This window comes from Pradoshia sp. Z4_20, from assembly GCF_058216035.1.
Window position 1 is genome coordinate 459,678 of record NZ_JBZAJD010000001.1, and the last position, 57,671, is coordinate 517,348.

Annotated in this window: 54 protein-coding genes (1 of these 54 only partly in view); 27 read left to right on the plus strand and 27 right to left on the minus strand. The window is 37.2% G+C overall.

Going from position 1 to position 57,671, the window contains the following annotated elements:
* The 8 genes from AC4BHP_RS02210 to AC4BHP_RS02245 form a co-directional block, all read left to right on the plus strand.
* Window positions 1-107: the 3' end of a hypothetical protein gene (locus tag AC4BHP_RS02210; RefSeq protein ID WP_066104763.1), read on the plus strand. 811 nt of this gene lie to the left of the window's left edge; 107 of the gene's 918 nt are visible here — the last part of the coding sequence; the start codon falls outside the window, past its left edge; the stop codon is at window positions 105-107.
* 8 nt (window positions 108-115) lie between these two features.
* Window positions 116-271 carry a hypothetical protein gene (locus tag AC4BHP_RS02215; RefSeq protein ID WP_175354270.1) on the plus strand — a complete coding sequence of 52 codons (156 nt, stop codon included), beginning with the start codon at window positions 116-118 and terminating at the stop codon, window positions 269-271.
* Between the two features lie 224 nt (window positions 272-495).
* Window positions 496-549 (plus strand): hypothetical protein, encoded by a 54-nt coding sequence (locus AC4BHP_RS02220; RefSeq protein WP_483861235.1) that lies wholly within the window; start codon window positions 496-498, stop codon window positions 547-549.
* A 523-nt stretch (window positions 550-1,072) separates the two neighbouring features.
* A complete protein-coding gene (locus AC4BHP_RS02225; protein ID WP_257469147.1) occupies window positions 1,073-1,183 on the plus strand; it encodes a DUF6440 family protein in 111 nt (36 codons plus the stop codon).
* 399 nt (window positions 1,184-1,582) lie between these two features.
* Window positions 1,583-2,872: an ABC transporter substrate-binding protein gene (locus AC4BHP_RS02230; protein ID WP_490551179.1), complete on the plus strand. Its 1,290-nt coding sequence runs from the start codon at window positions 1,583-1,585 to the stop codon at window positions 2,870-2,872.
* A gap of 116 nt (window positions 2,873-2,988) precedes the next feature.
* Window positions 2,989-3,849 carry a carbohydrate ABC transporter permease gene (locus AC4BHP_RS02235; RefSeq protein ID WP_139892442.1) on the plus strand — a complete coding sequence of 287 codons (861 nt, stop codon included), beginning with the start codon at window positions 2,989-2,991 and terminating at the stop codon, window positions 3,847-3,849.
* On the plus strand, window positions 3,849-4,664 hold the full coding sequence (locus tag AC4BHP_RS02240) for a carbohydrate ABC transporter permease (RefSeq protein WP_139892441.1): 816 nt from the start codon (window positions 3,849-3,851) through the stop codon (window positions 4,662-4,664). The genes AC4BHP_RS02235 and AC4BHP_RS02240 overlap by 1 nt, the downstream gene beginning before the upstream one ends.
* A 26-nt stretch (window positions 4,665-4,690) precedes the next feature.
* Complete coding sequence (locus AC4BHP_RS02245) at window positions 4,691-5,713, plus strand: LacI family DNA-binding transcriptional regulator (RefSeq protein ID WP_066104749.1); 1,023 nt, start codon at window positions 4,691-4,693, stop codon at window positions 5,711-5,713.
* A 382-nt stretch (window positions 5,714-6,095) separates the two neighbouring features.
* Here AC4BHP_RS02245 and AC4BHP_RS02250 read toward each other — a convergent pair whose 3' ends face one another.
* On the minus strand, window positions 6,096-7,292 hold the full coding sequence (locus AC4BHP_RS02250) for an MFS transporter (RefSeq protein ID WP_490551180.1): 1,197 nt from the start codon (window positions 7,290-7,292) through the stop codon (window positions 6,096-6,098).
* A 14-nt stretch (window positions 7,293-7,306) separates the two neighbouring features.
* Complete coding sequence (locus AC4BHP_RS02255) at window positions 7,307-7,735, minus strand: MarR family winged helix-turn-helix transcriptional regulator (RefSeq protein ID WP_175354269.1); 429 nt, start codon at window positions 7,733-7,735, stop codon at window positions 7,307-7,309.
* A gap of 362 nt (window positions 7,736-8,097) precedes the next feature.
* Here AC4BHP_RS02255 and AC4BHP_RS02260 point away from each other — a divergent pair, with 362 nt between their 5' ends.
* Window positions 8,098-9,072, plus strand: coding sequence for a cation diffusion facilitator family transporter (locus tag AC4BHP_RS02260; protein WP_066104742.1), 975 nt, complete (start codon window positions 8,098-8,100; stop codon window positions 9,070-9,072).
* 46 nt (window positions 9,073-9,118) lie between these two features.
* On the opposite strand, the gene cydC is transcribed toward AC4BHP_RS02260, so the two are convergent.
* The 5 genes from cydC to AC4BHP_RS02285 all read right to left on the minus strand — a co-directional run bounded on the left by cydC (window position 9,119) and on the right by AC4BHP_RS02285 (window position 16,205).
* The gene (cydC, locus tag AC4BHP_RS02265; RefSeq protein WP_148630071.1) at window positions 9,119-10,900 is read right to left on the minus strand and encodes a thiol reductant ABC exporter subunit CydC; all 1,782 of its coding nucleotides are present in this window, start codon (window positions 10,898-10,900) and stop codon (window positions 9,119-9,121) included.
* Window positions 10,893-12,632 (minus strand): thiol reductant ABC exporter subunit CydD, encoded by a 1,740-nt coding sequence (cydD, locus tag AC4BHP_RS02270; protein ID WP_217491082.1) that lies wholly within the window; start codon window positions 12,630-12,632, stop codon window positions 10,893-10,895. The genes cydC and cydD overlap by 8 nt, the downstream gene beginning before the upstream one ends.
* 2 nt (window positions 12,633-12,634) lie before the next feature.
* Window positions 12,635-13,645 carry a cytochrome d ubiquinol oxidase subunit II gene (cydB, locus tag AC4BHP_RS02275; RefSeq protein WP_066104733.1) on the minus strand — a complete coding sequence of 337 codons (1,011 nt, stop codon included), beginning with the start codon at window positions 13,643-13,645 and terminating at the stop codon, window positions 12,635-12,637.
* On the minus strand, window positions 13,642-15,033 hold the full coding sequence (locus AC4BHP_RS02280; protein ID WP_066104730.1) for a cytochrome ubiquinol oxidase subunit I: 1,392 nt from the start codon (window positions 15,031-15,033) through the stop codon (window positions 13,642-13,644). Before AC4BHP_RS02280 ends, cydB begins: the two co-directional genes overlap by 4 nt.
* Before the next feature lie 398 nt (window positions 15,034-15,431).
* Complete coding sequence (locus AC4BHP_RS02285) at window positions 15,432-16,205, minus strand: hypothetical protein (RefSeq protein WP_066104727.1); 774 nt, start codon at window positions 16,203-16,205, stop codon at window positions 15,432-15,434.
* Between the two features lie 226 nt (window positions 16,206-16,431).
* On the opposite strand from AC4BHP_RS02285, the gene AC4BHP_RS02290 reads away from it, so the two are divergent.
* The 3 genes from AC4BHP_RS02290 to AC4BHP_RS02300 all read left to right on the plus strand — a co-directional run bounded on the left by AC4BHP_RS02290 (window position 16,432) and on the right by AC4BHP_RS02300 (window position 19,271).
* Window positions 16,432-18,225 (plus strand): M3 family oligoendopeptidase, encoded by a 1,794-nt coding sequence (locus AC4BHP_RS02290; protein ID WP_140462054.1) that lies wholly within the window; start codon window positions 16,432-16,434, stop codon window positions 18,223-18,225.
* 131 nt (window positions 18,226-18,356) lie between these two features.
* Window positions 18,357-18,836 (plus strand): GNAT family N-acetyltransferase, encoded by a 480-nt coding sequence (locus AC4BHP_RS02295; RefSeq protein ID WP_139892432.1) that lies wholly within the window; start codon window positions 18,357-18,359, stop codon window positions 18,834-18,836.
* A gap of 18 nt (window positions 18,837-18,854) precedes the next feature.
* Window positions 18,855-19,271, plus strand: a complete 417-nt coding sequence (locus AC4BHP_RS02300) for a GNAT family N-acetyltransferase (protein WP_490551181.1) — start codon at window positions 18,855-18,857, stop codon at window positions 19,269-19,271.
* 159 nt (window positions 19,272-19,430) lie between these two features.
* Here AC4BHP_RS02300 and AC4BHP_RS02305 read toward each other — a convergent pair whose 3' ends face one another.
* Complete coding sequence (locus AC4BHP_RS02305) at window positions 19,431-19,856, minus strand: ester cyclase (protein WP_490551182.1); 426 nt, start codon at window positions 19,854-19,856, stop codon at window positions 19,431-19,433.
* A gap of 266 nt (window positions 19,857-20,122) precedes the next feature.
* Here AC4BHP_RS02305 and AC4BHP_RS02310 point away from each other — a divergent pair, with 266 nt between their 5' ends.
* Together AC4BHP_RS02310 and AC4BHP_RS02315 are read left to right on the plus strand one after the other, a co-directional pair.
* Entirely contained in the window at window positions 20,123-22,825 is a 2,703-nt protein-coding gene (locus AC4BHP_RS02310; protein ID WP_490551183.1) for an ATP-binding protein, read from the plus strand.
* Window positions 22,826-23,203: 378 nt separating this feature from the next.
* Entirely contained in the window at window positions 23,204-24,013 is an 810-nt protein-coding gene (locus AC4BHP_RS02315) for a class I SAM-dependent methyltransferase (protein ID WP_490551184.1), read from the plus strand.
* A 51-nt stretch (window positions 24,014-24,064) separates the two neighbouring features.
* Here AC4BHP_RS02315 and AC4BHP_RS02320 read toward each other — a convergent pair whose 3' ends face one another.
* From AC4BHP_RS02320 to AC4BHP_RS02345, 6 genes are all read right to left on the minus strand, one after another.
* A complete protein-coding gene (locus AC4BHP_RS02320) occupies window positions 24,065-24,694 on the minus strand; it encodes a nitroreductase family protein (protein ID WP_066104710.1) in 630 nt (209 codons plus the stop codon).
* Window positions 24,695-24,907: 213 nt separating this feature from the next.
* Window positions 24,908-25,930, minus strand: coding sequence for a DUF2804 domain-containing protein (locus AC4BHP_RS02325; RefSeq protein ID WP_490551185.1), 1,023 nt, complete (start codon window positions 25,928-25,930; stop codon window positions 24,908-24,910).
* 126 nt (window positions 25,931-26,056) lie between these two features.
* A complete protein-coding gene (locus AC4BHP_RS02330; RefSeq protein WP_140462059.1) occupies window positions 26,057-27,502 on the minus strand; it encodes a peptidoglycan endopeptidase in 1,446 nt (481 codons plus the stop codon).
* Window positions 27,503-27,936: 434 nt separating this feature from the next.
* Window positions 27,937-29,856, minus strand: a complete 1,920-nt coding sequence (locus tag AC4BHP_RS02335; RefSeq protein WP_139892428.1) for a PTS fructose transporter subunit IIABC — start codon at window positions 29,854-29,856, stop codon at window positions 27,937-27,939.
* Window positions 29,857-29,868: 12 nt separating this feature from the next.
* Complete coding sequence (pfkB, locus tag AC4BHP_RS02340; RefSeq protein WP_490551186.1) at window positions 29,869-30,780, minus strand: 1-phosphofructokinase; 912 nt, start codon at window positions 30,778-30,780, stop codon at window positions 29,869-29,871.
* Window positions 30,777-31,529: a DeoR/GlpR family DNA-binding transcription regulator gene (locus tag AC4BHP_RS02345; protein ID WP_139892426.1), complete on the minus strand. Its 753-nt coding sequence runs from the start codon at window positions 31,527-31,529 to the stop codon at window positions 30,777-30,779. Before AC4BHP_RS02345 ends, pfkB begins: the two co-directional genes overlap by 4 nt.
* A 293-nt stretch (window positions 31,530-31,822) precedes the next feature.
* On the opposite strand from AC4BHP_RS02345, the gene AC4BHP_RS02350 reads away from it, so the two are divergent.
* Window positions 31,823-32,212 carry a thiol-disulfide oxidoreductase DCC family protein gene (locus AC4BHP_RS02350; protein ID WP_139892425.1) on the plus strand — a complete coding sequence of 130 codons (390 nt, stop codon included), beginning with the start codon at window positions 31,823-31,825 and terminating at the stop codon, window positions 32,210-32,212.
* Between the two features lie 56 nt (window positions 32,213-32,268).
* On the opposite strand, the gene AC4BHP_RS02355 is transcribed toward AC4BHP_RS02350, so the two are convergent.
* Both AC4BHP_RS02355 and zwf read right to left on the minus strand, forming a co-directional pair.
* Complete coding sequence (locus AC4BHP_RS02355) at window positions 32,269-32,886, minus strand: cyclase family protein (RefSeq protein ID WP_066104694.1); 618 nt, start codon at window positions 32,884-32,886, stop codon at window positions 32,269-32,271.
* A gap of 31 nt (window positions 32,887-32,917) precedes the next feature.
* On the minus strand, window positions 32,918-34,402 hold the full coding sequence (gene zwf / locus AC4BHP_RS02360; protein ID WP_066104691.1) for a glucose-6-phosphate dehydrogenase: 1,485 nt from the start codon (window positions 34,400-34,402) through the stop codon (window positions 32,918-32,920).
* Window positions 34,403-34,634: 232 nt separating this feature from the next.
* Here zwf and rnz point away from each other — a divergent pair, with 232 nt between their 5' ends.
* From rnz to AC4BHP_RS02375, 3 genes are all read left to right on the plus strand, one after another.
* Window positions 34,635-35,552 carry a ribonuclease Z gene (gene rnz / locus AC4BHP_RS02365; protein WP_490551187.1) on the plus strand — a complete coding sequence of 306 codons (918 nt, stop codon included), beginning with the start codon at window positions 34,635-34,637 and terminating at the stop codon, window positions 35,550-35,552.
* A 159-nt stretch (window positions 35,553-35,711) separates the two neighbouring features.
* Window positions 35,712-36,626, plus strand: coding sequence for a DUF4240 domain-containing protein (locus AC4BHP_RS02370; RefSeq protein WP_139892423.1), 915 nt, complete (start codon window positions 35,712-35,714; stop codon window positions 36,624-36,626).
* Between the two features lie 220 nt (window positions 36,627-36,846).
* Window positions 36,847-37,323, plus strand: coding sequence for a bifunctional (p)ppGpp synthetase/guanosine-3',5'-bis(diphosphate) 3'-pyrophosphohydrolase (locus tag AC4BHP_RS02375; RefSeq protein WP_139892422.1), 477 nt, complete (start codon window positions 36,847-36,849; stop codon window positions 37,321-37,323).
* A gap of 442 nt (window positions 37,324-37,765) precedes the next feature.
* Here the strand turns inward: AC4BHP_RS02375 and AC4BHP_RS02380 are convergent, their stop codons facing one another.
* The 4 genes from AC4BHP_RS02380 to AC4BHP_RS02395 all read right to left on the minus strand — a co-directional run bounded on the left by AC4BHP_RS02380 (window position 37,766) and on the right by AC4BHP_RS02395 (window position 41,898).
* Entirely contained in the window at window positions 37,766-37,894 is a 129-nt protein-coding gene (locus AC4BHP_RS02380) for a hypothetical protein (RefSeq protein WP_490551648.1), read from the minus strand.
* A gap of 655 nt (window positions 37,895-38,549) precedes the next feature.
* Entirely contained in the window at window positions 38,550-40,265 is a 1,716-nt protein-coding gene (locus AC4BHP_RS02385; protein WP_066104683.1) for a methyl-accepting chemotaxis protein, read from the minus strand.
* A 370-nt stretch (window positions 40,266-40,635) separates the two neighbouring features.
* Window positions 40,636-41,655, minus strand: a complete 1,020-nt coding sequence (namA, locus tag AC4BHP_RS02390; protein ID WP_066104680.1) for an NADPH dehydrogenase NamA — start codon at window positions 41,653-41,655, stop codon at window positions 40,636-40,638.
* Between the two features lie 126 nt (window positions 41,656-41,781).
* Complete coding sequence (locus AC4BHP_RS02395; RefSeq protein WP_077248053.1) at window positions 41,782-41,898, minus strand: YjcZ family sporulation protein; 117 nt, start codon at window positions 41,896-41,898, stop codon at window positions 41,782-41,784.
* 291 nt (window positions 41,899-42,189) lie between these two features.
* Here AC4BHP_RS02395 and AC4BHP_RS02400 point away from each other — a divergent pair, with 291 nt between their 5' ends.
* On the plus strand, window positions 42,190-42,594 hold the full coding sequence (locus tag AC4BHP_RS02400) for an NUDIX hydrolase (RefSeq protein ID WP_139892419.1): 405 nt from the start codon (window positions 42,190-42,192) through the stop codon (window positions 42,592-42,594).
* Window positions 42,595-42,770: 176 nt separating this feature from the next.
* On the opposite strand, the gene proC is transcribed toward AC4BHP_RS02400, so the two are convergent.
* Window positions 42,771-43,619: a pyrroline-5-carboxylate reductase gene (proC, locus tag AC4BHP_RS02405; RefSeq protein WP_066104675.1), complete on the minus strand. Its 849-nt coding sequence runs from the start codon at window positions 43,617-43,619 to the stop codon at window positions 42,771-42,773.
* 403 nt (window positions 43,620-44,022) lie between these two features.
* On the opposite strand from proC, the gene AC4BHP_RS02410 reads away from it, so the two are divergent.
* Window positions 44,023-44,982, plus strand: coding sequence for an MBL fold metallo-hydrolase (locus AC4BHP_RS02410; RefSeq protein ID WP_066104672.1), 960 nt, complete (start codon window positions 44,023-44,025; stop codon window positions 44,980-44,982).
* 27 nt (window positions 44,983-45,009) lie between these two features.
* Window positions 45,010-45,804 (plus strand): SDR family NAD(P)-dependent oxidoreductase, encoded by a 795-nt coding sequence (locus AC4BHP_RS02415; RefSeq protein ID WP_066104670.1) that lies wholly within the window; start codon window positions 45,010-45,012, stop codon window positions 45,802-45,804.
* Window positions 45,805-45,891: 87 nt separating this feature from the next.
* On the opposite strand, the gene AC4BHP_RS02420 is transcribed toward AC4BHP_RS02415, so the two are convergent.
* Together AC4BHP_RS02420 and AC4BHP_RS02425 are read right to left on the minus strand one after the other, a co-directional pair.
* On the minus strand, window positions 45,892-46,068 hold the full coding sequence (locus tag AC4BHP_RS02420) for a 3-oxoacyl-[acyl-carrier-protein] synthase III C-terminal domain-containing protein (RefSeq protein WP_077248084.1): 177 nt from the start codon (window positions 46,066-46,068) through the stop codon (window positions 45,892-45,894).
* 3 nt (window positions 46,069-46,071) lie between these two features.
* Window positions 46,072-46,320 (minus strand): hypothetical protein, encoded by a 249-nt coding sequence (locus AC4BHP_RS02425; protein ID WP_066104667.1) that lies wholly within the window; start codon window positions 46,318-46,320, stop codon window positions 46,072-46,074.
* 319 nt (window positions 46,321-46,639) lie between these two features.
* On the opposite strand from AC4BHP_RS02425, the gene AC4BHP_RS02430 reads away from it, so the two are divergent.
* Window positions 46,640-46,948: a hypothetical protein gene (locus AC4BHP_RS02430; protein WP_225983600.1), complete on the plus strand. Its 309-nt coding sequence runs from the start codon at window positions 46,640-46,642 to the stop codon at window positions 46,946-46,948.
* Window positions 46,949-47,001: 53 nt separating this feature from the next.
* Here AC4BHP_RS02430 and AC4BHP_RS02435 read toward each other — a convergent pair whose 3' ends face one another.
* From AC4BHP_RS02435 to AC4BHP_RS02445, 3 genes are read right to left on the minus strand one after another with little or no spacing between them, the layout of a single operon-like run.
* Window positions 47,002-47,796, minus strand: coding sequence for a DUF4097 family beta strand repeat-containing protein (locus tag AC4BHP_RS02435; RefSeq protein WP_139892417.1), 795 nt, complete (start codon window positions 47,794-47,796; stop codon window positions 47,002-47,004).
* Complete coding sequence (locus tag AC4BHP_RS02440) at window positions 47,789-48,349, minus strand: HAAS signaling domain-containing protein (RefSeq protein ID WP_066104661.1); 561 nt, start codon at window positions 48,347-48,349, stop codon at window positions 47,789-47,791. The genes AC4BHP_RS02435 and AC4BHP_RS02440 overlap by 8 nt, the downstream gene beginning before the upstream one ends.
* A complete protein-coding gene (locus AC4BHP_RS02445; RefSeq protein WP_066104658.1) occupies window positions 48,346-48,666 on the minus strand; it encodes a PadR family transcriptional regulator in 321 nt (106 codons plus the stop codon). Before AC4BHP_RS02445 ends, AC4BHP_RS02440 begins: the two co-directional genes overlap by 4 nt.
* Before the next feature lie 593 nt (window positions 48,667-49,259).
* Here AC4BHP_RS02445 and AC4BHP_RS02450 point away from each other — a divergent pair.
* Together AC4BHP_RS02450 and AC4BHP_RS02455 are read left to right on the plus strand one after the other, a co-directional pair.
* Window positions 49,260-51,011, plus strand: coding sequence for an ABC transporter ATP-binding protein (locus tag AC4BHP_RS02450; RefSeq protein ID WP_490551188.1), 1,752 nt, complete (start codon window positions 49,260-49,262; stop codon window positions 51,009-51,011).
* A complete protein-coding gene (locus AC4BHP_RS02455; RefSeq protein WP_490551189.1) occupies window positions 51,011-53,053 on the plus strand; it encodes an ABC transporter ATP-binding protein in 2,043 nt (680 codons plus the stop codon). Before AC4BHP_RS02450 ends, AC4BHP_RS02455 begins: the two co-directional genes overlap by 1 nt.
* Window positions 53,054-53,222: 169 nt before the next feature.
* Here AC4BHP_RS02455 and AC4BHP_RS02460 read toward each other — a convergent pair whose 3' ends face one another.
* Window positions 53,223-54,377, minus strand: a complete 1,155-nt coding sequence (locus tag AC4BHP_RS02460; protein ID WP_490551190.1) for an endo-1,4-beta-xylanase — start codon at window positions 54,375-54,377, stop codon at window positions 53,223-53,225.
* 532 nt (window positions 54,378-54,909) lie between these two features.
* On the opposite strand from AC4BHP_RS02460, the gene AC4BHP_RS02465 reads away from it, so the two are divergent.
* From AC4BHP_RS02465 to AC4BHP_RS02475, 3 genes are all read left to right on the plus strand, one after another.
* On the plus strand, window positions 54,910-55,884 hold the full coding sequence (locus tag AC4BHP_RS02465; protein WP_066104637.1) for a proline dehydrogenase family protein: 975 nt from the start codon (window positions 54,910-54,912) through the stop codon (window positions 55,882-55,884).
* 142 nt (window positions 55,885-56,026) lie between these two features.
* Window positions 56,027-56,809: a polysaccharide deacetylase family protein gene (locus tag AC4BHP_RS02470; protein ID WP_066104633.1), complete on the plus strand. Its 783-nt coding sequence runs from the start codon at window positions 56,027-56,029 to the stop codon at window positions 56,807-56,809.
* 14 nt (window positions 56,810-56,823) lie between these two features.
* Complete coding sequence (locus AC4BHP_RS02475) at window positions 56,824-57,453, plus strand: YkyA family protein (RefSeq protein WP_066104630.1); 630 nt, start codon at window positions 56,824-56,826, stop codon at window positions 57,451-57,453.
* Window positions 57,454-57,671 lie beyond the last annotated feature (218 nt).

Consider the following 57,671-nt stretch of genomic DNA (forward strand, 5'->3'; position numbering starts at 1 on the left):
ATGCCTTATCTGATCGTCTGGAAAACATAGAATATGCCATCTGGATTGAAAAAAAAGCAGCCTGTGGTCATTTTTATGAAACTGATTGTGAAATTATGGAGAGGTGAGTATTGGATTGACTGATTATATTATGGACAAAGCCAAATATCGTGCTGAAAAATATAGACAATCGCCAAAAATGTTGAGTATCACTAAAGAGTGTAAAGTTATTGAAATAAAGCCGAGAGCCGAATATGGTTATGCAATTGAGAAAAAGGTGTTTAAAAAGTAGTCCATTCCGCTCAATCTTTATTATTGACTGGATGGTCTATTTTTTTATTTGCCAAAAAGAGGCTAACGTATACCTGCACATTTATCCCAAAGAGAGTAACGTAAGGGAAATTTATTTATAAACAGAGAGGGGACTAGTATGTCCTTACCTAACAACCCAAACATTACCCTTGTATAATAATTGACCGGGAAGATGCCATTAAAATGTTACTGCCTTCCATAGCGATGGAAGTTATGGGTTTATCACATATATTGAATGCAAGGGGAGAGAAACTGTAGTAAAAGCTGTCCATAACATTCAGAAGACTCTATTATGATGGATGATAGCGTTAATCAAACACTTAGGACAACTGTAATATCATAAATTATGCTGCAACTGAAATTGGAAGATATCATTTTGGGCTAGGTTCCGTCTACCTTGTCAGTAGTAGTATCTTTTCAACGTGCCAATGAGGTAAGCCTCCCTTTAACTGAAAGGTTCGACTATTTCTCTCCAATTAGTAGGTACGGTCTCTGTGGAAACAGGGGACAGGGGCTAACATATCGATTGTAAGATTAGTATAAATAGTAATAAAAGAACGTGCTTTTCAAAGATGTTCTTTTTCAATGGCTGTTTTCGTATGTTGCTCAATACAAAAGACTCAATTACCATTTTGTAGTAGTTATAGATAGAGATAGCTGCTTCAACAAACCGAAAAAAGGAGTGCGTTATAGTGATAAATAAACGTTTTGAGGATGTTTATACTCAAGGAAAATGGAGGTTACTAAAATAATTCGTGATAATGAGACAGGAGTCCTATATATGTTTCATTATAACGGCCTTATTTCTGGATTAACTGTTATGGTTGATAAAGATGGAAAACCTTTAGTTAATAAAGATTTTATACCTGAGTCTGGTACTTCAGTGGAATAATGCGTCGGCCACTTCCTTATGGAGGTGGCTTTTTTTACACATATATTTAACCGTTAATCTAAAATGTACTTAAAACCATTTGATTCACTCGTTCTTTGGTTGCAAAGAGTTTAATCATTTTTTGGTCTCACAATATTGACAAGTCATAGATGAAATCGTTTGCGCAAAAAGTGAATATTATTTGACTTTTCAGGATAATTTATATGATTAAATAGGTAAATGAGTAAAAAAAGGTTTGAGATATTACATTCATATGTTAAATTGGAAAAGAAAGGTTTGTGCAAACGTTTTCGTAAAGTGGAAAATTAATAGTTTTTAAGAATAAGGTCACTGGTCTTTTACATATTTATAGAAAACGTTTACTTGAACCAAACATAAAGAGAGAAGCGAGGTAAAAGAATGAAACAAAAAAAATGGTATGCGGGTGCTTTATCAGCTTCACTATTGGCAGCAGCTGTCTTAACGGGATGCTCATCTGAGAGCTCTTCCTCCGGTAGCAAAGATAAGGTAACAATTGATGTATTTCAGTTTAAAGTGGAATTCAAGGATCAATTTGAAGATGTAGCCGAACAATATGAAAAAGAAAATCCAGGTGTAGAAATTAATATTACTACAGTTGGTGGCGGGGAAGATTATGGTGCTTCTTTAAAATCTAAATTTGCTTCAGGCAAGGAACCTGCTATCTATAATGTTGGCGGACCGCAGGATGTTGCAGATTGGAAAGATAAACTAGCTGATTTATCCGATACAAAAGCATCCAAAGAAGCACTAGATGGAACTCTAGATGGTGTAACTACAGATGATAAAATCCTTGGTCTTCCATATAACCAGGAAGGATACGGCTTGCTTTATAACAAAGAAGTCTTTGAAAAAGCTGGTATTAAAGCAGAAGAAATCAGAACAATGAAAGCGCTTGAAGAGGCGGTTAAAACAATCGATACCAAAAAAGACGATCTTGGTATTAAAGCAGTATTTGCTTTACCAGGAAAAGAAAAATGGATTACCGGGTTGCATGCTTCCAACGTCTTTATCTCTCCAGAATTTGAAGAAAATATTATGAATGCTTACAAATCTGACAAGGTTGATTTTAAATATGGAGATCAATATAAAACATACATTGATTTATCCAATAAATATTCTATTCAGCCAACTGTTAGCCTTGATTACTCACAGCAAGTAGAAGAAAACTTCTCACTTGGAAAGGTAGCTATGATTCAACAAGGTAACTGGGTATATGGTTCCATCGCCGGAATTGATGAAGAATTTGCTCAAGAAAAAGTTGGTATTCTACCAATTCCTGTAGAAAGTTATAAAGAAGATTCTCTACCAGTTGGTATTCCAATGTACTGGGGAGTAAACAGCAACAATGATGAGAAAGTTATTGAAGCATCTAAAGACTTCTTGGACTGGTTATATACATCTGAAGAAGGTAAAAAGACAGTTCTTGAAGATTTCAGCTTCATTCCTGCTTACAAAGGATATGATTCTAGTAAAATCGCAGACCCAATATCTAGAGAAGTATATGATTATGCGACTGAAGGAAAAACAATTGGATGGGTATTTATGGGCTATCCAACTGGTTGGGGCGAAGATAAATTGGGTGTAAACATACAAAAATATTTAAGTGATGAAATGTCTTGGGATGAGCTAGTCAAAGAATCTCAAAAATCTTGGTCTGAATCACGCTAATATCCTTTACGTATATGTGATAGAACTGCAAAACAAAGTAGTGTTGGGCTACTTTGTTTTGCTACATAGATAATGGATGAGGTCATAAATTTTGTCAAAATTTTGGAGGGGTAATAATGCGTACTCGCAGTTTTTCCTACTGGTTATTCCTTACACCGGTTCTAGTATCGCTATTTCTTGTCGTACTCGTGCCACTGGCACTTGGTGTATTTTACTCATTTACGGACTGGAATGGAATTCAAACAACCGCTTTTGTTGGTTTTCAAAACTATATTGGTATATTCCAAGAAAAAGAATTCATGGACGCTTTATGGTTCACAGTTAAGTTTTCTATCGTATCGATTATTTTAATCAATGTGATCGGTTTAGTTTTAGCCTTAATTGTAACCTCAAAAATTAAATCAAATAATATCTTACGTACAATCTTCTTTATGCCAAACTTGATTGGTGGACTGATTTTAGGGTTCATTTGGCAGTTTATTTTCACGAAAGCATTTGACGCAGTTGGTGTGGCCCTTGGCTATGAAGGTTTACAAGGCTGGTTGTCGACTACAAATACTGGATTCTGGGGATTAGTCATCCTGATGAGCTGGCAAATGGCCGGTTATATCATGATTATCTATATTTCGTATCTTGAGGGTGTTCCAGAAGAATTAACTGAAGCTGCCGAGATTGACGGGGCGAGCTATTTCCAAAAACTACGCGCAATCATATTCCCGCTCGTAGCACCGGCATTTACCGTTAGTATGTTCTTGACGCTGTCCAATACGTTTAAATTATATGATCAAAACTTAAGCTTAACAGCTGGGGGACCTTATAACTCCACACAAATGGTCGCCATGGAAATATTCCAGACTGCATTTAAGGAAAGCGATATGGCTTATGCCTCTGCAAAAGCAGTTATCTTTTTCTTGATTGTCGCATCTATCAGCTTGACACAAGTATATATCAACAAGAAAAGGGAGGTTGAATTGTAATGCGCAGAAAGCATAACTGGCCCTTGGAAATAACTGGGATTGTATTAGCCTTAATTTGGCTCTCCCCTTTTTATATCATGATTGTTAATTCGCTTAAAACAAAAAAAGAAATGTTTACGAATGTCTTAAGCCTTCCGGAAGCATTTAATTTTGACAACTATGTGGAGGCGTACGAACAACTGGATTTCTTGAAAACACTATTTAATTCCGTGTTAATTACAGTTGTAAGTGTAGGTCTGATTATTATCTTTTCTTCAATGGCTGCATATGCTCTCTCACGGAATAAAAGTAAGATGAGTACGTTTTTATTCTTTATTTTCGTGGCAGCTATGCTGATTCCTTTCCAATCCGTCATGATTCCATTAATTACGGTATTTGGGAAATTTGAAATGCTGAATCGTGCTGGCTTAATCTTTATGTATATTGGCTTTGGTTGCAGCTTGTCGATTTTCTTGTATCATGGAACATTAAAAAGTATATCCCAATCGCTTGATGAAGCGGCTACTATAGATGGAGCTAACAAATGGCAAATCTTCTGGCATATTATCTTCCCAATGCTAAAACCAATTTCTATTACAGTCGGTATTTTAAATACGATCTGGATTTGGAATGACTATCTATTGCCCTCCCTTGTCATCAACCAGGAAGGAATGCAGACTCTTCCATTGAAAATGTTCTTCTTCTTTGGGGAATATACAAAACAATGGCATCTTGCTCTAGCCGGGTTAACTTTAGCCATTATTCCTGTCATCATTGGATATTTCTTTGCACAAAAACAAATTATTAAAGGGGTAGCTGAAGGTGCAGTGAAATAGGATTTACGAATTGAGGGGTGGCTCTGATGGATGTAACAATTAAAGATGTTGCTCGAGAAGCGAATGTAGCACCGTCAACTGTGTCAAGAGTCCTGAAAGATAGCCCGCATATCAGTCTTCAAACAAAACGGAGAGTCCGGGAAATCATGAATCTGATGGGGTATACCCCTAATTTTCAGGCTCAAAGCTTAGCTGGGAAAAGTACACAGGCTATAGGAGTAATTATGCCTGACACTGCCTATCAAGCATTTAAAAATCCTTTCTTCTCAGTCGTTCTACGTGGCATTAGCCGAAGTGCGAATGAACAAAAATATGGTTTGTATTTATCAACCAGTTTTACTCAAGAAGGTATCTATGAAGAAGTTGTTTCCATGGTTCAAGGAAAAAGGGTCGACGGGTTAATACTCTTGTATTCACGTAAAAATGATGAAGTGATTGAGTTTTTAAAGCAAGTTAATTTCCCATTCATCGTAATTGGAAGACCCTTGATGCATGAAAAAAGTATTACTTATGTGGATAATGATAATGTGACAGTTGCTAAAGATGTTACAAAGTATTTGATAGAGATGGGACACAAGAATATTGCATTTATTGGAGGAAATGAAAACTTTGCTGTTACGATTGATCGTTTAAAAGGATACAGGGAGGCGCTGGAAGAGAGTGGACTACCATTTTGCAGGGATTATCTGATTGACGAACATCAATTTAATGATAAAGGTTTTGAATCACTAAAGAATCTAATTAACTACAATCCCATGCCAACAGCTATCATTGCCCAAGATGATTTGACCGGATATGAAATATTAAGTTATTTGGAAAAACTCAATATCCATGTACCAAGAGACCTTTCCATTATCGGCTTTAATAACCAAATTCTTTCTCAGCATTCGAGACCGCCACTGACATCAATAGAAATACATATATCTCGCCTTGGTATTGAAGCAACAAAAAGTTTAATTGAAAAGATAAAGGATCCAAACACATTTCCAAAGAGAGTGACGGTTCCAACACAATTTATTGAACGGGAATCTTGCAGAAACATAAAGTGAATTTTAAAGCTGTCCAATCATTCAACCGAGTAACTGATTGGACAGCTTTTGTTATGGAGAAATACAATACGTTTAGGCGCTTATCCTATTTTAATAGTTAGGGAGATGTATGCTATATAACTAAAAAATATGGAAAGGGGAAATCGCCTCAATTAAGTGCTGTTTTCGCTCAATTATTATGGAAAATCGCTCAATTATATTCAAGGAAAGCTATAGAATAAGATTATTTCTTATCTGTTTGGCTAATAAATGGCTGTTTTGAGCTTTTTTTATTGAAATAAGCATGTAAAAGACTTGATTGAATACAGATGAATGGTTAATAACATCATTTATAGAAAAAATCGATTCAAGCAAGCTATGAATAAGCTGAATCGATACTTTTTCAATTAATATTGAGTAACCTTGAAGCTTGAGTAGCTTTTTTACCATGAGCTACATAATAAAGGCCTATAGCTATAAACGAGATAACAGCCATTGTTAAATAAAGCCCACTATAACCGGAAACCGGAATATAAAATCCTTGAACAAATGGTCCGATCCCGATCCCAATGTCATACATGACAAAGAATGTGGAGGTGGCGAGCCCAATCCGGTGGGGAGACGTCATTTTGATTGCTACAGTTTGTGCACTGGATTGAAAAGTGCCAAGCCCTACACCGATTATAGCGCCTGCTAAAAGCAATGTAATACTGTGGCTTGTCTGACTTAAAACGATCAACCCGATTGTGTATAAAATTAGAGAGGGGTAGATTACTGTATTTTCACCGTATATATCAAACCATTTTCCCGTAAATGGACGCGTCAGTATTAGACAAATAGAATACATGACAAAGAAGAAGCCTGCTGTCGATACTAAATTAAGCTCCTGAGAATAGGAAGTTAAATAAGATAATATACTGGAATATGTAAATCCAATGACCCCAGCTGTAATAGCAATAGGCAGTGCGGCCAGCTCAAAGTAGTCACTTATTTTATGACCTTTCATCGACTTGACTTGCTCAGCTGTAAATTGCATCTTTGGAACATTCAAGAAGAGCGTGAAGATGAAACTTAACGAAGCAAAGACAACGGCAACCGAAAAGACAATTGTATAAGAAAAGGAATTGCTGATCATTAAGCCTAGAAATGGTCCAATAGCCATTGCCAGGTTTGTACTCATCGCGAAATATCCCATACCTTCCCCTCTTCTGGATAAAGGTAATATTTCAGCCACAAGTGTTCCTGTAGCGGTTGATGCGAAACCAAATGAAATACCGTGGATTAATCGAACGATTAGTAAGAGTGCAAGGCTCGACGCCATAAAATAGAGAATAGTTGCTGCTAAAAATAAGGCTAGACTGATCGTAAGCATTTTTTTTGCACCGACCAGGGCAATTCTTTTGCCAGCAATAGGCCTAACTAGCACAGCTCCGATAACAAATATACTTGAAGCGAGTCCGGCTATACTTTGGCTCGTATGAAAAGTAGTAATTGTATAAAGTGTTAAAGTAACCATTAAGCTGTAAAATGTTAAAAAGATAAATAAATTAGCTGAAGAGATTAATAGGAAGTTTTTTGTCCAAAGTCTTGGTTTCTCCATTTGTAGTCACGTCCTTATTCATGCTGTAATTGATGCTGCATTTTGCCAAATATCTTCATCATAATTTTTATTTCATCCTCTGATACACTTGACATTACTTTTTCTTCAAATTCACTGACATGGTGTATGCAGGTGATATAAATTTCTCTTCCTGCCTCTGTTAATTGAATTCTTTTTTCCCGTTTATTATCGCTTGGAATCTGCTCGATAATATCCCGCTCTTGCAGTCTGGTAACGGTTCTTGTAATAGTGGGTTTTTCCACATTCAAATAATTACTAATATCCACGAGGGTGGAAGGTCCATAGTGCTTTAAATAATAAATAATAGCCCATTGTGAGTGGAATAAATCATGCTTGGCTAATTGATCATTCAATCGTTTTGTAAATAATCGAGCTGTCTGCAAATATTGATGAAAAAAATACTGGTGCCCGGAAATAGACAATTGTACCACCACCTCGAATATAGTTACCTAGGTAACTATACGCCGGTGTTGATCATAAATCCAGTAAAAAGCACCAATAAATTCATTTGGATTATTGTTTCTTCAAAATTAGTGTAAATACACTAGAGATGGGGAATAAAATGATGAGATAATTGAGATTAACAGATAAGGGATTAGGAGGTGAAGAAGAAAATTCAAACATAGGAATTAAATGAAGTGTGATCCAAAATGTTTTATATTTTTTTAAAATCCTCGTCTTAATGGAATAGCTTACTAGTTTTCATTACAGAGGCTAGCCTAATCTTTACATATCTAGTTTTTCTATCTGCATGTATCTATTTTGAATTGAAGGAGTAGGGTCTATGGGTGAATTATTTCAGTTACTAAAAAAAGGAAATACAAGTGCAATTACAGCAGCAATCGTCAACTTAGTGATATCTATTATTAAAGGTGCAGCTTATATGTTTACTGGTAATGTGGCATTATTCGCGGAGACACTTCATAGTTTGGGAGATTCAGCTAACCAATTCTTTGTGTTTATTGGGTCAGCGTTAAGTAAAAAAGCACCGACCGAACGTTTTCCCAATGGATTTGGCCGCTTGGTAAATTTGGTTCTTTTGGGAGCGGTATTAATAGTAGGAATCATGTCTTATGAAACGATAAAAGAAGGATATATGCATATTTTACACCCTAGTGAATCTAGTTATTTTTGGGTGAGTATCGGTGTTTTAGCCATCAGTGTAATTCTCGAAGTTTTTGTTTTAGTTAAAGCAATGAAGGAAATTATGCATGAAGTCGGAGTGGAAGCGAAAGGCTTGTCTTTCTTATATAAAAGCTTCACCTATTTTGGTAAAGCGAAGCCTGCAACTAGGCTAGTGTTTTTGGAAGACCTAGTTGCTACTTCAGGTGGGGTTTTAGCGATCATCGCGATTGTCATATCACATTTAACAAACCTACACGCAGCTGAAGGAATTGCCTCCATTCTTATCGGCATGATGATGTTATTTGTAGTTGGTAAAGTATTCTTCGACAATGCAGCAGGTGCCCTTGGTGAAGCTGATGAACTGATGGAGCAATATATTGGCGATCTGGTTCTTCTTGATAAAGATATCAAGGATGTTCAGAAGGTAGTCGTAATTAAAGAGGGCGAGGATTTTCATGTAGAAGTCTGTGTCGAAATTGATCTGTCTTTAACGGTTGCCGATATGGACGATATTAAAGATCGTCTTAAAAAGCAAATCTTAGCGGAAAAGGGCGTTGTTGATGTCATGATCGAATTCGATGAAGACGATGGCCTGGTAAATTGGAACCAAGCTGAGAAATTGCCAGCAGAATAAAAACAAAGCGCTTGATGACGGGTATATGTCTCAAGCGCTTTTGTTTTTAATTATTTAGCTGTGGCATATCCAATTTATATAGTTTTGTATAATGGGGCATCATTTGAAGAAGTTCTTCATGAGAACCGTTCATACTGATTTCCCCGTCTTGAAGAAACAGAACTCTATCCATTTTTTCCACACCCATTAAGTGATGGGTAATCCAGATCATTGTTTTACCATTTAACGTCTTAAATATGGTTTCAAGGAGGCTGCGTTCGGTTTGCGAATCAAGACCGACAGTTGGTTCATCTAGAATAACAATCGGATTTTTTTGTAAAAGTATTCTCGCAAGCGCAATACGCTGACGTTCTCCGCCTGAAAAACGCCCTCCCAATTCATGCATACGCGTTTGATACCCATTTGGAAGAGATTCAATATAATCATGCATCCTAACTAATTTAGCAGCTTCATATACCTCTTCATCGCAAGCATTTGGATTGCCCAGCCGTATATTATTCATAACGGTTGTATCAAATAAATGTGGTTTCTGATGGAGTACAGAAATGAAGCTTGTAATTTGAGAATCTAAAAGAGAAATATCTTTATTTCCTATACTGATTTTTCCTTGATTAGGTTTATATGCACCTAATAAAAGCTTTACGATTGTACTTTTCCCCGCTCCGCTTTTACCCAGCATCGCAATTTTTTCGCCAGGCTGAATGGTAAAGTTTAAATTATTCAATACCTTCTCGTCAGTAGAAGAATAAGAAAAACTAATCTGATTAAAGGTGATAGGCAATGCAGTTTGTGCCTTCAAATCATTAAATTCGCTCGTGTTTTCATTGTTTGTTAATCCTATTAATTCTTTTTCTTCCTGTAAGCCATTCATTCGCTCCAATGAACTTTTATAACTGGAGACCTGGCTAACAGCATCGGATAATGGGGCGAAAGCATCGACTAATGGGAACACTACTAGAATAAAAGCTGCAATCCAAATAGGAGAGAATTGTTCGGCTTCTACCTGTAAGGTAATCCAGCAGGCAAGTGCCACAATAATAACCAATATGACAGCTTGAAAGAGAAAATTACGTTTTCGTTGAAATAGATTGATCTTTGCTTCAAGTACATCAACCTTTTTTTCATCTTTTTCATAACATTCGATAAAATCGGACTGTCTGCCACTAATCATCCAATCACCAATTCCCATAACAGCATCTGTCAGAGATTGATATAGTCCGTTTCTTGCATTTTTCATTTGTGCATGTCTTGCACGCGTCACTAATAGTGATACGAGAGGGAACAAAATAATCAGGACGAATAACAATAGAAACATTAGAAGCGCAAAAGGAATAGAAAAGAATCCTAATGCCAAGACAATTAACATATATAAACCGATGCTTATGATAGACGGAAAGATTGTCTTAATATATAAATCTTGAAGATGCTCAATATCATCAGCCATCACACCAAGCAAATCGCCGGTTTTATATCGGGATTTGAAATCTAAAGCATCTGGTTCAAGTGCCCTATATAAACGGACCCGCATACTCGATAGTATTTTTAAAACAAGGCTATGGCTGCTTAAGCGTTCAGCATAACGAAAGGCTGGCCTTGATACTCCAAACAGCCTTACCAAGACAATCGGTACATACACAAGGAGGATGTTTTCTGGTAAAGTGGCAGATTTGGATATTAAATAGCCAGATGTAAACATTAAAGCACCTGCGCTAAAGAACGTGCCAACACCAAGTACAATTACGATAGTTAAGAGCCACTTATTTTGGGATAAATAAGGACCAACCCAAGAGTTATTGAGAATGGAGATAGAGTCTTTTTTCTTAGCCATGGTGCACCTCATTTCCCCCTATGTGTTCTTTAATTAATTGATAATAATGGCCTTCTTTTTTTAATAGCTCCTCATGACTTCCGATTTCAACGATACGCCCTTGATCTAAAACAATAATTTGGTCCATGTCTGTCATCCAATGAAGTCGATGAGTCGCAAAGAATACAAGATGATCGTCAAATAAAGGAACGATATTTTGCTTTAATTCATATTCCGTCTCTATATCAAGGTGAGCAGTTGGCTCATCAAACAAGAGAATTTTTCTATTTTTATCAAGGAATGCCCGTGCTAAAGCAACTCGTTGTTCCTGACCGCCACTCAGCATACGACCGCTTTCTCCAATCTGTTCATCCAATCCATTTGGTAGGGAATCAACAACTTCTTTTAATCCTGCTCGATCAATAGCCAACTGAATTTCCTCTTCACTGGCGTTTGGAGTGTAAAATGTAATATTGTTTCGCACAGTATCATTAAATAGATAAGGATGCTGTGGAATATATAGCAATTGATCCTGCCAGCTCATTTCTTTAAAAGAGGAATAGGAATGATTGTTAATAGTAACTGTGCAGGATGTAGGGTTTAAAAATCCGCCCAGTACATCAATTAAGGTAGATTTTCCGGCACCGCTTGCGCCAATAATACCGATTTTTCCGTATCCCTTCCATGAAAATGATAGATCATTCAGAGCGGATTGATTGGATTCCATGTGTTGGACTGTCAAGTTGCTAATGGTTAAGGAATCCTGATTTGACCAAGTAGAGAATGTTGTATTTTGTTTTTGTTTTAGATCAAGCGGCCAATTAATAATCCGTTGAATAGCAGACATACTGTTTTTTCCGTCTAAAGTAGCGTGGTAATCTGTTCCGAAGTCCCGAATCGGTAAAAAGTATTCAGGAGCAAGGATTAATACCGTAAGTGCCGGTCCTAATAAAATTGCACCTTCCATAAGCCGAACACCCAGGAATAAGGCGACAATAGCGACTGAAAGGGAGGTGAAGAAATCGAGCGCGAATGTTGAAAGGAATGCAATTCGCAGTGTCCCCATCGTTGCTTTTCGGTAACGTTCACTTACGTTTTTGATATTTCGATCGTACTTTTTACTTAAGCCCAGAAGTCGTAAAGTTTCCAAGCCACGTAAGGAATCAACAAAATGGTTGGAAAGGACTTGATAGGATTCATATTGTTTATCAGCCTTACGCTTTGCTGCAATCCCAAGCATAGCCATAAAGAATAAAAGAATAGGGAGTACAATGATTACAATTCCCGCAGAAGTCAAATCAAGCGTCAGCATAAACCCTACAATTAACAGAGGAATCAGGAACATACTCATCATCTTGGGCAAGAAAAGCTTTAAATACGTTTCAACCTGGGAAACACCTTCTAAAGCCATTGTTACTAAGCTTCCTGTCCCTTCGGATTGGGTGAATCGAGGACCCAATTCAAATAATTTCTTCAATAATTCTTTTCGCATCGCTGTCCCTGATTCGGAGGCAAAGCGATCCATCCATTTATCACGAATAAAAGTCAAAAGGTGGCGTACCAAAAAAGCTAATACGAATAAAAGGAAGGGGATAAGCTGTTCAGACAGCTTTTCCCCATTAAATAAGTTTGTAATCCCTTCAGCAAGGTAGATGGCCTGAATAATAATGGCAATCCCCTGTAATAAAGAAATCACGAATAGGAATGTCATGGTGCTCTTTATTCCTTTTATAGTTAAAATCTCTTTGTTTATCATTAATGACTCACCGGTTCCTTATCAGAAATACGCTTTCTGAATACATAGTAGCTCCATATTTGATAGCCAAGAACGAAGGGAAGTAATATTAATGCTACGATGGTCATCACCTTAAGGGTATATGGTCCACTGGAAGCATTCAATATAGTTAAGTTATATTCGGAACTAATTGAACTAACCATTACTCTTGGGAACAGACCAACAAATAACATCGTAACAGTAAATAGCATAGTTGAAGCCGTCATAGTGAAGGCTAAAGCTTCCCTTTTCTTTGCTGAGAATACATAACCTAATACGGTTGTTACAACTGCACCGAGCAGGAATAATGGTGTAGCGAGCGGCCGTACTTCAAATAAGTCTGTCATTGTATAGGTTAGTACGGCGAAAACTATAAGACCTGCTAATAGAATTAAATATATTTTTGATACTAAAGAACGTGCACGATCACGAATCTGCCCCTCTGTCCGAATGCCGATGAATGTTAAACCATGCACAAGGCATAACACAATCATCGCGATTCCGCCAACAATGGAGTAGGGGTCAAAGTAATCTCCAAAGCTAGCATACATATTTTTGGATGCATCAATTGGCATTCCACGTACAAGGCTAGTAAAAAGAACACCCAATACAAAAGCAGGTATTATACTGCCGACAAATATCATCCAATCCCAGAAACTGATCCACTTTTCATGGACTTTATGTCTGAATTCAAAAGCAACTCCTCGTACAATTAAGGCCAGCAGGAATAAAACAAATGGTAGATAGTACCCACTGAACATGGTTGCGTACCATTCAGGGAATGCCGCAAAAATAGCACCGCCTGCAGTAATCAACCATACTTCGTTTGCATCCCAGAAAGGCCCGATGGTAGAAACCAACTGATCCCGCTCTTTTTGATTACGCGCGAGAAAACGAGTGGACATTCCCACGCCAAAGTCAAAGCCTTCAAGAATAAAGAAACCAATAAATAAAACAGCTACAAGGATAAACCATAACTCATTTAGACTCATGCTCCAAAGGCCTCCTTGTCAAATAAATCTACATCTGGTTTTGTATCAGTGGTTTGGTATGGTCCTTTTTTAATTTGTTTCACAATAAGAGTGATTAATACGACAGCAAGAACAGTATAGGCCCCCAAAAATACAATAATCGATGTTAACAGCTGTCCTGCAGTAACATTAGGGGATACGGACTGTGCAGTCGTATATAATCCAAAGACTGTCCAAGGCTGCCGGCCAATTTCAGTCATAATCCAGCCAGCTGTATTGGCGATAAAAGGAAGGGCTATTGCTCCAACCATTGCTTTTAAATAGAGTGATTGATTTATTAGGTTATTTTTCTTGATAAATAATAGTCCTAAGGCTGCTAAGCCCATAATAATAGCACCAGCGAAAACCATAATGCGGAAGCTCCAATAAACAGCTCCTACCGGCGGGATATAATCGCCTTCACCATAAAGCTCTGTGTATTTCTCCTGGAGTGTATTCATTCCTTCTACAGATCCCTCAAAGCTATTATAGGCTAAGATACTTAAAGCATAAGGGATTTCAACAGACCACTTGTTTTCACGGGTTTCTTCATCAATATTAGCAATTAGCGACCAGCTTGCCGGGTCACCGCTATCTTCCCATAAACCTTCACTGGCTGCCATTTTCATAGGCTGTGAGGACATTAAATGCTGTGCCTGCCAGTGACCAGTAAATGCGATTCCAAGTCCTGAGATCATCGCCACAATCATAGCGATTGTAAATGATTTCTTAAATACATCTAAGTTTTGCTTTTTCAATATTTTAAATGCACTGATCCCAGCTACTACGAAGGCTCCGGTTGCAAAAGCCCCAAAGACCGTATGTGGAAATTCAACAAGCAGCTGAGGATTTGTGATAAATGCCCCGAAATCATTTAATACAGCTTTGCCATTCTCAATCGCAATCCCAACTGGTTCCTGCATAAAAGAGTTCGCAGCGAGAATAAACAAGGCAGAAAAAATGGTACCGATTGATACAAGCCATATAGATAGTAAATGAACCCATCTTGGCAATCGGTCACGCCCAAACATCCATACACCAATGAATGTGGATTCTAAAAAGAAAGCCAGTAAGGCTTCAATAGCCAATGGAACACCAAATACATCTCCGACAAAGCGGGAGTATTCTGACCAGTTCATTCCAAACTGGAATTCTTGGATAATTCCTGTAACTACTCCGACAGCAAAAGAGATGAGAAAGATATTTCCCCAAAACTTTGCCATGTCCAAATAAATTTCTTTTTTCTTAAAAAAATACAATGTTTCCATAATAGCAACTAAAAATACCAATCCAATGGATAGTGGTACAAAGAAGAAGTGATAGATTGTAGTTGCTGCATACTGAAACCTAGCGAGATCCAATACTTCCATTTAACTGTTCACACCTTTCAATTCTTATGCATTGTTCATTCATTCACAAAACAGACGAAAAAAAACCATTTATAAAGTGCTGTCATCTCTATTATAAAAGTAACTAATTATTTTTGCGTGAATGAAGAGTTGGCTTAAATAGTTTAAATTGTTTAGTAGGTTATCCCTATGTATATATTAATAATTAGTTAAATTTACAATGACCTTGTTTATATTAGATATAATAGTCCTATAATTTGCAAATATCTATAACTAAACTAAAATTACTATAATTAATTCAAATTTATGAAACAATATTGTCACAAAAGCTGCGCAAACGAATTGTCATTCATTTGCAAATCAGTTGACAAAAAGAACAGCTTGATTTTAATAAATCAAGCTGAAGAGGAAGATCAAGATTAATATTTTACCAACTTGTAGCCTTTTATTTTGCAGATATGATTCATAGCCTGATTAAACGTAGCAAATGTTTCATTCTTTATTTTTGTTCCCTGGTTTACGATTTGGCGGACAAGAGTAGTGGACAGGCCTGTATATATAGCTTCTGTACCCAATAAAGCAAGGGATTGAGAGATGACCTCCAGCTCTGCCACAATATATTCGTCATCCAGTGAAGTTACGCTAGTAAAATCAATCACCATATAGGAAGCCTGTTTATCAGAGCTTTCATATAAAGCCTTCTCTTTGATCTTATGAAGACGATCTTCAGACAAAAATCCAGTAATGGGCATTAAAAGTACATCATCCAGAATTGTTTTGATGATAGGAGCATACATTTCTTCCATCATCGAATGCCCTTTATGTATTTCTTCTTCATAATCGGTTACATCCTTCCAAGTGAGCATATAACCTGTTAAACCATTGTTGAATGTAAAGGGACTTATTGCAATCTTAGCTGTGTATTTATTGAAAAATATAATTCTGCTGGTATTGGGGAAGGAATCGTTTTCGAGTATTGTCCTCTTGCAGTTCCCCCCTTGATCAAATTCTGCTATGTTTCTCCCGATATATTCTTCCTTACTTGATAAACCGGTAAAAGGACTTAGACATTGAATTAATTTGTCAGCGTAACGATTGATAAATATGATGGTTAATTGATCATCACAAATAAAAATATTTTCTCCTACTGCATTTAATAATTGATAAGTCTCCTCTGATTGAAAATATCCCATAACCTGTCTCCTTATTTTCTTCGTGCTGTATTAACTCTCATTATACGGAATAATATTGGATAGATAAAAAGTTTTACTTTATATATTAAAAAGGGTAACCAATCAAGAGGTTCAAGAGGATGAGTAGATAGCATATGGGAGACAGTACTATTATTGAGGAAAATATATATCCAACTGGTAATAAAAGTTGTATACTGAAAATTGTGAAAAGACAGGAGGTTTTTGAATGAATTACTCTCTAACATGGAATTTGGATAACATATTTCCAAATGGCTCTGAGTCACCTGAATTACTATCAAAATTAGCTGAAATCAAAGAGCTGTTAAATACATACAAAGGGGCAGTAAAAGCTTGGCAGGCTCCTTCAGACGTTAGCGGTACCAAAGAGATTGTTTCTATATTAAAACAAACAGAGGTACTGCAAAAAGCAATCTATCAGGTATCGGCATTTCTTGAATGTGCTACTGCCCAAAATGTCCATGATACAAAGGCGGATCAATTAAATGGAGAAGTATACACATTAATAAGTGAATTCGAAACAGTTTTTACAGGATTTACAATTAAACTTGTCCAAATAAATGATGCTGTCTGGCAAGAAATCATCGAACAACCAGAAATTAGTGAAATAGCTTTCTATATTAATGAGCAAAGGGAACATGGTAAGGAACAATTATCGGAAGCTGAAGAAGCACTCATTAATGCATTGCGCGTAGATGGATATGTCGGGTGGAGTACCCATTACGATTCACTTGTAAAAATGATTGAGATTCCTTATACAAATGAAGATGGCGAGACTGTTCATTTATCAGCTGGCCAAGCTTTTAATAAGATGCACGACGATCCTAATCCAGAAGTCCGAGCGGAAATTTTCAAGAAATGGGAAAAAGCCTGGGGAGAAAAAGCCCCTTTGTTTGCTGACACGATTAATCATTTAGGCGGCTTCCGTTTGGCTAATTATAAAATGCATGGTGTTGAAGATTTTATGAAAGAGCCATTGCAGTATAACCGAATGAAGAAAGAAACATTGGATGTAATGTGGGATGTCATTGCAAAAAATAAGCAGCCTTTTGTAGAGTTTCTTAACCGTAAGGCAAAGCTTTTAGGTAAAGAGAAATTGAGCTGGGTAGATGTTGATGCACCGATCGTAACAACGGAACCGATGCATTACACATTTGATGAGGGAGCAAAGTTTATCATCGATAATTTTGCGAAATTCGGTGATGAATTGCCTAAATTTGCCCAGGAAGCATTTGAAAAGGCGTGGATTGAAGCAGAGGATCGTACTGGCAAGCGTCCTGGAGGATTCTGTACTAGCTTTCCTGAAACAAATGAATCACGTATCTTTATGACCTATTCAGGCTCACCAAGCGGTGTAGCAACGCTTGCTCATGAACTAGGTCATGCTTTCCACAGCCATGTATTAAATGATAAGCCATTCTTTAATACAGATTACGCGATGAATGTCGCTGAAACAGCATCTACATTTGCTGAACAAATTTGCTCTGATGCCAGTGTCCGTGCTGCTGTATCGGATGCAGAAAAAATCACATTGCTCGATAACAAAATACTAAATGCAATTGCTATGTTCATGAACATTCATGCCCGTTTTATTTTTGAAAAAAATTATTATACAGAACGCAAAAATGGATTGGTTTCCGTTGAGCGCTTGAACGAAATGATGGCATCTGCACAAAAAGAGGCATATCAAAATTCTCTGAGTGAATATCATCCAACCTTCTGGGCAAGTAAATTGCATTTCTATATTGCAGAAGTGCCATTTTATAATTTCCCGTACACGTTTGGATATTTGTTTAGCTTAGGGATTTATCACTTATCTTTAAAAGAAGGTAAGTCATTTGAAAAGAAATATATTGCATTATTGCAGGATACAGCTGCTATGACAACAGAGGAGCTTGCGATGAAACATTTAGGTGTAGACCTAACGAAACCAGATTTCTGGCAGGCTGGTGTGGATCTTGCAATTGCTGATGTAAATGAATTCCTTGAATTAACGAAATAAAGGGAGAAATTCCTTTTGTGTGGCATTGTCATTCTTTAGAGGGTGGCAATGCTTTTTGACTTTGATAGATCATTCAAGCATGTAAAGAGTAAACTATAGGATAGATGGTTGAAAAGGGGATTAGATATTAAATGGTTATACGTTCATCAAGAATTGAGGACTACGAACAATTAATAGAACTTGAAAATTTGATTTGGAATTATACAAATACACCGATGCCGATCGTTTGGGAATCAGTAGCCGATTATGCTCAGCATTTTCCGCCGGGAAGCATGTTTGTCGCAATTGAGAACGGGAGAGTTGCGGGCTATATGTCTGTTAAATATCCTACTCCGTTGGAGAGCAATTGTCATGTATGGGAAATGGCGATTGGTGTCCATCCTGACTTTCAGGGCAAGAGTATAGGCAGTAAATTATTGCAGTTTCTGGATGAAGAGGGGAAGAAGCGTGGGATCCGAAAAATTTCTTTAAGGGTATTGTCCACAAATACACCGGCTATTTCTTTCTATAAGAGGAATGGCTATATTAAGCAAGGTGTATTAAAGGGAGAATTTTTTCTGAATGGTCAGTATGTGGATGATATACTAATGTATAAAGAACTCGTTGATTAAGAAGGAGAGGTTGTTTGAGTGATTAAAATAGAGCTCGGCACCGAAGGAGATCAAGCGTTTATCCGAGAACATTTAATTGATTTTAATCGACTAAAACTGCCGGAGTATAATGATACACCGTATGGGAAAGTCACCTATGTGGTAAAGGACGACCACAATCATATACAGGGCGGAATCGCAGCTCATTACAGCTGGGGCAGAATGCAGATTGATTTCCTGTGGATTGACGATCAATTGCGACAAAAAGGGGTAGGGAAAGAGCTTCTGGCAAGTGTTGAACACTATGCAATAGAAAAAGGATGTACACTTCTGATGTTGGATACATTCAGCTTTCAAGCACCAGATTTCTATAAGAAAAACGGATTTTCCGTATTTGGAGTGATTGAAAATCATCCAGAAGGACATCATCAATATTTTTTACAAAAAAGAATCTGAAGTGTTAATTCATCTAATTGATTATTAAATTCTACTACTAAAATATTACTATATTACAGTGGATGCGGTTAAAATCCGCTGTTTTTATATGGAATAAATCAAAAAAAATGGATTAAAAGCCATTCAGTAGAAATTCTTAAAAGAATAGCTCTACATAATTTAGTTTGTAGCAAATTTAACTCCTAACTGCTGAATAAGCTGTAAATCACTCATTTCACACCATTGTTCGGCAATTTTACCATTCTCGATTCGAAATATAATGATGCCCGTTTCTTTAACCTGTTGATTTTCAGAAGGAATGTCCAGTAATCCGCCTTTATAAATGCTATATCCGCTATAGCGTGCAACGACTTTATCACCTTCTTCAATCGTGTCATGAACGCTCCATTTGCGCTCAACAAAAGAGGTGCAATACCAGGATAGCCAATTTTTAAAGTGCTCGATACCGACATAGCCCTCGTCATTTCCCTGAGAATGAGTAACCAAATCCGCTGATGCAATATCTTTTAAAATATCTGTATTCCCGTCCGTAAATACATCCCGAAACCATACTTTAACGATTTCTTTTTTATCAACGCTTCGCAAAGTAAACACCTCCATTTTATCTCATTATACAAATTCGAAACGTCGCCAAAAAAATTGTATTTCTTTTCAAAATAAAAGCTGTAATATTGGAATACAGAGAAGTTGCTCACTTTTTTTGATTACTATTTTCTTATATATAGCTTGTTGATTGTTGTTCAATCAGTCATACAGTATTTTGTATGAACTGGCTAATAATACCGGTATAAATAGAAAACTTAGGATATTAAAATAGTTAGGTTGAATACTAAGCGTAGAGGATGAGGATGATGATTAGCAGTAAATTAGGATTTGGAAGGAGATTCCAAATTTCTATAATCCTGATTATGGTGGTAATCGTACTCTTTTCGGTAATGACCATCCAGAATTTAAATAGCTCCCGTGAGGACTTATTAGAAATTGTAGAAAATCGATATAAAAAAGTGAATTATACTTATGAGATAGAAAAGAACGTCAGTTCATCAAAAATGTTGGTTGGGAGTATTGCGAATGATCTATCAGGAGTAACATCAGCTACTATACAAGATAAACTTGCTGAAAATCATGTCAAGATTGAAGAACATTTTGCAAAAATCCATGGTATGACACTAAATGAGGAAGCTAGGGAAATATTAATGGATTGCGCATCCCTATATCGTATATACAAAGAAAACGAACGAATAATCATAATGGAACTAATACAAGACAATGAGTACGTTAGTAAAAATTGGAAGAAAATAGAGGAATCAAGTTCTAAGCTAACAGAGTCAATAGAAGAGTTTATTAGCTATCAAGAGGAGATGATGGAGGGCGCATTTAAACGGGCAAGTGAAAAGTACAATCATTTGTGTCAGGTTGTTTTCTTGTTAACAATAACTTCCTGCGGGTTAATTGGGTTAATTGGATACTGGGTTATTCGTTCAACAACAAAGGACTTAAAACAAATAACAACTGTATTGAAAGAAATTGATTTAAATGATCCATCGACCCTCCACAGGCTTGAAGTAAAAACGGATGATGAAATAGGTCTGATTGCTGAAGCTTTTAATAATATGTCCGTGTCTTTAGAAATCTACAATAAAAATGAGAAAGCGTATTTGAAAGATATCAAGATACAGAACTGGGTACTATCAAAAATTAATGAAATAACAAGCTTAACACAAAGTGCCTTTGATATAAATGAATTTGCAAAACGTCTTCAAGGGAAGCTTGCACCATTAGTAGGTGCTTCGATTGGGGCGCTCTATTTGAGGGGTCAAGCTGATGAAACATGTTTTTATCGTGCAGCATCCTATGGTGACGGTGGAAAAGATCAATTTAAAGTTGGTGAGGGGATTATTGGGCAGGCTGCTATTGATCAACAAATAGTCCTGTTAGAAGATATCCCGGAAGATTACCAATTACTTTCAACAGGCTTGTTTGAGACAAAACCTAAAGCGTTTTTGGTTGTCCCGATTATTTATGAAAACATCACGATTGGGGTTCTTGAATTTGCAAGTATAACAGGCTTTTCAGATATACAATACCAAGCCATTCAGCAGGTGAATGAATCTCTCGGTTTGGCTATACACAGTGTTCTAAATAGAATGGAAATTGAATGTTTGCTAAATGAGTCAAAAGCAATGACTGAAGAATTGCAGGTTCAGACTGAAGAGCTTCATTCACAGTCAGAAGAATTAATGACGATTAATGAACTTCTGGAAGAACGTGAGCAAGAAGCTATACAAAAAACGAAGGAACTTGAACAGTCCCAGGAAGAATTAAGAATTAAAAATGAACAATTGCAGCTAAGCTCAAATTATAAATCCGAATTTCTGGCGAATATTAGCCATGAACTTCGTACTCCTTTAAATAGTATTTTAATTCTTGCAGAGATGTTAATAGACATAGATAGTGATTGTTTTTCAGCAGAGGAAAAAGAGTATATTGAATATATTTATTCGGCTGCAGACAGTTTAACATCTTTAATTAACGATATACTTGACCTTTCAAAAATAGAAGCTGGAAAGTCTGAAATCACATATAGCAAAATGAACATCAGTGAGTTGGTTGAAACCTTAAATATATTTTCGCCACAAGCCGAAAGAAAACAACTTGGTTTCACCATTGAAATAGATGAGAATCTACCTTCCTATTTCTATACAGATGTACAAAAAATTCAGCAGATCGTAAAAAACTTACTATCAAATGCTATTAAGTTCACAGAACGAGGAAAAGTGTCTGTGAAGGTGGAAAAAATAATCCATACATGTGATGAAAAAGATAACCATAATACCACTCAATCTGACGAGTGGATAAAAATTGTTGTCATGGATACAGGTATAGGAATCCATAAAGATAAGCAACAAACCATTTTTGAGGCCTTTCAACAGGGAGACGGATCTACTGTACAAAAATATGGTGGAACAGGCTTAGGTTTATCAATCTGCAAAAAATTATCCTATTTGCTTAACGGTCATATATTTGTTGAAAGTGAAGTAGGGAAAGGTAGTGCGTTTACTCTTTATATACCGTATCTACAGAATCAGGAAAATATTAATGTAAATCAAGGGGATCAATATCATCAGATGATAGCAGAAGTGGCTGCGGCTAAAGAACCAAATGATATCCAATTGGACATACTCCATGGAAAAAGAGTGCTTATTACAGATGATGATCAGCGTAACATATACTCACTAAAAGCAATTCTTGAAAAAAAGAAAATGGAAGTCTTAGTAGCTCATAATGGAATCGAATGCTTGGAGATTCTAAAAAAGGATTGCCAGATTGATATGATCCTGATGGATATTATGATGCCTGAATTGAACGGATATGAGACGATGAAACGTATCCGTCAGAATTCAGAGTTTGCATCACTACCGATTATTGCCTTAACAGCAAAAGGAATGAAGGGCGATCGTGAAAAATGCTTAGCGGCTGGTGCATCAGACTATATCAGTAAACCAATTAACCTGGAGCAATTAATATCCGTGATGAGAGTATGGATGAATTAAAAGGAAAATAGATAAGGATTCATTTCAAAAAGTTAATGTTTTTGCCGCTCAATTGGAGTCAATTTGAGCGGCTTTTTTTATGGAAGGACAGAAAAGAAATCTTCTGTAATATAGGTTTATTCTCTACTAGTAGTAGGTTCATTCAGTAGACTTGGAGTCAAATCATTGATTGTTAATTTGAGCTTCTATGGCACTAATTCCTCTTTGAAGGATTTTAATTTTCTAATCTATTTTAGTTCTTTATCATAAATCACAAGCATAGAGGGAATGGTTGTTTTCCTGCTTCACGAATAATATTTTTAACAATTAGGAGGGTTTTAAGCTCTCTTTCTTGAACATAAGTAGTCAAATCGTTTTATAGTTTAAAGGGGGATCGGTATGAATGAGATTGTTGATTACTATAGTGAATTTGATGAGTGGGGCAGATTAGACAGGGAACCAATTGAGTTTCAGGTGAATTGGCATTATATTAAAAAATATTTAACTCCATCAGGTACTGTTTTGGACAATGGAGCAGGCCCAGGGAAATATTCGCTTAAGCTGGCTGAAGAGGGGTATCGCGTTACCCTGTCGGATCTGACACCGAGCTTGGTTGATATTGCTGAAGATAAAGCGCGGGAATTGGGACTGTTTGCCCAATTTGATGGGTTTTATAACATAGATGCAAGAGACCTGTCTGCAATAGAAGATGAACAATTCGATGCTTCATTAATGCTAGGGCCACTATACCATTTGCAGCAGGAAGAGGATCGATTGATGGCGGTAAAAGAATTATATCGTGTAACCAAGAAAAACGGCCTTGTTTTCATAGCATTTATGCCAAGAGTAAAGCACATGTTAAATTCACTCATCTGTCCTGAACATTGGCGGCCAAACAACACGGTGGATGCCATTCGACAGTTTACCGAAACCGGCTGTTTTAATCATGCAGATAGTGGGAGATTTACGGGTGCATACTATTATCGTGTAGAAGATATAGATCCATTTATGAAATCAAGTGGATTTGAAAAAGTAGCTTTAATAGGATCTAATATAGGTTCTATGGTTACAAATCATCAGTGGAATTATTGGAGAGAGAAGGGTGAAGGAGAAATGGGAAAGATAGTAGACCTGTTGATTGAGTATGCAACGGAACCATCCCTGCTCGGTACATCATCACATTTACTTTATATTGGTATGAAAAAATAAAGAATAGAGCTGCCAACTAGTGTGACAGCTCTATCTTTATATCATCTTGAATTAAATAAATGTAGTAATATCTTCTACAGGTAAGCGTACGGTTTTAAAGTAATGATCTCCCTCTGCTTTACCAATTGCGATTAATACTAATGGAATATATCTTTCGTCCACATTGAAATTTTTAGCAAAAGCAGTTTTATCGAAGCCGCCCATCGTAATGGTATCCAGCCCACGATTTTTCGCTATCAGCATTAATTGCATGGAAACAAGACCGGCATCAAAGCTTGCCATATTAGCTCTTGTTTCTAAAGGTGCACCTGGATAGACCCGTTTAACATCATTCACGAGCCTTTGTCTATTTTCTTCGTCAACATAGCCTGCTTCAAACATCATATCGTAGATTTGATCTGCTTTTTTATACATTTCAGTATCCCCAAGGACAGCAATAACAGCAGATGCATTTTCAGCCACCTTTGCATTGTTACCATATAAGGCAAGATCTTTCTTTCTATCCTCATCTTTAACTACGATGAAGCTCCAAGCCTGCATATTGCTAGAAGATGGAGCTAAAGTAGCTTCCTCAAGGATGCTTTTTAATTCTTCTTCGGAAATTTTAAAAGAAGCATCATACTGTCTGATCGAATGACGTTCCTTAATAATCGTTGATAAATCTTTATGTACATTTGACAAAGTAAATCCCCCACAGTTCCATAAATAAAGTTATTATTATATGCTTTGCTTATTTTTAGTAAGTAACAAGTAAATTGTAATGTTGCAACTTACATTTGTCAACTCAATCGCCAGTTAGGAACGCAAACGATATGGATTGTGAAAAAACATGAAGAAAACTAACTTTTTTTTAGGCAACTCCGTATATCTATATTCGAATAAGTGAACATCAATCTACCATTTTGCTATATGGTCTTCAATACAGCCAAGCATTTGCTTGATTGTCAGGATAGTGCTGTCCGGTAAGCGTATTTCTCCGTTATAATAGCCTACCATTTGATGTACTTCTGATTTCACTATAATAGCATCAGTCTTGGCGATCCGTTCATATAGAGGTGTAAAGGTGAGCCTTACACAATCAGTCGCCAAAGAGTCAATCTTCCATGGCTGCATGAAATCATGTTTATTATAGTGAAATTTCATATCTTCACTGATTTTTGTCAGCCGTCCATTAACTAATACGGCATTTTCATTAAAGCCTGTCCCATCAGTCCATTGTCCGCCAAAATTTAGACCAATTACATCATTTCCTTGTTTACCAGATGCCATTCCCCAATTCCAGGTACAGTTTCTTGGCCAGATACCTCGTCCGTAATCTAAGCTGGCATAGCTTTCATCAGGAGTAAATTGATAGGTTTTAGACCCAATAGTCAGCGTCCCTTTAGTAGGAAGACAGTGCATTTTCGTTGTTAATTGAAATGTTTGATCACTCCAGGGTATGACAGCACTCAACGAATCCGTTTCAGGATAGCTAATTTCAAAGTTTGCCAGCAACGGTTTTTCGTTAAAATTAGGAATCTCTACGTTCAGCTGAAAACGATTATTTTCCCATAATATAGCGATGTCCATTTGTTTGGAGGTGAGTTTAGTACTCGCCAATACATCATTAGGGAGCGCTTTATTACTTTTAAAAGGAAATAAGGCTGTTTTCTCAAAAAATGTCTTGGTGTTTAAATCGAGATAATAAACAAAGCAAACCATTGCGAAATCTAAATGGCTGATTGTAGCCGAAAAAAGAACATCTTTATTTGTTATACACCAATAGTTCCATTTCTTTTTACGAAGAAAGCGTCCAGTGACATTTCCGCTGATAAGAGGCTTTCTCGACCAGCCTATGCTATCAGGTATTAAATTACCTTTTTCATCGCATAAATGAACTGGTTCTATTATTTCTCTTTCATTATATATATGACTCATCCTTAACAACCTTTCTATTAGAATTACTATTTGTAGTACAGATTTATTATTAATTTATCATTAGAGGGAAGGTGAGTCTATTGGTGAAAAAACAGCGAGCGGGTAATAGAACCCGCTCGCTGAATCTTAATTAGCGTATAATCGCTTATAACTATCAAAATGTTTTTTATAATAGCTGTTGTTTGTACTAGTAATACGTACTCCGCTGTTATCAGCATGAATAAATTCATTATTTCCTAGATAGATGCCTAAATGGGAGATTCCTTTCTTATATGTACCGGAAAAGAAAATGAGATCTCCAGGCTGAGGAGAACTTACATAATAGGAACGATTAAAGAAACCTTCAGCCGTGTATCTTGGCATAGAATGTCCCGCTTTATTAAAGACATAATAAAGAAAACCGCTGCAATCGAACCCAGATGGTGTTGTTCCTCCCCACACATATTTTGTGCCGATCAAGCTTTTACTGATGGAAATCAGATTAGATGTAAAAGCTGAGTTTCCTATTGTTTCCTGAGCGGAAGAAGACCCGCTTGAAGGTTCGGAAACAGAAGGCAAATCACTTGCTGCCTTTGAAATTTTCAGCTTTTGCCCCACATAAATCACATCAGATTTTAACCCATTCATCGATTTGATTTGTGAAACGGTCAAGGAATAGGTTTTAGCAATCTTACTTAGCGTATCCCCCGACTTAACTGTATAGGTCGTTGAAGTAGCAGTACTGCCGGAAGAGCTTGAAGAGCTGCTTGACCCTGTAGTAGTAGAAGGCTTAGACACCTTTAACACTTGGTTAGGGTAAATAATTGTACTGGATAGGTTATTCCAGCTCTTAAGTTGACTGACTGTAATTGAATGCTTGTTGGCAATTTTACTTAATGTATCGCCAGATTTCACCGTATAAGTAGTAGCAGATGAACTACTGCTGGAAGAACTTGTAGAACTTGAACTGCTAGATCCAGTAGTAGTTGAAGACTTAGTCACCTTTAACGTTTGATTCGGATAAATAACTGTACTCGATAGGTTGTTCCAGCTCATAAGCTGACTGACCGTAGTTGAATATTTACGGGCGATTTTACTTAATGTGTCTCCTGACTTTACCGTATATGTCTGATTGGTAGACACTGATGTACTTCCGGAAGAAGAATGATTGGTGCTTGATGAGGATCCGGAAGCACCTTCGGCCACTTTAATAATTTGACCAGGGTAAATGAGATCATTCTTTAAATCATTCCAGCTCTTTAGTTTACTTACAGTCGTAGAGTGCTTAGCAGCTATTGCTGATAAAGTATCTCCTGATTTAATGGTGTAAGTTTTAGAACTGATAGAACGTTCGGTAATACCGGATGATGATGTACTACTAGATACTGTGATGACTTGGTTTGGATAAATAATGTCACCTGTCAAATCATTCAACTTCTTTAAATTCGAAACCGTTGTTTTGAATTTTGAGGCAATAAAAGAAAGTGTATCCCCCTTTTTAACTGTATATGTCGATGCTGCAGAGGCTTCTTGAGCAAAAGCAGTCGACATGATTGCAGCTGCAGTGAGGGTCACAACTTTTATATGCTTCATTTGAATCAACTCCTTTACTAGCTATTTGATAAAAATACAATATCGTTATTATATTAGCATAGTAAAATTTTAGATTAAAGTTATAAGTATTAATTTTCGCTGTTGTAAGAATATGAGATTAATAAAATTTAGAAATAAAACTTACTATTTTTTATTTTTTTAGAATAATTAACAATAGGAGGAATTTAATACCTGGGTAGGGGGTGAGTGAATATTCTGGTTGCAGACGTACAAATTTAGGGAAGTGTATAATCGATGTAAATTATATTATAGTGAACCATTAGGCAGTTATATATAAACGAGTTAGAAAAAACAAAGAATTAAGCTCAGCAGTTATCCAAAGAAATTAGATATTAGCTTTAACAGTAAGTTATATGCGGATTTTGTGCATATAAAAAAGAATGACCAGAAACAAGGTCATTCTTTCTTTTTGCTTACGCAACATCCTTAATAGTTGCATTCTTTTTCCAAAAGCCTAAAAGAACAGCTGTTACTAGTGAACCAATTAGTATGGCTAAAAGGTACATAAAAGGATTATCTATTAATCCAACAACGAAGATACCACCGTGTGGAGCTGGAGTCGAACAGCCAAATGCTGCAGATAAGGCTCCAGCCGTGGCAGCGCCTATTACAGAACTGACGATGACTCGAATTGGATCTGCTGCTGCAAAGGGGATTGCTCCTTCCGTGATGAAGGAAGCACCCATAACATAGTTTGTAAGACCAGACTTACGTTCCGAGTCAGTGTATTTATGTTTAAAGAATGTAGTGGATAGTGCGATACCAAGCGGTGGGACCATTCCTCCAGCCATAACAGCAGCATGGGGGACACCATTGCCGGCAGCAATTGCTGCTATACCAAATGTGAAAGCAGCCTTATTGATAGGACCTCCCATATCGACAGCCATCATACCGCCGACGATTAAACCAAGGAACACTGCGTTTGTACCGCTTAAGTTTTCAAGCCAATTAGTCAGCCCTTTATTCATGGCCACAACCGGGTCATTAATGATGAATATCATAATTAGACCGGTAATTAATAGGCCAAATAAAGGATATAGCAGTACTGGTTTGATACCTTCCAAAGAAGTTGGCAGCCAATTGAAAGCTCTTTTCACACCAAGAGTTACATACCCTGCAAGGAAACCAGCGATTAATCCGCCAAGGAAGCCTGCGCCTGCCGTTGCAGCTAATAAGCCGCCGACCATACCGGGCATGAAACCTGGGCGATCTGCAATCGAGCTGGCAATGAAACCAGCAAGTACAGGTACTAATAAGAAGAACGCACCCTTGTCTCCGCCGCCAATGGTATTGAGTGCTGCAGCAAATTCATTGTAGCCCGGCGTCGTTGGATCGGTTGGGTTAATTCCGCCAAATAAGAAGGAAAGGGCAATTAAGAGACCGCCGCCGACAACGAATGGAAGCATATTACTTACACCGCTCATGAGATGTTTATATATTTGAGCGCCTATCCCTTTTTTCTCCTGATTCCCGCTATCCTGATTAGTGGATCCGCCTTTGGCTTCGTAAATTGGGGCATCCTGTTTTAAAGCACGGTTAATTAGTTCTTCGGGCTTGCGGATTCCTTGTGCTACAGGAACTTGAATCACATGTTTGCCATTGAAACGATTCATTTCAACGTTTTTGTCTGCAGCAACAATGATTGCACTTGCTTTTTGAATATCTTCAGCAGTGAGAGGGTTTTTGATTCCGGTGGAACCATTTGTTTCTACTTTAATATTTACATTCATTTCTTTCGCTTTTGCTTTTAAGGCATCCGCTGCCATATAGGTGTGCGCAATTCCAGTTGGACAGGCAGTGACGGCTAACACATAACCTTCTTCATTTGCCTCTGCAGTATCCGGTGCAGGTTGATCTTTTGAATCTTCATTTTCAAGCTCATTCTGTTTGGCATCAATAATAGAGAGGATTTCATCCTCTGAAGAAGCTTTCAAAATAGCCTGACGGAAATCATCATACATTAGCATAGAGGAAAGCTTTGATAATGTATCAAGATGAGTATCGTTTGCTCCGTCAGGCGCGGCTATCATAAAGAACAGGCGAGCAGGCTGCCCATCCAATGATTCATAATCAATTCCGTTAATGGAACGACCGAAACATAGGGCCGCTTCTTTAACAGCTGCCGATTTAGCATGGGGGATTGCAATCCCTTCACCGATACCGGTTGTGCTTTGCTCTTCACGTTTCATGATTGCTTCATGATATCCTTTACGATCTTTCAGTTTGCCTGCTTGATCTAGTTTGCTGACAAGTTCAGCAATAACTTCTTTTTTGTTACTGGATGAAAGATTCAGGATAATAGTATCTTTCTTTAACAGGTCTGTGATTCTCATGGTTTCACTTCCTTATAGTTTTTGAATTTCAACTTGCGGGAGAAGAGCTTCGATATGTTCTTTTTCGGCAAGGTCGTAGTTGAATGCTGTTGCACTTCCAGAGGCAACTCCATATTGAAATGCTTTTTGTATATCCTTCGTTTGATCCCACTTCCCGATAAATCCAGCTACTAAAGAATCGCCTGCACCAGTAGAGTTTTTTACATCTCCTTTTGGAATCGTAGCTGTATAAACTCCATCGTGATTAATAAGTAAAGCTCCTTCGCCTGCGATAGAAACAATTACGTTTTTAGCACCTTGCTCAACAAGAATGCTACCGTACTGAATGGCCTCTTTGGTTGTTTCTATTTTCGTATCAAATAGTTCCCCAAGTTCATGATGATTTGGTTTCACAAGAAAAGGATGTTCTTTTACAACATCGAGTAAGGTTTTTCCGCTTGCATCTACGACTACTTGTATACCTTGTGCTGCATATTCCCTTGTTAACTGCTGATACAAATCTGGCGAAATGGAAGGAGGGATGCTGCCTGACAAAACGAGAATATCCTCCTTAGTCATCTTTGAAAGCTTTTGACGGAGTTCATCCATTTTTTCGGCGCTTATGTATGGCCCTAATCCATTAATTTCAGTTTCTTGCCCAGTTTTTAGCTTTATATTGATTCGGGAATCTTCATCGACATTGATAAAATCTTCAGGTACGTTCTCTTTTCTCAAAGCATCGAGAATGAATCCACCCGGAAATCCACCGCTAAAACCAAGTGCGGTTGTTTTTGAACCAATTCGGGAGAGGATACGTGAAACATTTATTCCTTTTCCTCCTGGATATTTAGCTTCTTTGCGCATTCGATTTAAGCCGCCAAGTTGAAAATGATCAACCTCTACGATGAAATCCACCGATGGATTTAGTGTTACGGTATAGATCATGATTTCACTACCTTTATTTTTGTATTCATCTTATACTTAGCCAATTTGGCTGAATCCATCCCGCTGGTAATTATAGTTGCTTGATTCAGTTCAGCCACTCTGGCAAAGGATGTTTCATCAAATTTACTGAAATCGGCTAATATAAAAGCTTCTTTCGATAAATCGATGGCTGATCTTTTTAATATAGCTTCCTCTGGGTCAGGTGTACTGAAGCCCCAATCTGGATGAATGCCGTTTATTCCGAGAAAAACTTTATCAAACCGGTAGTTGTTTATATTATTGATAGCCTGACTGCCAATTATTGCATTTGTAGATTTCTTGATGCGGCCACCAATTAAATACGTAATAATATTGCTTTTCTGAAGTGCAGCTGCCTGCATAATCCCATTTGTGACGACTGTAACGGGTTTATTTTGAATGAAGGGAATCATAGCAAGGGTTGTTGTACCAGCATCAAGATAAATACAATCACCATCATCAATCATACTTACAGCTTCTTTGGCGATTGCTTTTTTTTCGCTTGTTCTGGAAGTGGATTTCTCCAGAATCGTTGGTTCAATGCTGCGTTTTTTCACAAGTTCAGCTCCGCCATGTACTCTCTTTAAAATAGACATGTCTTCCAATTGGCTTAAGTCTCTGCGAATTGTGGATTCTGATGTATGTAATTCTTTTACTAGCTCCTGTATTTTAATGAAGCCATTTTGGTTGATTTTTTCGATGATATATTGCTGTCTTTCTGAAGTCAGCAATCCAATCACCTCCCTACCGTTTAAATATAATGTGTTTATAAATAAAAATCAATCAAATTCATTCAAAATCAATCAAAAAGATTCATGAAGTTTTTAAAAACTATCATAGGGTTAATTCTTTATAGCACCTGAGATGGTTTTTAGATAAAATCCATTATTTAATAAGATGGGTTTAGTATAATCAAATAGAAGAATTTATATTTTGGGGTAACAAAATTGTCTATATCACAATAAAGAGGGTAACTTTATCAATAGAAACCGAAGGGGCAACTTGAGAAGGGGGTTAGTAGAAGATGATTGTATTATTTGATGGGGAATGCAATTTTTGCGATAAGAGTGTTCAATTTATCATTAAAAGAGACCCGAAAGGAATTTTTGTTTTTGCCTCCCTGCAGAGTGAAGCAGGCCAGCAGTTATTAAAGGAATACCATGTTCCTGAAGGAATAGACAGCTTAATTTTACTTGAACCAGATAATCACAAATACTATATGAAGTCTTCGGCTGCCTTAAGGATATGTAAACATTTATCGGGTTTATGGAGTATGTTGTATGTCTTTAAGCTGGTTCCAAGAACTATTAGAGATAGAGTGTATGATTTAATTGCGAGAAACAGAATTAAATGGTTCGGTAGTAAAGATCAGTGTATGTTGCCTTCACCGGAAATTCGAAAAAGGTTTTTATGATGGGTTCTACATCAAAAAAATCCACTTTCGCAGGCGAAAGTGGATTTAATCATTTATTAAAGCATACCATCCAGCAATAATACACGAGACGGAGCAGCATCAATGCCTACCAATTTAAGCGGTGCTGCGACCATAAAGTATTCACCGGCAGGGACATCTTTCAAGCGCAAACCTTCAATAACAATTACATCGTTTGCAAACAGGGTTCGGTGAGTAGGGTGTCCAGGTTGAGCACGTTCAACACCAAGCCCATCGATACCAACACCATTAATGCCAATCTCAGACACATGCTTCGCACCAGACTCACCTAGCGCGATAAATTCAAAGTTAAATTCTTCATCGAAAGAGTTTTTTGTTTTTAAAAGAATGAAGTCACCTTTTTCAATAGGTAAAGACTCAAGATCTTCTTTTTCAACTAACCCTGTTACATGAGTTAAATCAAATACTTTACACTTACCAACGAGACGTTCAAGTCCAATTGTTTCAATAGTAGCACCATCATTCATCATATGAAGCGGGGCATCTGTATGAGTTCCGACATGGGCATCAAGAGTAATACGGGATTCGGTAACATGTCCGTTTGTTACAGTGTTGAAAACTGGCTGTTTGTCCTCAATATTTTTATAAACGGGCATTCCAGTGTAAATTGGCATAGAAACATCATAAATTTTCATATTGGTTTCTCCTCCACAACTTTATTTTAATTTACTCGTCTTCTTCTTCAATTGCCCACCAATGGAAGCCATCTTTTGAGAGCAGTTCATCTGCGCTCTCTGGCCCCATTGAACCGGATGAATAATTAGGGAAACATCCAGCAGGTTGGCTTTCCCATGCACGAGAAATTACATCTGTGAACTTCCAGGACAAGGCTACTTCATCCCAATGGGAAAAGTTTGTTGCATCTCCGCGCATCGCATCGAAAAGCAGGCGTTCATAGGCTTCAGGGGTATTGAATCGGTCGTATTTGGAAGTCCTAAAGCTTAATTTAACTGGTGTTTTTCCGCCTTTTTTAGCATTGAGGTGAAGCGTGATTCCTTCTTTAGGCTGGATATTAATAACTAGTAAATTAGGGTTTAGCTGCTCTTCAGTTCTATAAAACAGATTCATCGGCACGTCCTTAAATTGTACGACAATCTGAGTAGACTTCGCCGCAAGCCGCTTGCCGGTACGGATATAGAACGGTACACCGGCCCATCTGAAATTTTCAAATAACAATTTTCCGGCTACATAAGTTTCTGTATTGGACTCTGGGTCAACCATATTTTCAGAACGGTATGCTGGTAAAAGTTTGTCACCGACTTGACCTTCACCATATTGACCGCGCACAAAGTATTGATCTACTTCATCTTCCTTTATAGGGCGAAGGGAGCGAAGTACTTTAACTTTTTCACTGCGGATCTCGTCAGTCGTTAATTTAATCGGAGCCTCCATCGCAAGCAGTGAAACAATTTGCATAATATGGTTTTGAACCATATCACGCAAGGCACCGCTGTTCTCATAATATCTGCCTCTATCTTCAACTCCGAGAGTTTCTGTAGAGGTAATCTGAACATTGGCTATGTAGTGATTATTCCAAAGCGGTTCAAAAAAAGCATTTGCAAAGCGAATCACTTCAATATTTTGAACCATTTCTTTCCCTAAATAATGATCGATTCGATAAATTTCATTTTCGGAGAATGATTGACGAAGCTGATTATTGAGCTCTTCAGCTGATTTAAAATCATGGCCGAATGGCTTTTCGATAACTAAGCGTTTATAACCGGCTGTATTGGTCAATCCATCTTCTTTTAATCTTGTGGCAATCGGTCCAAAATACTCCGGTGCCATCGCAAGATAAAATAGTCGATTTCCATTTAACTCATATTTTTCATCCAATTGGTCTGCCAAGAGACGCAGTTCTTCATATGATACACTCGCTTGGCTGACATCCAGTGATTGATAGTAGAAATGACCGGCAAATTCAAGCTTTTCTGAATCAGTGCCATGTTCATCGGCAACCGCTTCCTGAATATGTTGTTTAAGACGATCTGTTGTCCATTCGCGTCTGCCAATTCCTATACAGGCGAAGTTTGAAGATAATCTGCCTTTCGTGTATAGACGGAATAATGAAGGGAAAAGTTTCCGTTGCGCTAAATCTCCAGTAGCCCCAAATATCAATATTAATCCTGATTGTTTGTCAATAGTGGGCATTCAGAACCTCTCCTTATATGGTAATTACGATAGTTTATTTTATCTCTTATTCAACTCTTTATCAATGGATTGAATTTTTTCCATCTATACTTAGTTTACAGATAAAGAGGGAGAAAATAAAATATTTTATCGCTATATTAAAAATGTGGAAGTATTCGGATTTTCTCAAATGCTGAAAAAAAAGGAAGAGTGCTGTAAAATAGATGTATTCAAATAGGCTGGAGGAATTAGATTGGAATTTGTATTTTTAGGAACAGGAGCCGGCATACCGGCTAAGCAGCGAAACGTATCTTCGCTTATCCTGCAGATGAATGAAGAGAGAGGGGCAAGCTGGATGTTTGATTGTGGAGAAGCGACTCAGCATCAAATATTACGCACGCCTGTAAAAACGAGAAAAATAGAGAAAATATTCATCACGCATCTGCATGGTGATCATATATATGGGCTACCTGGCTTACTTGGCAGCCGTTCATTTCAGGGGGGGGAAGAACCGCTGACCATTTACGGACCGGTAGGAATCAAAGAGTATGTGGAAACGTCCTTGCGTTTGAGCCAAACTCATTTAAAATATGATCTGTCATTCGTGGAAATAGTAGAAGATGGTCTGCTATTCGAGGATGAGACATTCAGAGTGGAGGTATTGCCTTTAGATCATGCTATTTTAAGCTATGGGTATCGAATCGTCGAAAAAGATAAACCCGGAGAACTACGGGCTGATTTATTAAAAGAAGCTGGAATTCCGCCCGGTCCGTTATACAGCAAGCTGAAAAAAGGTGAAATGGTCCAATTGGAGGATGGCCGCATAATAGATGGCAGAGATTATATCGGAACACCTAAGCCGGGGAGAGTGATTGCTATATTGGGTGATACCCGCCCGTGTGAAAATACTGTCAATCTGGCATTGCACGCTGAATGCATCGTTCATGAAGCTACTTTCCAAAAGGGACAGGAAGAGATGGCCGCTGACTATTTTCATTCGACTACCATTCAGGCAGCCGAATGCGCTGTAAAAGCGGGTGCCAAGCGTTTAATCCTCACTCACATCAGTTCCAGATTTACTATGGATGATGAAATAGAGCTTGTTAATGAGGCCAAAGCTGTTTTTGCAAATACTGAATTAGCGAGAGATTTTTCGGTTTTTAAGCTTTAAAAATAAATCGATAAACTAATAGTAGAGATAGCAGGAAGCGTATGTCCTGCTATCTTTTTTTATTTCTGGGATAAGCATAGTTTTATTAGTTTTAATTAAAAACCCTTTTGTAAGAAAATGTAATACAATTGATGTATACATATATAGGGGGAATACGATTTGGATAAACAAAAGTTTGAAGTATTAATTGGAGATGTGTTTGCTGTAAAACTGCCTGATGGACGGTTTGGTGCGATAAGAATTGCTAAGCACCATCAAGAATTAGGCTCATACCTGGTTATCACAACTCCATATATAGGTGAGGAACTGCCTGTTATTGAGAATAATTGTTTAACTTATATCCTTCGTCAAAATCATTTTTTTTATAAGAATAATCGAGCCCTTGTATGGGTTGATGGAGAGCCTCCTCGGGATTTAATATATATAGGAAATCTTCCTTTGGCGGAAAAGGAAAAAGCTATAATATGCAATTCATTCTGTGAACAATGGGATCGTATTGGAATAGAGGTTTATCATGAATGGAGATGGGAGAATGATCAGGAGAATTTTATTAAAGAAGTTCAAGAGGAACAAAAAAATGATGAGGAAGAAAATCGAAATATAGCTCAAGTACCTAAAAAGATGATGCATGATGAAGAATTTTGGTCTATTATTTCCTTGCTGAATTCAAATGGTAATGGGAGAGAAGATATACTAGAACCGGCCGTTATTGCTTTATCAAAAATGAGTGTAAAAGATATAAAAGAATTTGAGGAAGCATTATCTTACAAACTCTACCTATTAGACACTAGAGAGCATGCCAAAAACATCGGAGAATATTCATATATAGAAGATAATCCAATCAATTTTTCTGTTGATTTATTTTTGTATATCCGTTGTGCAGTGGTTGCAGAGGGGCAGCAAAATTTTGAGCGTACATTAAAAAATCCCGAGATGATGAATAAAAATCGAACATTTGAACCTTTATTATCAATAGCCTCCTATGCTTATGCAACAAGAATGAAAAAGGATTTTGAGTATACATCCGGCTGCAGCTATGAAACTTTCTCAAATATTGCTGGATGGAAGGGCTAAACAGCCGTTTGAGGTGATTCTTTAGGAAAGGTATTAATGCATAAGAGTGCTATTGACTTCCGTTTGAGAGAGAAGATTTTCTACCTGTTATTAAAAATTCTCTGTTGTTTGAGATGTTTTTTTATCTGCGATTAAATGAAAGCGACCCATTTCTTATTTCATTCCAAATGAAGTTATAATATTAATATAATATTTAAAAAAGAATGGGGGACGGATTAGTATGTCTGAGGAGTTATTAGACTTAGCTATTGAATTAGCTAAAAAGTATCATAAGGATCAATTTGATAAGGGCGGTAACCCTTACATTAATCATCCATTAGCTGTAATGAATAGGTTAGACACGGCAGAAGAGAAAATTGTCGGAGTGTTGCATGATATCATCGAGGATACAGAGCTTACCTTTGATGATTTACGAGAATATGGCTTTTCAGAAAAAATTATAGCTGGAATTGATTCTGTGACTAGAAGGGAAGGAGAAGAGAGGGAAGCATTTATATATCGCGCCAAATTAAATGAGCTTGGTCGAACAGTTAAAATAGCGGATTTAAAAGAAAACAGAGACTTATCCAGAATTCCTAACCCACAGGAAAAAGATTATCAACGTGCAGAAAAGTATGAAAGAGAAATTAGAATTCTAACAGAAGATAATTGGATTTATAGCGATGATGAATGGATAGAGATTTTGGAAGAGAAGTGAATAAGGAATCAATGATATCAAACCAACTTATTTAATCATATTAGGAAAAATGATATTAATAAATATGAAAGCAAAAATTTTAATTGATAAAAAAACACCTCTTGATTTGAGGTGATTTTTTTATTAAATATATATGTTAGGCTTGGAAGAAATGAAATGTACTAAAATTAATTTGAATGAGAAATTCACTTTTAAGAATGTAGAAGAGATTTTAGATAATCCACATGTTCCCGGTCTTTATCCAGGATTTTATGGACTAGACTAAGACTTTCTTCATCTAATTTCCCCCTTACTAGGTCCTCACTCATTTTTATCCCATATATATTTTCCCCCTTAATAGCATGTTTTATAATCTCTTCCTTTGAATTGTAGTTTTCAATCAAATTTACAACTTTCGCTTCAATCCTTCCAAATATTCCTTCACTCGTTATAGGTGTACCACCTAGATTTTGAATTCTCTCTGAAATAAGGATTGGTGATTTTTTAGGTCTTTCTGGATCGAAATAAACGAGTCTTTTAATGAGGAATGTTGTAGCTTTTTTATAAAGTGTTCATAGGCGTTAATGGCCATATATGAACCCCGTAAGAATGTGTTAAGCGTCTTAATCGCTTGTTGTTGGTCCAATCATATCACTTCCTTAAAATAATAATTTTACTATGTCCATGTAAAGTGAAAATCATTAGATTGCGGTATCGATACAGCTCAAATGTTAGCAGCTGTTGAAAATAGTGAAACGATTTTATTAGATGAAAACCAATAATAACACTGAGACCTCAACCACTTGCTATTTGGCTTGGAGAAACCGACAGACGGCAGACGGGGAAGTGTTGATTAGAAAGACTCGTCTGGATCATTTATCAAGAGCCGAAAAAGTATTCCGTAAAAACCTAAATGCTTAATCTGCAATAAAGAAATAATGAAATTAAAGTTGTTTTATTGGTGAGGGATGCTTCAATAAAAAAACAATTTAAAGTGGGAAAAACAATATTAAAGTTTAACATAGAAAAAATATATAGAATTTATATGTGAATAAATGTACTTAAAAAAGGGGATTTAGTTGAATAACGGAGACAGCAAAAAAGATATCTTTAAGGCTCAGAAACAAACCTTATAAAATAGAAAAAAGAAAGACCTTCCATAAAGAATGTTGCCAGCACGCGAAATTCTCTGAAGGTCTTTCTTTAAATTGGATTTTCTCCAAGTTTTCAATTGTAATAAGAGATTTTTATAGCTTAAATTTCGCCATTTGCTCCTGTAACTCTGATGAGAGCTTGGATAGAGAGCTTGAGGACAGGCTGATTTCTTCGGTGGCTGCAAGCTGTTCTTCAGTAGAGGCAGCTATATTAGTTGTATGCACTGACACACTTGATATATCCTCTGCTACTTGATTAATGGAATCCGATACAAGGTTGGAGCTGGCCGAAATCTGTTGGACTGAAGCGGCCATGCTATTCACTTCTTGTTCCATTTGAACCATGTAAGCCACAATTTCCTTGAAAGCCTCTTCCGTATTATTGATAACAGACATCCCTTCCTCAACCTCGACCTTTACCTCATACATGGATGAAATCGATCCTTCCATATTTGACTGGATTTCTTTAATAAGGTTGACGATTTGGCTGGACGAGGATTGAGATTGCTCAGCAAGCTTTCGTACCTCATCTGCGACAACAGCAAAGCCTCTTCCATGTTCTCCAGCTCTGGCTGCTTCAATAGCTGCATTTAATGCTAAAAGGTTTGTTTGATCGGCAATGGCTGAAATAGTTCCTGAAATCTTGCTGATTTCACTGGAACTGGTATCCAGCATTTTCAGGATTTCTTCGCTTTCAGTGGCTTTCTTGTAAATAAACTCTATTTGCTGAATGGTCCTGGATAATAATTCATTCCCATGATTTGCTTTTGATACGACCTTGCTGCCTGTTTCGGAGATTTCGTTTGATACACCTGCCAGACGCTGGATAGAGGTTGTCACTTCCTCAAGAGCGTGTACACTTTCCTGAAGTCGAGTATTAGCAGAATCAGACACATCGGCAACATGGTTAATGGAATTGGATACTTCTTCTGTGCTGTGAGTTGTTTCCTCCGAGCTTGCAGTCAATTCTTCGGATGCTCTTGCAACTTGTTCAGTTGAATGGTTAACCTGGGTGATCAGTATCTTCGTATTGTCCACCATTGTATTAAAATCACTTGCCAACTGTCCTAATTCATCCTTGCTTTTATTCTTTAATGGAGAGATTGAAAAGTCACCGGTCGCAATCCGATTTAGGCCTTTACTAACCTGTGAAATCGGTTTGGCTATTTTTGCAGAAAAGAAGTAAGCAGTACAACTGGCAATGATGACAGAGCCAATTGATATTACAGCTACTAACCAGGCAAGCTCAGATGATTTAGATGTAATTTTTGCGACGGGTTTGCTGGATATAATCGTCCATTCCCAATAAGGTTCCCTTTTAACATAAGCTATTTTTTCAACATCACCTTTTTTGGAAGAATACGATATGAAAGCCCCGTTCTCACCTTTCTCAAGAATCAGCTGATCCACTGTTTTGTCTCCGTTTGTTTTAAGGTCTTTATAATTTGTATCTGCGTTTTTAGTATGTAAGGTAAGAGTGCCATCTTTGTCGATTGCAGATAGTTCTCCATCTTCTCCAAAATCATAACCTTGATAAACTTGCTCTTCTTCTCCCAGAATCTCTTCATTTAATTGTTGCTGTGCATCCTCTAAGGAAATATAACCAGCACTCACTTGTTGGTGTAAGAGTCCGATCATTCCAATTGTCATATCAGTGTTTGTTTGGAGATTTTCTTTCTCTGTTTCAATCAATTGATCTTTTGAGATAAAAAATACGCTGATACCGATAACGATTACAGGAATGATTAACGTTATTAAAGTTAACATCAATAATTTAATCTTGATTGAACGAGCTTTTTTCTTTTTCAATATATTTTTCCTCCTATCAATTAGGAAAGTCACAATGGTCTTCAATTAACTATCGGCATTCATTTTTTTGTCTTAACATGAAAATAATGTAATTGTTGTGAAAAATAAATTCTGATAAGAGAAACTGAAGAAATGTTTGTCCCTTTGGTACGGATGTGAAGGAAAAATACTAATCTACAGCTACATCGAATTGTTCCAATATGTAATTATTTAATTTTAGTTTAAGATCTCGTCATTATTATTTTGTATTCTCCTGTCGAATTTTAAGGTTCAAAAAAAGAAAAAGCACCGTTTCTATAGAAACGATACTTTTTTCTTAATTTGTTTCCTGTACTTTATTAAATCAAAACAATGATTTAATCGAAGGAAATTACCAACCGCGACCGTATTGCACAGGAGCTTCAACAGAAGCACGCAGTTCCTTGGCAGCATTTTTAGGCCAATATGGATCACGTAATAATTCTCTACCGATAAAAATTAGATCAGCACGGTTGTTTTGTAAGATTTCCTCCGCTTGTACGCCAGATGTGATTAATCCGACGGCACCAGTTGCAATGTTGGCTTCATGCTTGATTGTCTCACTCATTGGGACCTGATAGCCTGGGAAGCTTGGTACCGGTACTGACATTACACCACCGGAGCTTACATCAATAAGATCGATTCCGTCTTCTTTCATCCAACGGGCATATTGAATATAATCTTCCGGTTCATATCCGTCTTCGTGATAATCTTTAGCGGAGATTCGGACGAATAATGGGCCGTCAAAAACAGATTTAATAGCAGTAATGATTTCTTTTAGGAATCGATAACGATTTTCCGGCGATCCGCCATATTCATCGGTACGAGTATTAACGGCAGGAGTTAGGAATTCATTGATTAAGTATCCGTGTGCGCCATGAATCTCCATAACCTCAAATCCTGCCTTTTTGGCACGAATAGCGGCTTGTTTGAAGGCTTCAACTGTATCGGCAATATCCTTTTTGGTCATTTCTCTAGGAGTTTTCATTTTTTCATTAAAAGGCACAGAAACAGGTGCGATAATTTCACCTTCAAGCTCAGCTTTTCGCCCTGCATGAGCGAGCTGAATCCCGGGAACTGTGCCATATTCCTTCATCATAGCAGTTAGCGTATGTAAACCTTCAATGTGATCGTCACTCCAAATGCCTAAATCTTGATCAGAAATTCTACCTTGCGGAGTAACTGCGGTTGCTTCCACGATGATTAAACCAACCTGGCCGACAGCCCGGCTTGTATAGTGAGTCATATGCCAGTTCTGTATTTTTCCATCACGTTCGTAGCTGGAGTACATGCACATCGGTGACATGACAATCCGATTTTTAAGAGTTATATTTTTAATTGTATATGGTTCAAATAATAATGATTTAGTCATTGATGACAACTCCTTTCAGTAACCAAGTATAACAGTTGGGATTAAGGGGTGACTAATCAAATGCTTCAAATAAAAGGAAGAGAGCATGTGGCCCGGGAATCCCCGAGTACATGCCCCCTATCTTACTTAGTAACCGCCGTAGCCGCCTCCAACATAAGAAGCACCGACAATAATTAACAAGATGAAAAGAACAACAACGAAAGCAAAGCTTCCTACACCTTTACCACCATAAGAATCACTCAATACAGACACCTCCTGTTCATTGCTGCAATAATGGGAGCGAATTCCCATTACATAGCCATCATATGGTTTAAAGTGATAGATGGATTGGACAATATTTAAAGTTGGGACAGCCTAAATTTCTGCAGCAATCATTACTCTCGAGAATTAATGGATTTAAAATTAGCTTATGAAAATTCCTATTTACCTTATTAATATGTTACGAATGTTAAAAGGTCAGCTATTTTGCTATAAGTCATGGTTTTATATAAAAAATATCAAGAACAATACTCGTAAACAGGGAGGAGAATGGCTATGAGAGATCGGAGCTCCGTGGTAATTATAGAAAACAATCAGATAGTACTCATTAAAAGAAGTTTGAATGCTTCTGTTTATTATGTTTTTCCTGGAGGAGGCATAGAGAATGGTGAAACACCTGAAGCTGCAGCTAAAAGGGAAGCCATCGAGGAATTGGGGGTAGGTGTAAATGTTAATGAATGTATTTCAAAAGTAAAATATAACGGAAATAACCAATACTTCTACAAGGCAAAAATTTTATCTGGAACTATAGGCACCGGGCAAGGTGATGAATATACAAACAAAACAAGGGGAAGAGGAACGTACCTGCCAATATGGGTGGGTCTTGAAAAGTTAACATCTATTGACGTAAGACCAATGGAGGTGGCCTTAAAAGTTCAATCATTATTTCATCATGTATGAGGGGAGAGCGGGATTCTAACATTTGCTGGGCTGAATGTTGAAAGCCTACTGGAGTGGGATAGTAAAAAAAGAGAGGATAGTATAATCCTCCCGTTAGATGATTAATGATTGACCATTTTTCTGAATGCGCTTAGAGAAGTGCTGTAATTGATACGCGCATCATATAACTATTTATTTTACTCATATAGAATTTTTTCTTTGATTTTACTTCCTAATTCCTTACCCATACGCTCTGATTGGAGGGTAGCCTCTTGAATGCATTTAATAAAGGCTTCCTTAACGCCATGTTGTTCAAGGATTTGGATACCTGCTTCAGTAGTTCCTCCTGGACTTGTTACCTCGTAACGCAGCATTTGAGGAGATTTATCGGAGGAGTGGACCATTTCGGCAGCTCCCATTAACGTTTGGATAATCAGAGTTTGAGCTTCTTGATGATTAAGACCAATTTGTTGGGCTGATTGATGCATGGCTTCAATTAAGTAATAAATATATGCTGGTCCGCTTCCAGAGAGGCCTGTGACGGCATCCATTTTCTCTTCTTCTGTAAAAACGACCATTCCTACCGTATTGAAAATGTCTTTAGCCAGTGTAAGATGCTCTGGTTTCATATAGATGTTCCCTGAAATAGCAGTGGCGGATTTTCCAACTGCCGCAGATGTATTTGGCATAGCCCGAATAATCGGCATAGTATTCTCTAAAATGGCTTCAATGCTTTGAGTAGAAATTCCTGCGGCAACAGATATAAGTACCATCTTACTGGTTAGATAAGGTTTGGCTTGTTGTAAGACTGTATAAACATCCTTCGGCTTAACGGCTATCAGGATGATATCTGCGTCAGATAGAAGGGAGGACATGTTGCGGCATGGAATAACGCCATAGTTTTTTTTCAAGCGTTCTAGTTGAGGATCATTGTTCCGATTACAGACCCAAAGATCTCCGGGTGAAGTTGCCCCTTTTTTTACAATGCCTGCAATCAATGCTTCAGCCATAGAACCGGCTCCAAGAAAAGCAATTTTTTTATTCATGCTCCTGCCTCCTTTGTAAAAATAAAAAAAGCCCTTCATCCTGTAAAGGACGAAAGGCTATTCTTCCGTGGTACCACCTTAATTTACGAGCATTCGGCTCTAGAATGCTTGCATCTTTATACCGGATAACGCCCGGTCGGACGGCCAGGTTTTCCTGACAGCTCGAAAGGCAGGTTCAATCATCAGTGGGCGGCGAAACCTTACAGCCAACGGGTTTCACTCTCTTACGCCATACATGATTTACTATTCTTTCTCGAACGCTTGTATAAGTATATTTATTTGATATTAATAGAAATTATGCAAAAAAATAGCTCATGTGTCAAGAATATTCAAACTTTATGATGGAATTTTCATACAAATTATGTAAAAATAATTACTAAAATACATAACAGGGAGTAATGAGATGAGTTCGATTACAAGGGTAGCTGAAAAAATTATTATACCGACTCCGTTTGCTGTCGGAGATGTAAATACGTATCTTCTAAAAGGAGATGCTTTAACTCTGGTAGATGCCGGAATTAAAACACAGGAAGCAAAAGAGGCACTTGAACGGCAGTTAAAGGAACTGGGATATAGGCTATCTGATATTGAACAGGTAATATTAACCCACCACCACTCTGACCACTGTGGATTAATTGATGTATTTCAAGAAGATCCATTGTATGGACATGAAGATAACCAGCGGTATCTTAAAAGGGATCCAGCATTTATGAAGGAACAAAAAGATTATTTTACAAGTATGGCAAAGCAATTTGGCGTACCTCCGCAATTGATGAAATATGCCAATGATGTAGAGTCCCTATATACGTATTCGGGTTCAAAACCCCTCACACATTTTTTGAAAGAAGGAGACTGGATTCCCGGCCATCCTGGTTGGAGAGCAATGGAAACCTTTGGCCATTCACAGGGTCACTTATCCTTCTATCATGAAGAGTCAGGTACACTGATTGGCGGAGATTTATTATTGGGTAAAATTTCACCTAACCCGATTCTGGAGGTACCGAAAAGGGCAGAGCAGGAGAGATTGAAGCCGCAACTGCAACTGAATGATAGCTTGCGTCGATTGCAAAATGAAAGACTGACAATCGTATATCCAGGGCATGGAAAGGACATTACTGAACCATACCAGCTAATAGAGAAACGTTTAAAAAATCAGCATGAGCGGGCATTTCATGTTAAAAGCCTCATTGGGGAAGACCGTCGGAACGTCTTGGAATTAGCTATACAATTATTTCCGAAGGCTGTTAAGAGAGATCCAGCACTGGCATTGTTTGAGACATTGGGCCAGCTCGATTATCTAGATAGTCTTCATGAAATTGAAAGTGAAATGGTTGATGGTGTCGTATGGTATTATAATAAATAATGGACCATTAATGAGGAAGTGAAGTACATGAATGAACGAATTCGTGGGAAAATTGTTACGATTACGGGTGCCTCAGGCGGGTTAGGTGAACAAATTGCCAGACATGCTGCTAAAAGTGGAGCAAAATTGGTTTTAATCGCACGGAGTTTGGACAAATTAGAAAAAATCCGTAAAGAATTAATGACTGATTTTAATTGCGAGGTTTATGTATATACATTGGATGTATCCGATCGGAATGCTGTTGAACAGACATTTGCCCACATCAAGAATGAAGTGGGAGATACCGATGTTCTGGTGAACAATGCTGGCTTTGGAATTTTCGAGAAAGTGTTGGACGCAAGTTTAGATGATACAGAATCCATGATCAATACAAATGTGGTTGGACTCATTGCCTGTACGAAAATGGTACTGCCTGCGATGGCAGAAAAGAAATCAGGCCACATTATCAATATTGCATCCCAGGCTGGGAAAATGGCGACGCCGAAATCAAGTGTTTACTCAGCAACGAAGCATGCGGTACTTGGATTTACAAATGCCTTACGTATGGAAATGCATACAGAGAATGTTTTTGTTACATCCGTCAATCCTGGACCGATTAAAACCAATTTCTTTAATATCGCAGATAAAGAAGGTACGTATATCAAAAACATTGAACGCTTGATGATTGATCCGGTCAAGCTGGCAGAAAAAATCACGAATATCATGCTAAAAAATAAGCGGGAAATTAATGCACCAGGCTGGATGAATGCGGGAAGTAAGATTTACAGTTTAATTCCGAGGACGGTTGAAACGCTCGGGCGAAGTCAGTTTAATAAAAAATGATAAGAGAAAATCCACCTAAAAAACAAGGTGGATTTTTTGTTCCTGCAACGACTTGATGCTAGATCCGTTTCATTTTATATAAAGAGATTAGTATTTCCATAACATAGCGATGAACTGATGTCCTGCACCAACTGTCCAAAACATAACATAATCTCCGCGCTTAATACGCCCATCCTGTATCCCTTCATGGAAAGCGAGGAACGGACTGCTCGAACCTGTATAGCCATATTGATCTCCAATATAAATGACCTTTTGGCTTTGGATATCCTAGTGTTGTTCAATGGTTAACTTATCTCCATATGCAAATTGTGAAATACAAAATGCAGCAATATCGGATATCCTCAAGCTATTCGGCTCCAAAATACGGTCAAATAGATCAAAAATAATCTGAGCAGAAAAACTCGCATCGAAAGGGGTAAATTGAATGTATTGGCTGTCAGCATTTGCATTTATGGATTTACTTAATCCTTCCTTTTGATAAATAATCTTATCTACATCTTGATTGATTACTTTCATATCTTTGCAATCTACGATTAAAAGGTATTCTTTATGTATGGCGATACCGCTTGTGCTGTTATCTTTTTTGGAATTTTAATTGATGGGGAGTAGTTCTATTGATGAAGTAGGGCAGGAGGAGGTTTATAATAGCAGCAACGTGTTAGATGGTTACTGGAAAAATGGATGTACATAAAGATAAGAAAGACAAAATTATATAAACATAATACATATTTATTGAAAAATATAGTTAATAATATTTAGATTAATGGGTATATAGTAAATATAGTTATTATAGAATAATATTTTAAAAAATATATAAGAGAGAGGGTGGCTAGTAATGAGTCGTCAAATGATTAATATTTTAAAATGGGTATCAGGCGGTATGGAAGCATTATTAGGTATACCTGTTCTTGGAGGAACAATTATCCTAAGCATGGCATGGGTACCCTTATTTATTATGCTTGCTTTCCATATCATCATTGTAGTCTTTTCGTATAAAGCCGGAATAAAAGCTAACGGAAATATACTGGGAATTGTAACGTCCGTTGTTGGCTTCATTCCTGGTATTGGAATGATTATGCACTTGTTGTCAGCGGTATTCATCCTTGTGGATGCTGCTCAAAATCAGGCTAAAACAGCTGTTTGATAGAATTGAAAATAAACCCGATAAAGCCCTTGAAGGTTTTATCGGGTTTTTCATTAATCAGTAACACGAATACTGCCGGTCTCCGTGCTCAGTTGAACTGTAATGCTTCCATCCCCACTCATATAACTTCCGGTTTTTTTGCCAAAGATTCGTTTACTGCCAATCTCAGAGTCTGCTGTAATTAAGATGTTATTTGGATCCTGATTAATTGTTAAGTCGATTTCTCCAAGTTCATTTTTGGCGATAAGCGGTTCAGTGATTTCATCGGTCGAAATATCAATCGAGCCAACTTCATTATCGACCTGGAGCTTGCCGCTGTATTTTTGTATCTTAATGTTCCCTAGCTCCGAAGAAGCGATTATTGAAGTGGAGGATACATCGCTTATATGAATGCTTCCAACTTCTGATTCTGCATTTAAGTGGGCTGCATTAATCTGAGAGATTGTAATTTCACCGACTTCATTTGATGCTGAGATTCTGTCATACTGTTTTTTTGGCAAATAGACTGTAATATTCTCTGATGATTTTTTAAAATTAACACCTAGAGAAATAGTATGATCCGCCTCGTTTGTAATGGACAGGGTTTCACCGTTCTCTTCTATTTTTATGGGATTGGACATTTTAGACCCAATTGTCTCAACAATAATTTCATCTCCAGATGTTTCTGCCAGCTTGATTGTCCCTACGGTATTATTGACATCAATCGATTGTATCTCTGAACTTTGAAACTGCTTCGTTTGTTTGTCATTCTCATTTTGAAGTGAAAAAAACGATTTTGCAGTCAGCAATGCTCCTGAAAAGCCAATAACGATGAGTATTCCAGCTACAATCAGCCACTTTTTATACATGCTTCATACCTCCCTTTACAACTGAAACATTCCATTTGCAATATTTAATAAACACTTTAGAACTAAAGATGGTTACATAATACATGCCAAACAAGAGGAGAATTCCTAAACCGCTGAACCCGATTGAAAGAAAAACTTCAAATGCATAGGCCTGATTGAAACCCAATATAATACCAATCAGGTGGAGGAATGGTGATAATATGAGACCGATACTTGCCCCCCAACCGCCTAACAATATACCTCCAAGAGCTATGGCAGGACCAAGGACAAAAATTAGATTCAGAAAGCTCAGTCCAATTGTTAATCCAATCGCACCAAAGACGTTTGAGAAGGTCATCTTCCTGTCTATCTCGGCAAATGTATTCGATATATTTAATTCCTTTGCGATTAATTCAGGAGAACCAAGATTATCTGATATTTCACTCTCGGACTTTCCCTCTAATAAACCATTTTCAAAATACTCATTATAATCATTTAAGATGTCATTGCGTTCCTCTTTAGGCAGGGCGCTAAGATGGTTAGATAATTGTTGCAAAAATTGTTCCCGATTCACTGTACTTCACCTTCCTCAATAATTTGATTAACACCTGTGGAAAATGCTTGCCATTCTCTTACCAGCTGCTTCAGGTAATCCCGGCCTTTTTCTGTTAGATGATAGTATTTACGAGAGGGCCCCTCTGTAGATTCCTGTAAATAGGTCGTGAAATATTCTTCTTTGGTAAGTCGTCTGAGAAGCGGATAGACGGCTCCTTCGGAAATTTCAAATTTATCGGAAATCCCCTGAACGAGCTCATATCCATAACGATCCTTGTTATTTAACATAACAAGTACGCAAAGCTCTAAAACGCCCTTTTTGAATTGGACATTCAATCGTAAAGCCTCCTTTCCTTCGCTATTATACATTGTATAGTAGTAACTATAGTATTACACACGGTACTGTTTAATGCAAGGTAGTATGGATGTTTTTGTAAAAATAATTCAATGAGCGAACATGCAATTAAATATTTGAAAATATTTTAAATTTGTAATTGACTAACAATTCAAATAGTAGTAATCTGTGTAAAGACTTACCAATTTACTTATCAATGAAAGGAGGACTGTATGATGAAAAAATCAGTGATTGTTGTAGCGTATCATCGAGTCGATATGAGATTTGTGCAGTCCTCCCGTTTAAATATGATTTAACTCGTTTTAAACGAAAAGACTGCACGTTGCCGTGAGTACTTTTGTCTAACTCAAATGTAAAGATTGGACGTTTTTACGTTCGAATCTTCTTTTGATTGGAGGAAGTATCAACACGTAATCGTTGCAGTCTTTTTTTGTTGGTAATTTTAAGTTGCATTCAAAAAAGGAGGAAGAAAAATGGAATCAAATGTGGTCAATGTAAAAATCTCAAGGGACATACAGGCAAACAGTACGTAGCAATTAAAATGTTCTTCGGTTAAGACAAAGGAGGAGATGGAATGTTTTCGGTTTTAAAGAAATTAGGTTGGTTTTTTAAAGAGCACTGGATTCGGTATACAGTCGCAATCGCGTTATTGAATATCGTAAATGTGCTGGAGGTTTTGCCACCGATGATTGTTGGGATGGCCATAGATGACATGAGTATAGGTGAAATGAATCAGGAGACACTCATGACCTATGTTTGGTGGATGATCGGGTTAATGGTCACCCTCTATATACTAACCTATATATGGAATTACCAGTTATTTAGTGGAGCGTATGTTTTAGAGCGGAAGCTGCGCTCAGGATTTATAGGTCATTTATTAAAAATGACACCAACCTTCTATGAAAAGAATCGTACAGGCGATTTAATGGCAAGAGCAACCAATGATCTTAAATCTATATCCGTTACAGCAGGATTCGGTATTTTAACGTTAATGGATTCTACCTTATATATGATTGCGATTTTAGCAACAATGGCCATTACAATTAGTTGGGAACTTACGCTTGCCGCCATCTTACCTTTGCCGATTATGGCATGGGCAGTCAAAAAGGGCGGAGAGCGAATTCATGAGCACTTCACAGTAGCACAGGATGCTTTTGGTGAACTAAATGACAAGGTCCTTGAATCAGTCGCGGGTGTCCGTGTCATTCGTGCTTATGTACAGGAACGAGCGGATGAAAAACGCTTTGAAGAGATGACAGAAGATGTATATGAGAAAAACATGAAAGTAACGAAAGTAGATGCCATGTTTGATCCGGTTATCACATTCGTTATTGGTATCAGTTATTTAATCAGTCTTGGATATGGAGCCAATCTAGTATTCGCTCAAGCCATTTCAATTGGGCAGCTTGTGACCTTTAACGTATATCTATCGATGCTGATTTGGCCGATGATCGCCATTGGGGAATTAATTAATGTCATGCAAAGAGGAAATGCCTCTCTCGATCGCATGAACGAAACATTATCTTCTCAGGAGGATGTAAAAAATGATCCGAATCCAGTGGATGTCCCGGAATTAGAGAACGTTATATTTGATCAAGTAGTATTCCGTTATCCTTCTTCAAAGGTGGATAATCTAGCCGATATCAATGTCAAAATCGATAGCGGGGATACCATTGGAATCGTCGGAAAAACAGGAAGCGGAAAAACCACATTTGTGAAACAATTGCTCCGTGAATATCCTGCTGGAAACGGAATTCTTTCCCTATCCGATGTACCGATTGAAAAACAAAATCTTGAGGATGTCCGGGAATGGATTGGATATGTACCGCAGGATCATGTTTTATTTTCTAAAACAGTTCGGGAGAATATTTTATTTGGAAAAATGGAAGCAACTGATGAAGAGTTTTGGAAAGCAGTTCGCCTCGCTGATTTTGAAAAAGATATAGAGAGACTGCCGAACAGACTGGAGACGCTGGTTGGGGAAAAAGGTATTGCTTTATCTGGCGGACAAAAGCAAAGGATTTCAATAGCCAGGGCGTTAATTAAAGATCCGGAGATTCTGATTCTCGATGACTCCCTCTCTGCAGTGGACGCCAAGACAGAAACAACGATTATCGAAAATATTCGGAATGAACGAAGCAACAAAACGACGATAATCACTACTCACAGATTATCAGCAGTACAGCATGCAGACTGGATTATTGTACTAGATGATGGAGTGGTGATTGAGGAAGGCACACATGAAATGCTGCTCAATAAGAAGGGCTGGTATAAAGAACAATTTGATCGCCAGCAAATTGAAGCGAATAAGGAGGTGAGCGCCTAATGAACGAACATTTGGAACAAACGGAATCCGGTTGGAAGACGGGAAAACGTTTATATCAATATGCAGTGAAGTGTAAAGGAACCATTATCCTAGCACTAATGATGTTATCCATCTCAGTAGGGGCGGACTTAATCGGACCCTATATCGGGAAAAACATGATAGACAACCATATCATGGGGATTGAATCTCCATGGGTGGAAACGAAGAATACAAAGGATGCCGTTCACTATCAGGGGAGCACATATAAACGTGAGGCCTATGTAGAGGATGGGGAATGGACCGGAAGTGAGGTTGCCATCCAACAGGTTGGGACGACGTTTTTATTCCTAAACCAACCGATAGAGTTTGATGGGAAGAGATCCTATAAAGATGGGCAGCTGGTGATTACTAGTGGAGAAAAAAGAGCAACCTATGAGGCTCAGAAATTGTCAGGAGCACAAATCATGGCGTTTTATCAGCCAGAGATCAGCCGTATAATGCAATTACTTGCTCTGTATTTCGGAATTATGGTTGTGGCATTCTTCTTTCAATATGGGCAGAGCTATTATTTACAAAAAGCAGCGAATCGAATTATTCAAACAATGCGAAAGGACGTTTTTGCTCAAATTCAAAGACTGCCGATTCGCTACTTTGATAATTTACCGGCAGGAAAGGTAGTGGCACGGATTACAAATGATACCGAAGCAATTCGGGAGCTGTATGTAAGGGTTTTAGCTAATTTTTTCTCGAGTACGGTTAATATTATCGGAATTATCATTGCCCTATTTTTGCTTAATGTAAAGCTTGGAATGGCGACATTGATTATTCTGCCGCTGCTCGTTGGATGGACATTATTATTTCGTAAATTTGCTACAAAGTATAATAGGGTCATTCGGGCACGTATAAGTGATATTAATGCCATGATTAACGAATCCATAAATGGGATGAATATCATTCAGGCATTCAAGCGGGAGAAAGAAACAACAGAGGAATTTGAAAAACTGAACACAGAGCATTATGTATACCAAAGTAAAATGCAAAAATTAAATTCCTTGTTAAATGGAAATCTTGTAGGTGCTTTGCGTGTTATTACATTAACACTATTTATATGGTATTTCGGAGGTATGGCAGCATCTGGTGAATCAGTCGTCAGTCTAGGCGTTTTATACGCGATGGTGAATTATTTAAATCGTCTGTTCCACCCAATATCAGGAATTGTCAATCAGTTTGCAAATTTTGAACAGGCGATGGTAGCCGGTGAACGCGTATTTGCACTTCTGGATGAGGAAGGTATTGATGTTGAGGATCAACGTAAGCCACGTTTTAAAGGGCATGTTGATTTTGATCATGTATCTTTTAGCTATAAAGAAGGAGAAAAAGTATTAAAGGATATTCAGTTTGAGGCTAGTCAGGGCGAAACAATAGCCCTAGTGGGGCATACAGGCTCTGGGAAAAGCTCCATTATGAATCTGTTATTCAGATTTTATGACTATCAGGAGGGGGCTATCCGCATTGATGGGATAGAATTGAAAGATATCCCACATCAAACCTTGCGTGAGCATATGGGAATTGTTTTACAGGATCCATATTTGTTTACTGGAACCATCCTTTCGAATATCACACTTGATGATCCAAAAATTTCGAGAGAAGTAGCTGAAAAAGCGTTACGGGATGTGGGAGCTGACCGCGTGTTGGCCAATCTTGAACATGGGTTTGATGAACCGGTAGTTGAAAAAGGGAGTACTCTTTCATCAGGGCAGCGCCAATTAATATCCTTTGCCCGTGCTTTGGCTTTTAATCCGGCTATCCTGATTCTTGATGAAGCTACATCCAGTATTGATACAGAAACAGAAAGCTTGATTCAGGAAGCAATGGAGGTGCTAAAGAAAGGTAGAACCACTTTTATTATTGCACACCGTCTTTCTACTATTAAAAGCGCTGACCAAATCCTTGTTCTCGATAAAGGAAGAATTGTGGAGAGAGGAAACCATGATGAACTCATGGAATTAAAAGGCAAATATTATCAAATGTATGAGCTTCAGATTGGAAAACTTGCAGGTTAATCCTTTGAGTAAAAAAATCCATTTAAAGATAAAACAATAACAACAAGTTAATTAAAAGGATGTATATACTGAAACTAAAAGGTAAAGAGGAAGCGATAAGCTTCCTCTTTTACTATAGTATAAGAAGATATCTAAGGATTCTTATACTAAATTAATCTCGGCATCTATTCTAGTCCATTATTGCCCAATAAGCAGGCTTAAGATTATAATTCGGATCAAAGACAAACGGTGCATCTTTTCCAACGCCATTATTATATTCCTCGGCACGGTCGTCTAGCCATGTATGATTATCTGCAATTCCCCAGAATGTTACGTTACTGATCTTATCTCCTAATCTCTCATACATTTCAAATAACTCATTATACCTGGCAGCTTGACGCTGGAACTCTTCTTCTGGAATATCCTCATATGAAGGATAAGCAGGTCTTGGTGGCCAGCCGTATAAGCTCACATCTAACTCGGTTACTTGATTATCTAAACCAAGACTGGCAAAACGATTAATAGATTCCTCCGTTTCAGCAATGGATGGCCAGCCTAATTGAATATGAGCTTGATGACCCACACCGTCAATAGGGACTTTTTGTTCAAGCAATTCAACAACTAAGTTATATAAATGGGTTTTTTTGGGTTCCACCTCTGTGTTGTAGTCATTAATGTACAGTTTTGCATCCTTTTTTGCATATTTTTTAGCTGTTTTAAATGCTACCTTAATATAATCAGTACCAGTTATTTGATACCAAGGAGACTCACGCAGCTTCTGCTCATTTGATGCATATTCGTCAATCACTTCGTTTACAACATCCCATGAGTCGACATCATTTTTATATCTTTTGACAATCGTTTTTATGTGATTTTCTAAGCGCTGTAATAATAGCTTTTTATTTTTCTCCCGCTGTTTTGGATTGGTTTCTTCGGTCATTTTATTCCCGTTCTTATCAATAAAGAACCAATCAGGTACCTGACTATGCCATACAAGGGTATGAAAACGAACATCCATATCATTTTTCTTGGCGAATTTCACAATTTTATCTGCTTCTTTAAAATTGAATTTCCCCTCTTCGGGTTGGATGGATATAGGCTTCATTACGTTCTCTGCAACAATACTGTTATAGTGACGCTTTAATACATGACCGCTCTTACCCATTAATTGATCGGGTTCGACAGCAGCCCCAATTGTGAAAGAATCTTCGTACCTTTCATATAAAGGGGAAGCTTTTAAAGCACTTAATGGCTTAGCACTCGCAATATCAGTGGAAAAGACAGGAGTTACAAGGGCAATAGCTAATCCGAAACTTAGAAACTTACGTACTAATTTTTGTGACATGTCCTAATCTCCTTTTCATTTAAAATAGAAAGCGTTTACATGGGTATTTGAACATTATTATAGAAGGTATCTACTTAGTAAGTCTAGGAAACAAACTAAGTTGTGAGAAAAATAGGCCATAAATCACGGGGAGAAAACTAGCTGACTAGTTAATATAGGGCTAAATGCATAAAAGAAATGGAGTGCGGTATATAGATTAAATCCAATACTTGCACTTGTTAAAAGAAGAATCACTATAGTTGCTTATGTCTCAATTAAAGATATAGAAAAGGTCATTAAATCGATTAATTGCCTATTATTTAAGGCTGTTGCTCTATTGGGGAGCCGGCTTATTATTACGGAAGTAAAAAAAGATATTCCTTATAGAAATCTTTCGGAATTTACTATATTATGAATATATTGAAATAAGTAAGCGCTTCAAATGAGGTTATATGAACATATAAGTTTTAGCCTACCCATAGTGTAAGATTACAAGTATTTATTCTGTATTTATTGATTTCATGTTATTTAACTAACATAAGGGGTGTTCTTAATGATTGTTAAAGATTTCTTCATTGCTCTTTCAGAAAATCAGCTTTTAAACCGCACAGCTCAAAAATATGGGTTAAAAATGGGTGCCCAAACTGTAGTTGCCGGTACAAATATAGACGAAACAATTGAGAGTATAAAAGAGTTAAATAAGTATGGAATTTCTTGTACCGTGGATAATCTTGGAGAATTTGTGAGTGATAAAGATGAAGCTGTAAAGGCGAAGAATCAAATCCTTCAGGTTATTGAGGCCATTTATGAAAATAAAGTCGATGCTCATATATCATTAAAACCCTCTCAATTAGGGTTGGATATAGATTTGGATTTCTGCAGAGACAATCTGTTGGAAATTTTTGAAGCAGCTGCAAAGTATGATATTTTTATAAATATTGATATGGAGAACCATTCCAGATTACAGCCTTCTTTTGATTTAGTAGATCAGATATCGGAAAAATACGATAATATTGGTACAGTTATACAAGCATATTTTCATCGAGCCGAAAATGATATACAAAAATATAAAAATTACCGCCTTCGTATTGTAAAAGGTGCCTATAAGGAACCTGCTGAATTAGCCTATCAAACAAAAGCAGAAATTGATAAAAATTATATCAATTTGATAGAATATCATCTGTTAAATGGTAAGTTCACCTCCATTGCAACACACGATCATAAAGTCATAAACCATGTGAAGCAATTTGTAAAAGATCATCAAATTCCTAATGAAAAATTTGAATTCCAAATGCTCTATGGTTTCCGCTTCGATATGCAAATGGAATTGGCTAAAGAGGGCTACCAGTTTTGTACGTATGTTCCTTTTGGGACGGATTGGTATGGATACTTTATGAGACGTTTGGCTGAAAGACCTCAAAACATAAGCCTTGTAACGAAACAAGTATTCACCAAAAAAACAAACACGGCTCTTGCGATAGCAGCCGGTGCCTTTTTACTTGGCAGATTATCTAAGAGAAAAAAATAGATATGCAAGAGCCACTACCCTACAAGAGGATAGTGGCTTTTTAGTTAATCTATTTTTCTGAAATATTACTAAAATATTACAATAGAAAAAGAATTGTAATATAATAGGAGTTAAATAGAGATTTATAAAGGAAGATTAAAGAATGCGTAATTTTGCAATTATCTTGGTTACTATTATAGTATCCATAACAGTAATGAGCTGGATCAAGCCGACTTCCAGTTTGGCTGACAAAACCAATGATCAATCAGGGCATCCAGAACTGAACATGGTTACATATGAAAGGACCGTAAAAAAAGTGCCTGAAAAATTAAATGGTAAAGAAAGAAAAGTAGTTTATTTAACAATTGATGATGGTCCAAGTCTTTATACAAAGGAGTTAATTGCTATACTCGATCAATTTGAAATACCGGCTACTCATTTTCTGATCGGAAATAATATGAAGAAATACCCGGATATGGCCAAGGAATATGTCAACCGTGGAGATTATATCGGAATGCACTCAATGAGCCATGATTATAATAGATTGTACAAAAAGGGAAAAATTGTAGAAGAAGTGATGGAAACACAGCAATTAATCAAAGAACAGGTAAATATTTTGCCGATTTTATTCAGATGTCCATATGGATCATCTCCAGGGTTAAATACGAAATTGCGAGATCAAGCTGCACACGCAGGATTGAAAATGTGGGATTGGACAATCGATTCAAAAGATTGGAAGCTGCAAGAGAATCCTTCAAAAATTGAAGGAGAAATTCTGAAGCAATTAAATGGATCTGAGGAAATTATCTTAATTCATGAAAAGAAAGGTACCATTGAGGCATTGCCAGGAATAATTAAAAGTATAAAGGAAGCGGGCTATGAATTTGAAAGATACGAAGAATCAAAACATTTTCCGGCAAACTTCCATAAAGATAAGAGATTATAAGGACGAGGAATCGTATGATTAGAAAGAAAATAGGTATATATCTAGCTTTAATTGTAACCAGTATGTTAATGGCTGTTTTAATTCTACCAGTTATACAAAAGTATGATGAAAAATATTTGAAGGTTCATAATCAAGTGGCATGGGATTTTAAGTCTAATATGAATTATGGGGAGCTTTTTAATACCGAAAATAATAAGCTGCAATCCCTATACGAAATGACAGTAAAAGATGGAGCAGATAACCTAAAAAAGGCTGAAAACCAAATAAGTAAGGCTGAAGAGACAATCAATCAGTGTAAACTAATGGTTGACGAGGACAAATCATTGGTAGAAAACCAATTAATACAAATGAAAGAATCAGAAGAATTACTGAGTAAAATAGATCAGAAAAAAGTACATAAGGAAACATTGTTGAGCCTCCATGACTCACTGATTAACCTGTTACAAACATATAATCAAGCCCTTGATCAATATGAAGAAGTACTTAACTTGGAGCAAAAGATATACTCAGCGTTAAAAGCGGAAAAGGATTTAAAAGAAATAACCGCTATTATAGATGAAGCAAATCAATCATCCGGTGAATTATCTGGTACAATCAAGGATTTAAACGGCTATATAGTATCCTACAATAAGCTACAAATCTAATTTAGACATCTCCCATGGATTTGCAGTTAAACGCTTGGAATAGTTCATTCGCATAATTGGAATCTATTATTAGAGTAAATAGGTAAAAAATGGAGCTCGAAAAATATTTAACTAACATGGTAATATATTTAAATCAGTGTAGAGATATTGGTATAGTTGATATGCCAAAAATATATGTCTTGATGATACGTCTGCCATCTGAATTTTTCATTTTTCGG

Coding starts and splice junctions, on each gene's coding strand:
- AC4BHP_RS02225 (WP_257469147.1), top strand. CDS start 1,073: ATGTTTCATTATAACGGCCTTATTTCTGGATTAACTGTTATGGTTGAT.
- AC4BHP_RS02230 (WP_490551179.1), top strand. CDS start 1,583: ATGAAACAAAAAAAATGGTATGCGGGTGCTTTATCAGCTTCACTATTG.
- AC4BHP_RS02235 (WP_139892442.1), top strand. CDS start 2,989: ATGCGTACTCGCAGTTTTTCCTACTGGTTATTCCTTACACCGGTTCTA.
- AC4BHP_RS02240 (WP_139892441.1), top strand. CDS start 3,849: ATGCGCAGAAAGCATAACTGGCCCTTGGAAATAACTGGGATTGTATTA.
- AC4BHP_RS02245 (WP_066104749.1), top strand. CDS start 4,691: ATGGATGTAACAATTAAAGATGTTGCTCGAGAAGCGAATGTAGCACCG.
- AC4BHP_RS02250 (WP_490551180.1), bottom strand. CDS start 7,292: ATGGAGAAACCAAGACTTTGGACAAAAAACTTCCTATTAATCTCTTCA.
- AC4BHP_RS02260 (WP_066104742.1), top strand. CDS start 8,098: ATGGGTGAATTATTTCAGTTACTAAAAAAAGGAAATACAAGTGCAATT.
- cydC (WP_148630071.1), bottom strand. CDS start 10,900: ATGGCTAAGAAAAAAGACTCTATCTCCATTCTCAATAACTCTTGGGTT.
- cydB (WP_066104733.1), bottom strand. CDS start 13,645: ATGAGTCTAAATGAGTTATGGTTTATCCTTGTAGCTGTTTTATTTATT.
- AC4BHP_RS02280 (WP_066104730.1), bottom strand. CDS start 15,033: ATGGAAGTATTGGATCTCGCTAGGTTTCAGTATGCAGCAACTACAATC.
- AC4BHP_RS02285 (WP_066104727.1), bottom strand. CDS start 16,205: ATGGGATATTTTCAATCAGAGGAGACTTATCAATTATTAAATGCAGTA.
- AC4BHP_RS02290 (WP_140462054.1), top strand. CDS start 16,432: ATGAATTACTCTCTAACATGGAATTTGGATAACATATTTCCAAATGGC.
- AC4BHP_RS02295 (WP_139892432.1), top strand. CDS start 18,357: ATGGTTATACGTTCATCAAGAATTGAGGACTACGAACAATTAATAGAA.
- AC4BHP_RS02310 (WP_490551183.1), top strand. CDS start 20,123: ATGATTAGCAGTAAATTAGGATTTGGAAGGAGATTCCAAATTTCTATA.
- AC4BHP_RS02315 (WP_490551184.1), top strand. CDS start 23,204: ATGAATGAGATTGTTGATTACTATAGTGAATTTGATGAGTGGGGCAGA.
- AC4BHP_RS02325 (WP_490551185.1), bottom strand. CDS start 25,930: ATGAGTCATATATATAATGAAAGAGAAATAATAGAACCAGTTCATTTA.
- AC4BHP_RS02330 (WP_140462059.1), bottom strand. CDS start 27,502: ATGAAGCATATAAAAGTTGTGACCCTCACTGCAGCTGCAATCATGTCG.
- AC4BHP_RS02335 (WP_139892428.1), bottom strand. CDS start 29,856: ATGAGAATCACAGACCTGTTAAAGAAAGATACTATTATCCTGAATCTT.
- pfkB (WP_490551186.1), bottom strand. CDS start 30,780: ATGATCTATACCGTAACACTAAATCCATCGGTGGATTTCATCGTAGAG.
- AC4BHP_RS02350 (WP_139892425.1), top strand. CDS start 31,823: ATGATTGTATTATTTGATGGGGAATGCAATTTTTGCGATAAGAGTGTT.
- AC4BHP_RS02355 (WP_066104694.1), bottom strand. CDS start 32,886: ATGAAAATTTATGATGTTTCTATGCCAATTTACACTGGAATGCCCGTT.
- zwf (WP_066104691.1), bottom strand. CDS start 34,402: ATGCCCACTATTGACAAACAATCAGGATTAATATTGATATTTGGGGCT.
- AC4BHP_RS02375 (WP_139892422.1), top strand. CDS start 36,847: ATGTCTGAGGAGTTATTAGACTTAGCTATTGAATTAGCTAAAAAGTAT.
- AC4BHP_RS02380 (WP_490551648.1), bottom strand. CDS start 37,894: ATGGCCATTAACGCCTATGAACACTTTATAAAAAAGCTACAACATTCC.
- namA (WP_066104680.1), bottom strand. CDS start 41,655: ATGACTAAATCATTATTATTTGAACCATATACAATTAAAAATATAACT.
- AC4BHP_RS02400 (WP_139892419.1), top strand. CDS start 42,190: ATGAGAGATCGGAGCTCCGTGGTAATTATAGAAAACAATCAGATAGTA.
- proC (WP_066104675.1), bottom strand. CDS start 43,619: ATGAATAAAAAAATTGCTTTTCTTGGAGCCGGTTCTATGGCTGAAGCA.
- AC4BHP_RS02410 (WP_066104672.1), top strand. CDS start 44,023: ATGAGTTCGATTACAAGGGTAGCTGAAAAAATTATTATACCGACTCCG.
- AC4BHP_RS02415 (WP_066104670.1), top strand. CDS start 45,010: ATGAATGAACGAATTCGTGGGAAAATTGTTACGATTACGGGTGCCTCA.
- AC4BHP_RS02425 (WP_066104667.1), bottom strand. CDS start 46,320: ATGAAAGTAATCAATCAAGATGTAGATAAGATTATTTATCAAAAGGAA.
- AC4BHP_RS02430 (WP_225983600.1), top strand. CDS start 46,640: ATGAGTCGTCAAATGATTAATATTTTAAAATGGGTATCAGGCGGTATG.
- AC4BHP_RS02435 (WP_139892417.1), bottom strand. CDS start 47,796: ATGTATAAAAAGTGGCTGATTGTAGCTGGAATACTCATCGTTATTGGC.
- AC4BHP_RS02450 (WP_490551188.1), top strand. CDS start 49,260: ATGTTTTCGGTTTTAAAGAAATTAGGTTGGTTTTTTAAAGAGCACTGG.
- AC4BHP_RS02455 (WP_490551189.1), top strand. CDS start 51,011: ATGAACGAACATTTGGAACAAACGGAATCCGGTTGGAAGACGGGAAAA.
- AC4BHP_RS02460 (WP_490551190.1), bottom strand. CDS start 54,377: ATGTCACAAAAATTAGTACGTAAGTTTCTAAGTTTCGGATTAGCTATT.
- AC4BHP_RS02465 (WP_066104637.1), top strand. CDS start 54,910: ATGATTGTTAAAGATTTCTTCATTGCTCTTTCAGAAAATCAGCTTTTA.
- AC4BHP_RS02470 (WP_066104633.1), top strand. CDS start 56,027: ATGCGTAATTTTGCAATTATCTTGGTTACTATTATAGTATCCATAACA.
- AC4BHP_RS02475 (WP_066104630.1), top strand. CDS start 56,824: ATGATTAGAAAGAAAATAGGTATATATCTAGCTTTAATTGTAACCAGT.